Consider the following 48,428-nt stretch of genomic DNA (forward strand, 5'->3'; position numbering starts at 1 on the left):
GAGGCGGCACGCGTGGCAGCCGCGGCGGAACCCTCGGCCGCGCCCTCCGCCCCTGCCGCCGCCGACCCGGCCCCCATGGCCGATCCCGGCCCGGGCGGCCAGCCGAGCGACGCGCAGCCGAGCGACGCGCAGTCGAGCGACGCGCCCAGCGGACAGCCGAGCGATGCGCAGCCGAGCGACGCGCCCAGCGGCCAGCCCGGTGACGAGCCCGGCGAGGAGCGGGGCGACGAGCCGACGGCGACGGGCCCGGCGGCGGAGGGCTCGACGGCGCCGTCCCCGGCCGCCGAGCCGTCGCCGTCGTCGTCCGCTCCGACGGCCACCGGGCCGTCGGACCGGCCGGCCGGGCGGGCCCCGCCCGGCGGTCCGACGGCGACGCCCGGCCCTACGGCCTGAGCCGCCCCCGGTCCCGCACCAGCCCCTGCGCCCGCGCCGCGACCGAGCGCGCGAGCGGGGCGCCGCCGACCAGCGAGCGCGGCAGGACGCCGCGGGGCGCCAGCAGGCACCCGGCGAGGGTGCGGCGGTCGCGGTAGAGCCGCGTGGAGGCCTCGTCCTTGGGGTGGACGCACGAGTCGACGAGGTCGACGTCGTCCGCCCGCAGGAGGTGCTCCTGCTCCATGACGCGGCCGAGGACGCCGGGGCCGAACCGCGCGAACCGTTCGTCGTAGGCGTCCATGAGGCCGCACAGGTGGCGGCCCGCCCGCAGGTTCACCGACATGTAGAGGAGCTCGTCGCCCGCCATGAGGCTGAAGACGTGCAGCGCCCCGCGCTCCCGCAACCGCGCGCCGACCTCGCTGAACCACTCCCACGCGCCGGGGACGACCTGCAGCGCTCCGCCGCCGCGCTCGCTGCGCCCCTTCCAGCCGGCGGCCTCGAGCCGTGCGAAGTCCTCGAGCGCCGCCGGGTCGGCGCCGCGGTCGGAGAACACCAGGGGCCCGTACTCCTCCTCGAGGCGCCGCTGCACCCGGTTGAGGTTGCGGCGCGCGGAGGTGGCCAGCGCCGCGCGCGGGGCCGGGGAGGGGACCGTGGCGTCGAGCACCGCGCGCTCGAACCGGTACCGCTCGACGAGCGGCACGCGCCGGGCGCGGCACGCCGCCTCGAGCGCCGCCCAGAACGGTCCGTGCCGCGGGACGAGCGTGAGCTCGACGAGCCCGGGCAGCCCGCTGCGGCGCGAGCGCAGGTGGTCCACGACGGCCGCCGTCGCGGCCCGGGCCTCGTCGGCGTCCACGAGCGGCACGCACAGCGGGGAGTCCGAGCCCAGGAACGGGCCGGCGGTCGTGGCGAGCGGCAGCGGCGTGCCGCGGAAGCGGGGCACGACGGACAGCGGCACGAGGGCGAGGAGCCGGGTGGCGTCCTCCACCAGCACGAGCCGGACGTCGCGCGCCGCGGGCAGGTGCCGGTGCGCCGTGGCGAGGTACGCCGGGGACAGGAACGGGTTCGGGTCGGCCGCGCGGTCGACGAGGTCGGCCCAGCGGTCGAGGTCGGGCGGGGGAAGGTCGGCGAGCGCCACCGTCCGGGCGCGCAGGGTTGTCGTCATGGTCCGCCTCCTCGCGGGTCGGGCGGGGACGTCACGGTCCACCGCCGGTCGGGTCCAGCACGTCCGCGCCGAGGACCCTGCGCAGGCGCGCGCTCGCGACGCTCCAGTCGTTGGCGCGCGCGTGCGCCGCGCAGGCCGCGCGGGTCCGGTCGAGCAGGGCGGGGTCGTCGGCCAGCGCCTCGAGCGCCGCGGCGACCGCCCCGGCGTCGTCGGGCGGCACGAGCAGGCCGGCGTCGCCGACCGCCTCCGGGAGCCCGCCGACGTCGGACGCGACGACGGCGGCGCCGGCCGCCATGCCCTCGAGCGCCGTGAGCCCGAACGGCTCGGGCCACACCGACGGCACCACCACCACGTCGGCGCGCGCGAGGAGCGCGGGCAGGTCGGTCCGCGCCACGAACGAGGCGAAGCGGACCGTGCCGCGCAGCCCGGCGGCCTGGGCGCGCAGGGCGCGCTCGTAGGGGCTCAGGGGGGCGTCGGCCGCGAAGCCGGGGCGCCCGACGACGGTGACCTCGACGTCGGCCCGGCCGAGGCGGGCGACGGCGTCGAGCAGCACGTGGACGCCCTTGTCGGGGATGACGCGCCCGACGTACGTCACGCGCAGCGCGTCGCCGCGCGGCGGCCGGCGGACCGCGAAGGCCTCGACGTCGACGCCGTTGCGGACGGTGCGCACCCGCGAGCGCAGGTGGCGGGGCAGGCGGGACCGGACGGCCTCGCTGAGGTGGTCGCTCACGCACACGACGACGACGGCGCGCGCGAGGACGCGGCCCGCCTCGGCGGCCGAGTAGGTGCCGAGCAGCTGGTTGTGCGCGTACAGCACCGGTGCGTGCCGGTCGTCGACCAGCGGCACGAGCGCCGGCGCGTTGTGCGCGAGGACGAACGCCGGCTCCCACCCGCGCTGGCCGGCGAGCGCGGCGCCGAGGGCGCGACGGGCGCCGAGGCGCGGCAGGCCGGCGCGCGCGAGCCCCGCGTCCACCCACCGGTCGGCCCGCCGCGGGCGTGCCGCGGCGTACTCGAGCACCTCGGCGCTGGTGTAGCGGTCGGGGTACGTCCCGGCGGCCACGACGACGGCCGGGCGGGGCTCGTGCGGCGGCGTGGCGCGGCTGAGCCCGTCGACGATCGTCGGGACGGCGCTGCCCGTCCGGGGCGAGAAGTGGTCGCCCGGGGTCAGGACGTGCACCATCCGGCGGCTCATGGCGCCCCGGCCACCGCGGCACGGTCGGGAGCGCCGTCGGCGGCCATCTCGGGAGCGCCGTCGAGCCGGCGCGCGGCGTGGTCCCGCCGACGCTCGGCGGCGGCCGCGGGCAGCCCAGCCACGAGACCGCCGAGCTCCGCCGCGATGCCGGCGAGCACGACGGGCGCGGTGACGCGGCGCAGCAGCGGGCGCGGCGACCCGTCGGCCATCCGCGGCCCGAGGCGGGCGCGGACGGCCCAGACGTAGGCGCCCTGGTCGCGCGCGACCGTGCGCGCGAAGCGGCGCAGGATCGGGTCGCGCCAGCCGAAGAGCCGGACGAGCGTGACGACGTGGTCGCGCCGGTGGTGGTACAGCGACCTCAGGTCGGACCGGGTGTCGAGGGCGCCGCACCGGCCGTCGTGGTGCACCACGGCGCGCGGGGCGAAGACCAGGCGGCCGCCGCCGGCGCGCACCCGGAGCGACAGGTCGGTGCCGACCCAGCAGCCCCGGGCGGAGACGCCGCCGGCGGCCGCGAGCGCGGTGCGCCGGAACGACATCGCGGCCCCGTGCAGGTGGTCGACGTCGACCACGCGCCCGGGGTCCGTGCCGAAGCGGTCCGTGAGCCGGCCGTCGGGCAGCAGGCGCCCGACGAGCTCGAGCCCGTCGGCCTCGTCCTGCGGGCCGGCGTCGACGACCCGCCCGCCGACGCCGGCGACGTCCGGGTCGGCGTACGGGGCGACCAGCGCGTCGAGCCACCCGGGGGCGGCGCGGGCGTCGTCGTGGACGAACGCCACGACGTCCCCGCGCAGCTCCGCGAGGCCGGGCGTGCCGCCCGGCCCGGGGCGCACGACGCGGACGTCCGGCAGCGCGCGGCGCAGCCGCTCGCCCGCGCGCCCGTCGTCCGACGCGTCGAGCACCACGACCTCGAGCGGCGCCGTGCCGAGGGACTCGAGGTGGTGGAGGTACGCGCGGACGGCGCGCGGCGGGCCGTGCGTCGCGACGACGAGGCTCACGGTCGGCCGCGCGGCGGGCCGCGCGATGGGCTGGGCGATGGGCTGGGCGGCGGGAGGCGCGGCGGAGGTCACGGCTCGCCTCCCGGCGGCTCGGGGACGCGCACGAGGCGGTACCAGTCGCTGCGGCGCAGGGGCGAGCCGAGGACGGCGGCGCGCGGGCGCCGCGTGCGGCGCTCCCAGCGCTCGTACACGACCGGGCGGGAGTAGTCCTCCGTGTGCCCGGACCAGCCGAACTTCCGCCGCATGACGTCGGGCGAGCGCACCCAGGAGAAGTGCAGCACCGCGGCCTCGGGGTCGACGACCTCGTGCACCGTCGCGTCGTGGGGGTGCGCGGGGTCGGTGTTCCACGGGCCGAGGTCCACGCGGTACAGCGGGACGTCCGCCTGGCGGGCGTGGCGCAGTCGCGTGCCCGCGCGCACCGCGAGGGGGCCGGGGTAGGAGGCGCGGGGGCGCCAGAGCCGGCTGCTCGCCTCGAGGTAGCGGCCGGGCGCGACCCGCGAGTACAGCCAGCGCGAGGGGTAGTCGAGCCCGCCGGCGCCGGCGGCGTCGGCGCGGCGCAGGGCGGCCAGGAAGGCCGGCGGGTCGAGCATGACCTCGTCGGTGTCGAGCTGCAGCACCCAGTCGGCGTCCTGCGACGCCAGGTCGAGCGCGTCCTGCCGCTGCCGGGTCTCGGCGTCGAACGGCTCGTCCCCGAGCCGCACGTAGTCGCCCGGCGCGTGGACGCACCGGCCGTCGACGTCGACCTCCTTGACGAGCGCGAGGCACTCCTCGACGGGCAGGGGCGTGCCGGTCCACGACGTCGACGTCCGGTCGTAGGACAGCACGATCCGGTCGACGTGCGGGTAGTACGCCCGCAGGCTCGCGGCGAGGAAGCTCGGGTCGGCGACCAGGACGTACGCGGTCAGGCGCATCAGATGTAGTCCGCGAACTCGCGCTCGTTCTTCTGGAAGACGAGCGTGCCGGCGAGGAAGATCAGCGGCGCGGCGACGGCGAGGGCGACGACCTGCCACGTCACGGGCGTGTCCGTGCCGAGCAGCGACCACCGGAACGCCTCGAGGAACCAGGTGACCGGGTTGATGTCGAACAGCCACCGCAGGCCCTGCGGCACCTCCGACAGGGCGTAGGCGACCGGGCTCGCGTACAGCAGGATCTGCGTGAGCCACGGCAGCACGTACTGCACGTCGCGGTACTTGACCATGTACGCGGCGGCGGCGAGCCCGAGCCCGGTGCCGACCAGCAGGATGAGCAACACCCACACCGGCAGCAGCAGCACGGGCCAGCCGGGGTTGATGCCGTAGACGAACAGCAGCGCCACGGCCAGCACGAGCGCGACGAGGAAGTCGACGACGACGGACGCGAGGCTCGAGACCGGCACGAGCAGCCGCGGGAAGAAGACCTTCTGGACCAGCGCCTGGTTGCCGACCATCGAGCTCGACGCGCGCCCGAGCGAGCCGTTGAAGAGGTTCCACGCCAGCATGCCGGCGAGCGAGAACAGGAAGTACGGCGTCGCGCCGCTCGACATGTCGGCGATCTGCCCGAACACGATCGTGAAGATGCCCGCGCTGACGAGCGGCTGGGCGATCACCCACGTGATGCCGAAGAACGTCTGGCGGTAGCGCACGATGATGTCGCGCTGGGCCAGGCGCACGGCGACCTCGCGCGCGCCCCACAGCGCCCGCCAGGCCGGCAGGTTGAGGCGCCCCGGCGGCGTGATGACGGTGCGCTCGACGGGGTGCGCGGGCTGGTGCTGGGCGGCGTGCTGGGCGGTGCTGGGCGCGGCGTCCACGTCAGGCCCCCTCGTAGTGGAAGTCGGCGAAGACCAGGCCCTTGTCCGTGCTCGAGGACTCGGCGTACTCCGGGTACGGCAGGTCGGGCAGCACCTCGAACCGCCAGGCGCCCTCCCACGCGTCGAGCACGCCGGACTGGCAGGCGTACAGGTCGACCGTGTACTGGCCCGGCTTGAGCCACAGGTCGCGGATCACGAGCCGGCCCTTCTGGTGCTGGTCGGGGTCGAACCACCTGCCCACCAGCCGGCTGTCGCACTGCGCGATCACGGCGCCCTGGTCGTTGTTGACGTGCGCGGACACGAAGTACGTCCCCACCAGGTCCTTGCTCGGCGGCACCTCGAAGTCGACGACGACGTCCTGCGACGAGCGCAGGAACTCGTCCTCCATCTGCACCGACGAGAACCGGACGTCGCCGGTGCCGGGGCGCCGGGCGGGGTCCGACTGCGCCGCGGCGAAGCTCTCGAAGCTCTCCCGGTAGGCCTGGAGGGTGCCGTCCACGGTGCCGGCGTACCGCAGCCGCCCGCGGTCGAGCAGGATCGCCGAGGAGCACAGGGCCTGGACGGTCTGCAGCTGGTGGCTGACGTACAGCACGGTGCGGCCGCCCTGGGCGGCCTCGCGCATCTTGGCGATCGAGCGGCGCTGGAACTCCGCGTCGCCCACGGCGAGCACCTCGTCGATCGCGAGGATCTCCGTGTCGAGGTGCGCCGCGACCGAGAACGCCAGCCGCACGTACATGCCCGAGGAGTAGCGCTTGACCGGCGTCGCGAGGAACTTCTCGATCCCGGAGAACTCGACGATCTCGTCGTAGCGCCGCCGGATCTCCTTGCGCGTCATGCCCAGGATCGCGCCGTTGAGGTAGATGTTCTCCCGCCCCGTCAGCTCCGGGTGGAACCCGGTCCCGACCTCGAGCAGCGACCCGATGCGGCCGTCGAGCTCGATGCGGCCCCGGCTGGGGGCGGTCACGCGGGTGAGGATCTTCAGGAGCGTCGACTTGCCCGCCCCGTTGCGGCCGACGATCCCCAGGGCCTCGCCCTGGGGCACGTCGAAGGTGATGTCGTCGAGCGCGTCGAAGTCCGTGGTGCGCGCCCTGCCGGTGGAGCGCAGCCACTGGATCGCGGCGCTCGCGGCGGTGGACGGGCGCTCGCCGGTGGCGCCGAGCCGGTAGGTCTTGCCGAGCCCGGCGACGCGGATCGCGTGATCTGTGATCGCTGCCACATCGGGAACATAACCGCCACCGCGCGCGACCGGACCGGGCGGGCGGGGTGAACGCGGGGTGAATCCGGCCCTGACGCAGCGGACCGGGTGAACTTCGCGCCGCCCCGGCGGGACGGCGGCGCGCGCCCGTAGCATCGACGACGTCCGGCCCGGCGGAGTCAGGGGCGACGATGGTGACGAACGACAGCACCACGGCCGGGCAGGGCGCGCGCCGGCCGTCCCGGCGACGCACGGTCGCGGTCTCGGCCGTCGCCGTCCTCCTCGTGCTGGTGGTGGTGGGCCTGGTCGCGTGGCCGGGCGGCCGCCCGGGGAGCCCGGCGGACCGCCAGGGCGGCCCCGCGCTGCCGTCGGTGGCGCCGGTCTCCGCGCCGGGCGCGGTGCCGGTCTGCGGGTTCCCCGTGCTCGACGCCGTCACCGAGGACGGGGTGGAGGAGGCCGACCTCGACGGCGTGCGCACGGTCGTGGACGACGTCGTGACCGTGCCGGGCACCGAGCCGGTGACCTTCCGGCTGGCGGGCGGCGGCGCGTTCGTGCTCGAGCGCGAGGACGCGACCTACACCGTGTCCCGGTACGACCTGCGCACCGGCGAGCGGACCGCCACGACGGCGATCGAGCTGGCGGCCGACGAGGGCACCGAGACGTTCAGCACGGACTTCCTCGAGGTCGACGACGACGGCGCCGCCTACCTGCTCGACACGCTCGCGGGGCGGCGCGACCTGCTCAAGGTCGCCCCCGACGGCGCGGTGGTGTGGCGCACGGCGATCCCGGCAGGGCCCGCCACCACCGGCGACCTGCTGGACCTGTACGGGCTCGTGCGGTGGCCGGACGCGGCGGGCGGCGGCGAGGTCGTCGGCGTCCAGGAGGGCGGCGCGCTGCTGCACCGCGTGACCGCGGACGGCGAGCTGCTCGACCCGGCCGAGCTGCCCGGCGCCGTCGTCGGCCAGCTCCCGGACGGGCAGGTGGTCGTCGCGGGCGACGAGCAGGACGGCGACGTGCGCCGCGTCGACCTGCGCGCGGTCGACGCCGCCGGGCGCACGAGCCTGCACCTCGGGGCGTCCTGGGAGCGCGGGCTGCCGTTCGCCGTCCCGCGCCCGACGTGGACCGAGCCGTCCGGTGTCTCGACCGCCCCCGACGGCGACGGCGTCCTCGTGGCCGAGCCCGGCGTCGGGTTCCGCTGGTTCGGCGAGGACGGCGTCTTCCGCGGGGTGTGGCCCGACTCGCGCACCGACGTCGACCAGCCGTTCGCGCTGTGGGACGGCACGCCCGTGCTGCGCGCCGACACCGACCCGCGGGCGCCCTACTACGTGCTGACCCACGGCGACGACGGCGGCTACGCGCTGACCGAGGTCTCGGCCGAGCGGATGGCGTTCCAGCTCACCGCGACGAAGCCGTACAGCGCGGCGAACGAGCCGCTGCTCAGCGGGCTCGGCCTCGGCGCCGGGCTCCTGGTCGACCGGCCGTACGGCGTGTTCCCGGCCGGGACCGAGCCGCGCGTGCGCGCCGCGTTCGACGACGCGTGGGCGCCCTGGGCGGACACCTACCGGCTGCGCTACCAGGTGCGCGGCGACCCGCGCGTGCCGGACCCCGTCGTGGGCGAGGAGACGCTGGTCGACCTGCCGCCCCGCGGCGGGGAGGTCCCCCTCGAGCTGCCCGCCGCGCGGCCCGGCGTCTACGAGGTCGACGCCGCGCTGGTGCGGGCCGACACCGGGGAGGCCGTCTCGGGCACCTGCCTGCGCTACACCGTCGGCGCGGCGGGCAGCGGGCTCGACCCCGCGGCGCTCGCCGACGGCGCGGACTGGGGCGGCGCGGCCCCGGTGCGCGGGGTCCAGCTCGCCGACCAGCTGGGCGTCGGCAGCCACCGCACGCAGCTCGACTTCGGCGCGATCGTCCCCGACCCGACCGCGGAGCCCGACCCCGCCGCGCTCGTGTGGGACTCCCTGCCCGCCCGGGCGCCCGCGGAGGGCGAGGAGGTGCCGCAGGAGGGCGCGGACCCGTTCGCCGAGCTGGTCGCGGCCGCTCGGCTGGCCGAGCGGACCGGCGTGCTGCTCGTGCTGCAGGTCGGCTCGGGCGGCGAGGCGGAGAAGGCCGCCGTCGAGGCCGGCACGTGGGAGGGCTGGGTGCGGGCGATCGCCGCCGCGGTGCACGAGCGCGCCCCGTCCCTGCGGCACTGGCAGCCCTGGAACGAGCCCAACAACACCGGCTACGGCGACCCCGCCGCCTACGAGCGGGAGGTGGGTGCGCCCTTCGCGCGCGCGGTCCGCGCGGCCGTGCCGGACGTCGTCGTGATCGGCGGCAACACGCTGGGGATCATGCCGGACTGGTGGGCCGGCCTGGTCGAGGCCGGCGGCTGCGAGTCGCTCGACGTGGTGGGCATCCACCCGTACACGGGGATGAACCGCTCCTGGGAGGAGGAGGGCTTCTCCCTCGACGGCGCCGAGCTCGACCAGCTGCGCGAGGCGCTCGCCCCGTGCGGGGACGTCCCGGTGTGGGACACCGAGTCGGGCTGGTGGTCGGACGGCGTCGCCAACCTGCGCGCCACGGCGTGGGACGTGGCTCGCAAGCTGCTGTGGTACCGCGTCGAGGGCATCGGGGAGTGGACGTACTTCTTCTCCGAGGGCGGGTTCGGCGAGGCGGGCGTGTCCTGGTCCCTGGTGCAGTACGGCGACTACGTCAAGCCCGCCGGCGCGGTGTTCGCGGCCACGGCGCCGTTCCTCGACGGGTTCGAGCGCTTCGCGACCGTCGACGACGGCGCGCCGGGCGTGCACGCCGTGCGCGCCCGGGCGCGCGACGGGCGCGAGCTGCTCGCGGTGTGGTCGGAGGACCTCGCGGTGCCGGTGCGGGTCGCCGCGGCCGGGGACCGGGCGGTGCAGGTGCTGCGGCGCGACCCCTACGGCGCCGAGGGCACGCTCGAGGTCCCGGCGGGCGGGGCGCAGGTCGACCTCAGCGGCGCCCCGCTCTTCCTCGTGGCGCCGCCGGGCACGGACCTCGGGGTCGCGCCGGTCGAGGAGCTCGGCGAGGACGTGCTCCAGGGCCGCCCGGCCACGGCCACCTCCACCCACGAGGAGGCGAGCCCGCCGGAGGTCGTCACGACCGGCACGTTCGCGGTGCGCGACCCGTGGCGCTCGGGCCGCCTCGACGACGGCGCGGTGGACGAGGCGCCGGCCGTCGAGGTCGCGACGGCGGGGCCGGTGGTGATCGACCGCGTCGCCGTCGCCACGGCGGGCATCCGCTGCTGCGCGTCGGGGCTGCGCGACTACACCGTCTCGGTGCGGACGCCCGAGGGGCGCTGGCTCGACGTCGCCGAGGTCCGCGACCAGTTCTGGGAGCGGGTGGCGCTCGTGCGGTTCGAGCCCGTCGAGGTCACCGCCGTCCGCGTCTCGGTCCCGATGACGACCGAGCGGGGGGTGCCCGTCCTCGCCGCGAACTACACCGGCGTCCTCGGCGGCCTGCACCCCGACTACATCCCGCTGACGACCGAGAGCGACTGGATCGCGACCGTCAGCGCGGTCCGGGCGTGGGCGTCGCAGGGCTCCGGGTGAAACCGCGCCCGGCGGGGCCCGACGGCGGGTGAATCGGCCGCGCGGCCCGGTCCGGACGCCCCCGGGCGTGCCTATCCTCGGGCACGGCCGAGACCGGGCACGGTCTGCCGACGCAGCGAGGAAGCGGGGTCGCCGTGGCGTACGACGCGAGGGCCGTGGCCTTCTACCTGCCCCAGTTCCACCCCATCCCGGAGAACGACGAGTGGTGGGGACCGGGGTTCACCGAGTGGACGAACACGGCGAAGGCGCGCCCGCTGTTCCCCGGGCACCGGCAGCCGGACCTGCCGGCCGACCTCGGCTTCTACGACCTGCGGCTGCCCGAGGCGCGCGCGGCGCAGGCCGAGCTGGCGCTGGAGCACGGGGTCGAGGCGTTCGCCTACTGGCACTACTGGTTCGGCCACGGCCGGCGGATCCTGGAGCGACCCTTCGCCGAGGTGCTGGCCCTGGGCGAGCCCAAGATCTCGTTCTGCCTCGCGTGGGCCAACCAGACGTGGAGCGGCATCTGGCACGGCGACGCCGACAAGGTGCTGGTGCAGCAGCACTACCCGGGTCCCGAGGACCACGTGGCCCACTTCCAGGCGGTGCTGCCGGCGTTCCGCGACCCGCGGTACCTGCGGGTGGACGACAAGCCGGTGTTCTACGTCTTCCGCCCCGAGGAGCTGCCCGACGCCGCGCAGTTCGTCGACCTGTGGCAGGACCTGGCGCGGCGCGCCGGGCTGCCGGGGCTGTACCTCGTCGCGGAGATGAGCGACCTGCTGGGCGCGGGCGTGAAGTACGACCGCGTCGAGGCGGACGGGTTCGACGCCGGCGTGTACATGCGCCTGCCGGCGCGCACGACGCCGGCCGACGTGCTGCGCATGCGGGCGGGCCGCAAGCTCGCGCGCTGGCCGGAGCGGTACCCGTACGCGCAGGACTGGGCCGCCACCGCCCGCACCGGCCCCGCGATCCAGCCGTGCGTCTACCCGAACTGGGACAACTCGCCGCGCTCGGGCCGCCGCGGCGTCGTCGTGACCGGGTCGGAGCCCCGGCTCTTCGAGCAGCACGTGCGCCAGGCGGTCGCCACGCTGGCCGACCGCCCGGCGCAGGAGCGGCTGCTGTGGGTCAAGTCGTGGAACGAGTGGGCGGAGGGCAACCACCTCGAGCCCGACCTGCGCCACGGCCACGGCTGGCTGGAGGCGCTGCGGGAGGGTCTCGGTGGCTGAGGCGCCCGCGGGCGGGGCCCCGCTGCGGATCGCGATGATCTCCTACTACCTGCCGAGCGCCAGCAAGATGGGCATCGGCTACCAGGTGCACGCGCTGGCGGAGGAGCTGGTGCGGCGCGGCCACCACGTGGACGTCCTCAGCGAGTGCCCGCCCGTCGACGGCGCGTCGTACGGCCACCGCCACGTCCCGCTGCGCGGCCCGCTGCGCACCTTCCGCTTCGCCCTGGCGCTGCGCCGCCTCGACCTGAGCGGCTACGACGTGCTGCACGCGCACGGCGACGACTACTGGTTGTGGCGCCGGCGGGTGCGCCGGCACGTCCGGACGCTGCACGGGTCGTGCTTCGAGGAGGCCCGGCGCATCCGCGGCGTCAAGGAGAAGGCCCGCATGGTGCTGCTCGGCCTGTCCGAGGTGCTCGCCAGCGTCGTGGCCGACCGGACCGTCGTCGTCTCGCCCATGACCCGGCGCTGGTACCCGTGGGTGCGCGGCGTCGTGCCCAACGGCGTCGACACGCGCCGCTTCGCCCCGGACGACGCGCCGCGGGCGGACCACCCCGTCGTGCTCTTCGTCGGCGCGTGGAAGGGTCGCAAGCGGGGCGACGTCCTCGCGCGGCAGTTCGTGCGGGACGTGCGCCCGGCGCTGCCCGACGCCGAGCTGTGGATGGTCTCGCGGGACGTGCCCGAGGGCGCGGGCGACGGCGTCGTCGAGCTGGGCGCGCTGAGCGACGACGAGCTCGTCGAGGCCTACCGTCGCGCCTGGGTGTTCTGCCTGCCGTCGGACTACGAGGGATTCGGCATCCCGTACGTCGAGGCGATGGCGAGCGGGGCGCCGGTCGTCTCGACGCCGAACGTCGGCGCCCGGTACGTCAGCGAGGACGGCCGCAGCGCGCGGCTCGTGCCGCTCGAGGACGTCGGGACGGCGCTGCGCGACCTGCTCCAGGACGGCGACGCCCGCGCGGCGCTCGCGAAGCTGGGCCTCGAGCGCGCGGCGGCGTTCGACCTGCGCCGCGTCGTGGACGCCTACGAGGAGCTGTACCGGTCCTGACGGCGCCGGCCGCCCTGGCGGTCGGGCGGCAGCACCCGCGCCGCGGCGGCCGCCGCGCAGGCGAGCGCGGCGACGAGCAGGACCGACCCGACCACGTCGCTGGGGCGGTGGGCGTGCCCGACGACCGACGCCCCGGCGGCCAGGGCGACGGCCACGGCACCGCCGGCGGCGACGAGGCCACGTCCCGCCCACGGCCACAGGACTGCGACGGCGGCCGCGAGGGCCGCGGCGAGCGCGACGTGGCCGGACGGGAACGTGTTCTCGAGGTAGCCGTGCTCGCCCAGGTACGGGCGGTCGAGCCACGACTCGCGCAGGGCCCGGGCGAGGGGGAGCGCGGCGCCCACCAGGACGGCGGACGCGAGCAGCGCCCGCCGGCGCCCGCGCCGCAAGGCGCCGAGCGCCACGGCGAGGTAGGCCCCCAGCAGCACGGCGGGCAGCCCGACGCGCAGCGCCGACGCCGGCCGCTCGAGCACGGCGTTCGCCGCCTGCGCGCGGGCGAACAGCGCGACGTCCGCGGCCTGCCCGACCGCGGTGCGCACCGCCCCCAGGTACAGGACCGCCAGCGCGACGAGGCAGCACGCGCCGGCCACGGCGAGCGCGACGGCGGACCACCGGCCGGGCCGCGCGCCGCGCGCGACCCGGCCGGTCGGGTCCCTGCGCGGCCCGTCCGCCATGCCCGCTCCGTCCGCCCGCTCCGTCCGCCCGCTCCGTCCGCCCGCTCCGTCCGCCTGCTCCCGCGAGGCCGGCGGACCCCCGCCCGCCATCCTCGCCGGGCGGAGGCGCGCGACGGAACGCCACGACGGGGGGACCTGCGCCGCGGCGGGGTGAATTCGGCGCCCTGCGCCTCGTCGGGGGCGGCGCGTAACCTGGTGGGGCAGTCCCGGACCCCCCACCCAGGAGGATCTCCGGGCTCGTCGTCGTGCGCGAGAACGATCGAAGGATCCCCGTGAACCTCACCGGCCTCATCCCCGCCCTGCTCACCGACCCCGGCGCGGCCGCCGCGGTGGAGCACGTCCCGGCGCGCGGCTTCGTCGACGTCGTCGGCCCGCAGGGGGCGCGCCCGCCCCTGCTGGTCGCCGCCTCCGCCAGGCGCCCGCTCGTCGTCGTCACCGCCACGGGCCGGCAGGCCGACGAGACCGCGGCAAGCATCCGGGCCTACCTGCCGGACGAGCGGGCGGACGACGTCGCGGTGCTCCCGGCGTGGGAGACCCTGCCGCACGAGCGGCTCAGCCCCCGCGCCGACACGGTGGCCAAGCGCATCGCCGTGTTCCGCCGCCTGGCGCACCCCGCCGCCGAGCCGGGCCCGACCGGCCCGATCCGGGTGCTGGTCATGCCGGTGCGCGCGCTGCTGCAGCCGGTCGTCGCGGGCCTGGGCGACCTGGTGCCGGTCGAGCTGCACCTGGGCGATACGGCCGACCTCACCGACGTCGCCGAGCGGCTGACCGCCGCGGCGTACTCCCGCGTCGACATGGTGGAGCGCCGCGGCGAGTTCGCCGTGCGCGGCGGCATCCTCGACGTCTTCCCGCCCACCGAGGACCACCCGCTGCGCGTGGAGTTCTGGGGCGACGAGGTCACCGAGATCCGCTGGTTCGCCGTGGCCGACCAGCGCTCGCTCGAGGTCGCCGAGCACGGCCTGTGGGCCCCGCCGTGCCGCGAGATCCTGCTCACCGACGAGGTGCGCGCCAGGGCCGGCGAGCTGGTGGAGCGGCTGCCGGGCGCCGTGGAGATGCTCGACAAGCTGGCCGCCGGCGTGGCCGTGGAGGGCATGGAGTCGCTCGCCCCGGTGCTGGTGGACCGCATGGTGCCCGTGCTCGACCTGGTGCCCGAGGACGCGCTGCTGGTCGTCGACGAGCCCGAGCGGGTGCGCCGCCGTGCCCACGACCTCGTGGCCACCACGGAGGAGTTCCTCGCCGCCGCCTGGACCGGCGCGGTCGCCGGCGGCAAGGCGCCGATCGACCTGTCCGCCGCGTCGTTCTCCACGTTCGCCGACCTGCGCGAGGTCGCGGCCCGGCGCGGGCTGGGCTGGTGGACGCTGTCGGCGTTCGGCCAGGACGCCGAGCTCGGCGACGGCGCCGCCGCGGGCGCCGACGGGGCGGGCGTCGACGCCGACGGCGCCACGACCTACACGGTCGGCGCCCGCGACGTCGAGTCCTACCGCGGCGACATGCAGCGGGCCCTCGACGACGTGCGCGACCTGCAGAAGGCCGGCTGGCGGCTGGTGCTGACCACCGAGGGCCCCGGCCCGGCCAAGCGCATGGTCGAGCAGCTCATGGCGGCCGACACCGCCGCCCGGCTGGTCGCGCGGATGGACGAGGAGCCGGACGGCGGCGTCGTGCTGGTCACCCCCGCGCTGGTCGGCAAGGGGTTCGTCGCGCCCGAGCTGCGGCTGGCCGTGTTCTCCGAGTCCGACCTCACCGGCCGCGCCGGCACCACCACGCGCGACATGCGCAAGATGCCCAGCCGCCGGCGCAACGTCGTCGACCCGCTGCAGCTCAAGGCGGGCGACTTCGTGGTGCACGAGCAGCACGGCGTCGGCCGGTTCGTGGAGATGGTGCAGCGCACCCTCGGCGCCGGCGCGAACGCCGCCACCCGCGAGTACCTGGTCATCGAGTACGCCTCGAGCAAGCGCGGCCAGCCGGGCGACCGGCTGTTCGTGCCGATGGACCAGCTCGACCAGGTCACCAAGTACACCGGCGGCGAGGCGCCCAGCCTCAACAAGATGGGCGGCGCCGACTGGAAGAACACCAAGGCCAAGGCGCGCAAGCACGTGCGCCAGATCGCCGGCGAGCTCATCCGCCTGTACTCCGCGCGCATGGCGACCCAGGGCCACGCCTTCGGCCCCGACACCCCGTGGCAGCGCGAGCTCGAGGACGCCTTCGCCTACGTCGAGACGCCCGACCAGCTCTCCACCATCGACGAGGTCAAGGCCGACATGGAGAAGTCGGTGCCGATGGACCGCCTCGTGTGCGGCGACGTCGGCTACGGCAAGACCGAGATCGCCATCCGCGCCGCGTTCAAGGCCGTGCAGGACGGCAAGCAGGTCGCCGTGCTGGTGCCCACCACCCTGCTGGTGCAGCAGCACTTCGACACGTTCTCTGAGCGCTACGCCGGGTTCCCCGTGACGGTGCGGGCGCTGAGCCGGTTCCAGACGGAGAAGGAGTCCGCCGAGACCATCGAGGGCCTCGCGAAGGGCACTGTCGACGTCGTCATCGGCACCCACCGCCTCATCACCGGCGGGGTGCGGTTCAAGGACCTCGGCCTGGTGATCATCGACGAGGAGCAGCGCTTCGGCGTCGAGCACAAGGAGACGCTCAAGCAGCTGCGCACCAACGTGGACGTGCTGGCCATGTCCGCCACCCCGATCCCGCGCACGCTGGAGATGGCGGTCACCGGCATCCGCGAGATGTCGACGCTGCAGACCCCGCCGGAGGAGCGCCACCCGGTGCTGACCTACGTGGGGCCGTACGAGGAGAAGCAGATCGCCGCCGCGGTGCGCCGCGAGCTGCTGCGCGAGGGGCAGGTCTTCTACGTCCACAACAAGGTCGAGACCATCCAGCGCACCGCCTCGCGCCTGCAGGAGCTGGTGCCCGAGGCCCGCGTCGGCGTGGCCCACGGCAAGATGAGCGAGCACCAGCTCGACCAGGTGATCCGCGCCTTCTGGGAGAAGGAGCTCGACGTCCTGGTGTGCACCACGATCATCGAGACCGGCCTGGACATCTCCAACGCCAACACCCTCGTCCTCGAGCGCGCCGACATGCTCGGCCTGTCCCAGCTGCACCAGCTGCGCGGGCGCGTGGGCCGCGGCCGCGAGCGGGCGTACGCCTACTTCCTCTACCCGCCGGAGCGGCCGCTGACCGAGACGGCGCACGACCGCCTCGCCACGATGGCGGCCCACACCGACCTCGGCGCGGGCATGCAGATCGCCATGAAGGACCTCGAGATCCGCGGTGCCGGCAACCTGCTGGGCGGCGAGCAGTCCGGCCACATCGCCGGGGTCGGGTTCGACCTGTACGTGCGCATGGTCGGCGAGGCCGTCCAGGCGTTCCGCGGGGAGAAGGAGGAGGAGCAGCCCGAGGTCACCGTCGAGCTGCCCGTGGACGCCCACCTGCCGGAGTCCTACATCGCCACCGAGCGCCTGCGCCTCGAGGCCTACAAGAAGATCGCCGCCGCACAGGACGCCGCGGCGCTGGCCGAGGTCCGCGCCGAGCTCGTCGACCGGTACGGGCAGCTGCCCGACGTCGCGAGCGCGCTCTTCGACGTCGCCGACTTCCGCAACCACGCCCGCGAGGCCGGGGTCACGGACGTCACGGCGCAGGGCAAGTACGTGCGGTTCGCGCCGGTGGACCTGCCCGAGTCGGCGCAGCTGCGCCTGCGCCGGCTGTACCCGGGCACCGTCCAGAAGCCCGCGATCCGGGCGGTCCTCGTGCCGTTCCCGACGACGGCGCGGATCGGTGGCCGCCCGCTGCGCGGCGCCGAGGTGCTGGCGTGGGCGCGCCAGCTCATCGACGCGGTGGTGCTGGGCGACGTGTCGGCCGCCGCGTCGGCCGGGACGCAGGCGGCCGCCGCCGGGCGACGCTGACGGGAGCCGTCACCCGCGGGCGATGACACGGGCGCCGCACCGGCACGCCGCCGTCAGCGCGCGGCGCGGGGCCGCCCCCGCGCCGGCGCGCTGGCCGCGTGCGCGGGCGGCGCCGTGCCGGCGTCCGGCGCGGCCTCGCGCCGCAGGACCAGCTCGTGGACCGTCTCGTCCGTGTGGCTGGTCGTCGCGATGCGGGTGGTGCGGAACCCGAGGCAGTCCAGGGCGTTGAGCGCGTCGGCCCAGCGCGCCTCGTCGGGCGGCAGGCCGTGGCTGGTGCGCCGCAGCATGCTCGTGTACTCGGCCTGCACCTCGGGCCGGCCGATGACCTGCACGCCCTGCGGCACACCGTCGCGGATGACGTGCCGCACCCTGACGAGCTCATGAGCGTCCATGCCCGACAGGATCGGCCGCGGCCCGGGCGCTCGCACGGGCACCGTCCGGGCACCGTCCGGGGACCGTCCGGCCACATCCGGTGGCACGCCACGGCGCGGCGGGGCTTGGCGCCGGGGGCGGCGGCACGCAGGATGAGGAGGGGCGCGCGCCCCGGGTGCCCCGCGAGGCGCCCGGGTCCCGGCGCCCGACGACCGGGCGGGCTGGGGGTGCGGCGGACGGGATGAGCGAGCGCGACCTCTTCGACGAGACGACGGAGTCGGTCCTGACGGCCGGCGAGCACCCGCCCGTGGGCCGGTACCGGCTCGACCTCGGCACGGGGCGCTGGGCGTGGTCGGCCGAGATCTACGCGATGTACGGGTTCCAGCCGGGGGAGGTCGTCCCCACCGCGGAGCTCATGCTCTCGCACGCCCACCCCGAGGACCTGGCCCAGGTCGACGCGGTGCTGCGCCGCGCGGCCACGACCGGCGAGCCGTTCAGCGCCGTCCACCGCGTCTACGACGCCCAGCGGCGGCTCCACCTGGTGGTCGTGACCGGCCAGACCCGTCGCGGCCCCGAGGGCGAGGCCGCGACGGAGGTCGCCGGCTACTTCATCGACATGACGGACGTCCACCGCCGGGCCGCGCAGCGGGAGGCGTCCCGGGCGATCCAGGCGTCGGCGGAGCACCGCGGCACGATCGAGCAGGCCAAGGGCATGCTCATGGTGGTCCACGGCATCGACGCCGACGACGCCTTCGGCCACCTCCGGCTCGCCTCCAACCGGCTCAACGTGCCGGTCCGCGAGCTGGCCGACCGCCTGCTGCGCCGGTTCAGCGGCCCCGGGCGCCCGGGCGTGCCCACCGCCGCGGAGGTCGACGCCTACCTGGCCGAGCCGTCGCCGGAGCGGCCCGGGTCCGACGCCGCCCTGGCCTGAGCCGTCGCTCGACCCTCTCCGGGCGTCAGACCTCGCTGACCCGCCCGCCGGCGATCCGCAGGCGCCGCTGCGCCCGCCGCGCCACCACGGAGTCGTGGGTCACCATGACGACCGTCAGGCCCTCCTTCCACAGCCCCTCGAGCAGCTCGACGATCTCGTCGCGCGTCGCCTCGTCGAGGTTGCCGGTCGGCTCGTCGGCCAGCAGCACCGACGGCTCCTTGACCAGCGCGCGGGCGATGGCCACGCGCTGCTGCTGGCCGCCGGACAGCTCGCTCGGCAGGTGCCCGGTGCGCTCGCCGAGCCCCACCTGCTCGAGCGCGGTGCGTGCCCGGGCGGCACGATCGTCCGCGGCGACGCCCGCCGGCACGAGCGCCGTCTCGACGTTCTCCTGCGCCGTCAGGGTGGGGATGAGGTTGAAGCCCTGGAACACGAACCCGATGCGCTCGGCGCGCACCCGGGTCAGCGCGGCGTCGTCCATCGTGGCGATGTCGTCGCCGGCCAGGCGTACGAAGCCCGACGTCGGCCGGTCCAGGCCGCCGAGCATCTGCAGCAGCGTGGACTTGCCGCCGCCGGTGGGGCCCTGGATCGCGACGAGCTCGCCGTCGCCGATCTCCAGGTCCACGTCCTGCAGGGCCTGCACGGTGCGGCCCTTGGCCGCGTAGGTCTTGGTCAGTCCCGCGATCTGGTACATGGTCGGGTCCTTCGGGGGAGAGGTCGGGGGGAGAGGTCGGGAGGTGGGTCGGGAGCGGCCGGGAGGGCCGGTCGGAGGTCAGGCCAGGGAGCGGAGGGCCTCGGCGGGGCGCAGGCGGGCGGCGCGCGAGCCGCCCACGACGCCGGCCAGCAGGCCGCCGAGCAGCGCCAGGCCGACGGCTGCGGCGACGACCCACGGGGTCACCGAGGCGTGCAGGACGACGTCCACCGCCGAGGCCGCGGCGTCGTCGAGCCCGCCGCCCCCACCGAACGGGCCGCCCGGCGCGGCGCCCTGCACCGCGGTGCCGGTGCCCCCGGCCGCCGCTCCGGCGCCCGGGCCGCCGAGCTGGAGGCCGCCGCCCGACGAGCCGCTGAGCGTGATGCCCGCGAGGTTGATCGCCAGGACGGCGACGGCGCCGAGCGCGAGACCCGCGACGCCGCCGACCAGGCTCTGCACCACGGCCTCGCCGGCGACCTGCCCGACGACGCGGCGGCGCCGCCAACCGATCGCCTTGAGCGTGCCGAGCTCGCGGGTGCGGCGGTTGACGCCGGAGACGGTGAAGAGCACCGCGAGGCCGAAGGCGGCCAGGAGGACGACCGCCGACAGCCAGGTGCCGAGGTTGCCCACGAGGCTCGAGGCGGTCGAGAGCGAGCCGGTGACGTCGCCGGCGAGGTCGGACTGGGTGCTGACGCTCGCGTCCGGCAGCGCGGACCCGATCGCGGCGGCGACGGCCTCGACGTCCGTGGCGGAGTCGACGGACACGTAGACGTCGGTCACCTGGTCCGCGAGGCCGGACAGCGTCTGGGCGAGCGCGAGCGGGACGTAGACGTCCGAGGCCGTCGCGACGTCGTCGCCGGTGGTGGAGGCGACGGTGCCGACGACCTCGAGGTCGGTGCCGGCGACGGTCAGCGTGTCGCCCACGGCGAGGTCGCCATGCGCGGCGTACTGCGCGTCGAGCACGGCGACGCGCGCTTCCGCGTCGGCGGCCTCGAGGCCGCGCCCCTCCGCGACCTCGACCGTGGTGAGCGGGCCGACGGCGTCGGCCGCCGGGTCGACCCCCGTGACGGTGAAGCTGCTGACGTCGAACGAGCCGCCGCCGAAGCCGCGGCCCTCGCCGGACGTCGCGCCGTCGGTGGGCGGCGCGGCCTGCGCGCCGTCGGTGCCGTCGGTGCCGTCGCTGGCGTCGCTGCCCTCCAGCGGCGCCTGCGGCAGCTCGCCGGAGAACGAGGTGTTCTCGAGCGACAGGGTGGCCGTCGCGGAGGCCACGTGGTCGAGGCCGGTGATGGTCGCCAGGGTGTCGGCCGCGAACGACGCCGTCCCGCGCTGGACGCTCAGCCGGTCCTGGGACAGCTGGGTGGCGCCGTCGTCGTCCGTGCTGCCCTGGTCCTCGCCGAAGTCGAAGCGGCCGCCGCCGGCGCCGGGCTCGGCCGTCTGCGTGACGGTGACGTCGGTGCCGACGCCGTAGACGGACTCCAGCACGGAGGCCTGGGCGTCGCGCACGCCGGCGGACACCGACGAGACGACGATGACGAGGGCGATCGCGACGGCCAGGCCGACGGCGACGACGGCGGTCTGCTTGCGTCGGTGGCGCAGCTCGCGCCGGAGGTAGGTCATGAACACGGCGTGCTCCCGGGGTGCAGGGGACGGCCCGGTGGCCGTCCGGCGAGGACGGACCGGACGGTAGGGCCGTGACCTGGGGCGACGGTGCCAGGTCGCTGGCAGGACCCTGGGACCGTGCGTGGTCACCGTGACGCCCGGGGACCCCGACGCCGTAGGCTGAGTGCGACCCACACCGATCATCAGAAGGAGCACCCGTGGCTAGCATCGAAGCCGTCGGCGCACGCGAGATCCTGGACTCGCGCGGCAACCCCACCGTCGAGGTCGAGATCGTGCTCGACGACGGGACGTTCGCCCGCGCCGCCGTCCCCTCCGGCGCCTCGACCGGTGCGTTCGAGGCCGTCGAGCGCCGTGACGGCGACAAGGGCCGCTACCTGGGCAAGGGCGTCGAGGGCGCGGTGAACGCCGTCATCGACGAGATCGCCCCGGAGCTCATCGGCTACGACGCCGAGGAGCAGCGGATCATCGACCAGACCCTCATCGACCTCGACGGCACGCCCAACAAGGGCAAGCTCGGCGCGAACGCCATCCTCGGCGTCTCGCTCGCCGTCGCGAAGGCCGCCGCGAAGTCGGCCGGCCTGGACCTGTACCGCTACGTCGGCGGCCCGAACGCCCACGTGCTGCCGGTGCCGATGATGAACATCCTCAACGGCGGGTCGCACGCGGACTCCAACGTCGACATCCAGGAGTTCATGGTCGCCCCGATCGGCGCCTCCACCTTCAAGGAGGCCCTGCGCACCGGCACCGAGGTCTACCACGCGCTGAAGTCGGTGCTGAAGGCCCAGGGGCTGTCCACGGGCCTCGGCGACGAGGGCGGCTTCGCCCCGAACCTCACGAGCAACCGCGCCGCGCTCGACCTCATCCTCTCCGCCATCGAGAAGGCCGGCTTCACGCCGGGCACCGACGTCGCGCTCGCGCTCGACGTCGCGGCGACGGAGTTCTTCTCCGACGGCGCCTACCAGTGGGAGGGCGGCGCCAAGTCGAGCGACGAGATGATCGCGTTCTACGAGCAGCTCGTGGCCGACTACCCGCTCGTCTCCATCGAGGACCCGCTGTCCGAGGACGAGTGGGACGCCTGGTCGGCGCTCGTCGGCCGCGTCGGCGACAAGGTCCAGCTCGTGGGCGACGACCTGTTCGTCACCAACCCGGAGCGCCTCGCCAAGGGCATCGAGCTGCGGTCGGCGAACGCCCTGCTGGTCAAGCTCAACCAGATCGGCACGCTCACCGAGACGCTCGACGCCGTCGAGCTGGCGCAGCGCAACGGCTTCACCACCATGACGTCGCACCGCTCGGGCGAGACCGAGGACACCACGATCGCGGACCTGTCGGTGGCCACCAACGCCGGCCAGATCAAGACCGGTGCCCCGGCCCGCGGCGAGCGCATCAACAAGTACAACCAGCTGCTGCGCATCGAGGAGGCCCTCGACGACGCCGGCCGCTACGCGGGCCGCTCGGCCTTCCCGCGCTTCCAGGGCTGACGCCCCGGAGCCCGCACCCGGCCGGTGCGGGAGGCGCTCCCGACGGCGCCCGGTCGCTCCTGCGGCCGGGCGCCGTCGCGCGTCCCGGCCCGTGCGTGCCGCCCGTCGTGCCAGCACGGGCGCACGCCCTGGCCTGCGCCGGTGCTGACGGACGGTGCACGGCCGCCCGGTTCGCCCGGACTGTGAAGGTTCTGCGGCGGGGTGGGTGAAGACACGTCGCCGCGCCGACGCCGCTGCGGGCGGGCGACCGGCGCGCTGGGCACAATCGACGACGTGCCCACCCGTCGTCCCACCCCGCCGCCTGCGCGTCGCCCGGCGTCCCGCCCCTCGTCGCGCGCGGCGGGCGCCCGGGGCACGGGCGCCCGCGGGGGGTCGGGACGGCCGCGGACGACGGCGCACGGCTCGGTGCCGGCGGCGGCCGCGGCGCCCGCCCCGCGCGGCGCCGCCGGGCGCGCGTCCCGGTCGATGCCCGAGGTGCTCACGGTGCGGCTCATCGTGCTCGCCGTCGTCGTGATGATCGCGGCGGTGCTGCTCGTGCCCACGGTGCGCGCGTGGGTGCAGCAGACCTCGGAGACCAACGCGCTGCGCGCCGAGCTCGCCGCGCACGAGGCGGAGCGCGACGCCCTGGACCGCGAGCTGGCCCGCTGGGACGACGAGTCCTACGTCGTCGGGCAGGCCCGCGACCGGCTGAGCTTCGTCATGCCGGGGGACCACGTGTGGCGCGTGCTGGACGCCGACAGCGTGGTGGAGGACGTCGACCCGGTCACCGGCAAGCCGGTGACCGACGGCGTCGTCGGCACCGACGGCGACTCGGACCGGCCCTGGTTCACGACGCTGTGGGAGTCGGTGCAGGTCGCCGACGGCCCGACGCCGGCGGCGTCGACGCAGTCGTCCACGCGGCCGTCCACGGCGCCCTCGACGGCGCTCTCGACGGCGCCCTCTCCGTCGACCGGCGCGTCGTCCTCGGCGAGCCCCGCGCCGTCGGACGGCTGACGCTCCCGCCGGGCCGGCTGCCGGGCCACCGCTGCCGCACCGCCGCGGGCGGCGGTCCGCGGCCACCGGCCGCCTACGGGACAATGGGGACGTGAGCCACCCCGTCCCCGCCGACCCCACCGACGTCACGCCCGCCGACCTCGAGGTCCTCGCCGAGCAGCTCGGCCGCGAGCCGCGCGGCGTCGTGGGCATCGCCGCGCGCTGCGTGTGCGGCCGCCCCCTCGTGGCGCGCACCGTGCCGCGGCTGCCCGACGGCACGCCGTTCCCCACCACGTACTACCTGACGCACCCGGGCGCCGTCGCGGCGGCCTCGACGCTCGAGGCGAACGGCGTGATGAAGGAGATGACGGCGCGCCTCGAGGAGGACGCCGAGCTCGCCGCCGCGTACGCCCGGGCCCACGCGTCCTACCTCGCCGACCGCGCGGAGCTGGGCCAGGTCGAGGAGATCGACGGCATCTCGGCCGGCGGCATGCCCACCCGCGTCAAGTGCCTGCACGTGCTCATGGCGCACGCGCTGGCCCGCCCGGGCGTCAACCCGCTGGGCGAGGAGGCCCTCGAGCTGGCCGCGCCGACGTGGCGCCGGGACCGCTGCACGTGCTGACCGGCTGCCGCCGTCGGCGCCGGGTGAGAGGGTGGTCCGCGTGACCGAGCCCGCCACCCTGCAGCACCCCGCCGACCCCGCGAAGGGCGGCCGCCGCGTCGCCGCCGTCGACTGCGGCACGAACTCGATCCGCCTCCTGGTGGCCGACGTGGCTGACGACGGCACGCTGCGGGAGGTCGACCGCCGCACCACCATCGTGCGGCTCGGCCAGGGCGTGGACCGCACGGGCGAGCTGCACCCCGAGGCGCTGGAGCGCACCTTCGCGGCGACGCGCGAGTACGCGGAGGCCGTCCGGGCCACGGGGGCGCAGGAGGTCCGGTTCGTCGCCACCTCCGCCACGCGCGACGCGCGCAACCGCGAGGCGTTCGTCGCCGGGATCGTCGACGCGCTCGGGGTCGCGCCGGAGGTCGTCTCCGGCGACGAGGAGGCCGAGCTGTCCTTCCGCGGAGCCACCGGCGCCGTGTCCGCGGCGCACGCCGGGCCGTTCCTCGTGGTCGACCTCGGCGGCGGGTCGACCGAGCTGGTGCTGGGCACCGAGGCGCCCGAGGCGGCGGTGTCGATGGACGTCGGCTCCGTGCGCCTCACGGAGCGCCACCTGCGCAGCGACCCGCCCACCGAGGCGGAGGTCGCCGCCGCGCGCGCCGACGTGCGCGAGGCGCTCGACGCCGCGGCCGCGGTGGTGCCGCTCGGCCGCACGACGACGCTGGTCGGCCTCGCCGGCTCGGTCACGTCCGTGACCGCGTTCGCCCTGGACCTGCCGAGCTACCAGCGCGAGCGGGTCGACGGCGCGCAGCTGACCGTCGAGCAGGTGCTCGAGGCCTGCGACCGGCTGCTGCACATGACGCGCGAGGAGCGCCTCGCGCTCGGGTTCATGCACCCCGGCCGCGCCGACGTGATCGGCGCCGGGGCGCTCGTGTGGGGCGAGGTGGTCGCCCGCGTGCGCGACGAGGTCGCCGCCCAGGGCGGTGCGCTCACCGGCGTCGTGACGAGCGAGCACGACATCCTCGACGGGATCGCCCTCTCCGTCGCCTGACGGCGTCCTCGCGCGTCCTCACCCAGGCCTCCGCACACCCCGGTACGCCGACGGCGTGTCGGGGCGTGCCCGCGACCGCTAGTACGCATCGCGCGGGTACGGCTACGACGTCGTGCGCCGCCTGCGGGCGCAGGGGCTGCACGACGTCGGCGACGCCTCGGTGTACGGCACGCTGCGCCGGCTGTACGCGGCCGGCGCGCTGACCAGCTACGTCCAGCCCTCGATCGAGGGCCCGCACCGCAAGTACTACGGCATCACCCCGCACGGACGGGCGATGCTCGCGACCCGGCGCAAGGAGTGGCAGGAGTGACCACCGGAAACCTGCTCGACGCCCACGTCCGCGGCTACGCCCAGGCCGTGCGCCTGCACCTGGCCGACCTGGGGCCCGAGGTCGTCGAGGACCTCACCGACGGCCTCGAGGCCGACCTGGCCGAGGCGCTGGCCGACCGGATGCCGTGGCCGTTCCTCAAGGCGCCGACGGCCGTCGCGCCGGCCGACGCGCCGGCTGCGGAGCCTCTTCCGGAGGGTGCGACGACGGCGGCCGCGTCCCGCTGAGGCGGCGTTCCGGGCGCCTCGCCGTTTGTTGCCCCGGGCGACGCCGTGTGAGATGCGAGACGCCCGCCTGCGGGGACGCCGGGCCGCCGTAGACTGGCCTCATGCCTCAGAACGACCTGGCCACGGTCGACGCTGCCACGAAGCCGACCCCGACGCCCCGCCCCCGCAAGGTGCCCCGCATCGTGGTGCTCGGTGGTGGGTCCGTCGGGCTCTACGTGGCGCGCCGCCTGCGCAAGAAGCTGAAGAAGAGCGAGGCGGCGATCGTCGTCGTCGACCCTCGCCCCTACATGACGTACGCGCCGTTCCTCCCCGAGGCCGGCGCCGGGTCCATCGACGCCCGTGACGTCGTCGCCCCGCACCGTCGTGCCCTCAAGGGCATCGACGTGCTGCAGGGCATGGTCGTGAACATCGCGCACGGCGACAAGCGCGTCACGATCCGCCCGGAGGAGGGCCCGGACTACGAGGTCTCGTACGACCAGCTCGTCGTCGGCCTCGGCTCCGTCTCCCGCACCCTGCCCATCCCGGGCCTGGCCGAGAACGCCATCGGGTTCAAGAACGTGGAGGAGGCCATCGCGGTCCGCAACCACGTGCTCAACCGCATGGACGTCGCCTCGTCCACCTGGGACCCCGAGCTGCGCAAGAAGATGCTCACCTTCACGTTCGTCGGCGGCGGGTTCGCCGGCGTCGAGGCCATCGCCGAGATCGAGGACATGGCGCGCTACGCCACGCGCCACTACCCGACGATCGAGCCCGAGGACCTGCGCTTCGTGATGATCGAGGGCGCGGGCCGCATCCTGCCCGAGGTCTCCGAGCCCATGGGCCAGTGGGCCCTGGAGGAGATGCAGAAGCGCGGCATCGAGTTCCACCTCAACACGTTCCTCAGCTCGTGCGTCGACGGCCACGTGGTCACCTCCACCGGCGTGGAGTTCGACACCGAGACGATCGTGTGGACCGCCGGCGTCAAGGCCAACCCGGTCATCAAGGAGGCCTCGGACCTGCCCTTCGACAAGATGGGCCGCGTCATCGTGCTGCCGACGCTGCAGGTCGCGGACGAGGACGGCAACGTCGTCCCCGACGCCTGGGCCGCCGGCGACTGCGCCGCGGTGCCGGACGTGCTGAACCCGGGCAAGTTCTGCCCGCCGAACGCCCAGCACGCCATCCGCGAGGCCACCAAGCTGGCCGACAACATCGTCGCGGGCTACCAGGGCCAGCCGGTCGAGGAGTACTCGCACAAGAGCGTCGGCGTCGTGGCCTCCCTGGGCCTGTACAAGGGCGTCGCCGAGCTCTTCGGCTTCCTCAAGCTCAAGGGCCCGCTCGCGTGGCTGGCGCACCGCGGCTACCACGTCATGGCGATGCCGACGGGCAACCGCAAGCTGCGCATCCTGGTCGGCTGGATCGGCCAGTTCCTCATGGGCCGCGAGGTCATCTCGCTCGGCTCCGTGCACGACCCGCGCGAGGAGTTCCGCCGCGCGTCGGTGCCGCCGGCCAAGCCGGGCGAGAAGGTGGAGCAGAAGGCGACGTCCTCCGCGGTCTCGGCCGCCGAGGGCAAGCCGGTCGACGCGGACGACGCCGACAAGGTGGGCGCCCAGAAGTGGTGACGCGCTGACGCGCTGACGCGCTGACGCACCGACGGCGGCGGCCGGGACCTGCGGGTCCCGGCCGCTGCCGTCCTCGTCCCGCCTTACGCCCTGAGCGGACCCGGGGGCGGAGCCGGGCGCGAACCGGTGCGCCGGCGCGCGGCCCGCCGGTAGCGTGACCGCATGAGCCTGCCGACGGTTCCGCGCCCCTCCGCTCCCGCCGCGGAGCCGCTCCTGCGCGACCTCGTGGGGGCCGTGCTGCGGCGCGAGCGGCGCCGGCAGGAGCGCACCCTGCAGGACGTCGCCGCCGCGGCGCGGGTGTCCACCGCCTACCTCTCCGAGGTCGAGCGCGGCCGCAAGGAGGCCTCGAGCGAGGTGCTCGCCGCCGTCTGCGGCGCTCTCGGCCTGGCGCTCCTCGACCTCGTGGCCCGCGCCCATGCCGAGCTCGCCGTGGCCCGCGCCCGGGCCGCCGGCCGGGTGCTCGATCTCACCGCCGGCCCCGGCGCCGCGGCGGTGCACCCCCTCGCCGCGCAGCCGCCCGGCGGCCGGGCCCTCGGCCAGGTCGCCGACGTCGTGGTCCTCGCGGCCTGACGGCGCCCGCCCGTCACGCCGCGGCGACGGCCGCCGCGGGCAGCTTGCGGGAGGTGAGCACGGCGTCGGCGACGCCGTACTCCACGGCCTGGGCCGCCGACAGCACGAGGTCCCGGTCGGTGTCGGCACGCAGGCGCTCGGGCGACCGGCCGGTGTGCCGGGCGAGGATCTCCTCCGTGTCCGCGCGCAGCCGCAGCACCTCGGCCGCCTGGATCTCCAGGTCCGACACCGTGCCCTGGCCCCCGCCCGAGGGCTGGTGCAGCAGCACGCGGGAGTGCCCGAGCACCGCCCGCTTGCCGGGCGCCCCGGCCGCGAGCAGCACGGCTGCCGCCGACGCCGCCTGGCCCAGGCACGTCGTCGCCACGTCGCAGCGCACGAACTGCATCGTGTCGTAGACGGCGGTCATCGCCGTGGCCGAGCCGCCGGGGGAGTTGATGTACAGGTCGATGTCGAGGTCCGGCGCCTCGGACTCCAGGTGCAGCAGCTGGGCCATGACGACGTTGGCGACGCCGTCGTCGATCTCCGTGCCGAGGAAGATGATCCGCTCGCGCAGCAGCCGGCTGAAGACGTCGTAGGCCCGCTCGCCGAGCGGGGTGCGCTCGACGACCGTGGGGATCGTGTAGGTCGACATCACAGCCCCGCCTTCCGCCCGGCGGCGGTCGGGCGCACGTCCTCGACCGTCTCGACGATCCGGTCGGCCAGCCCGTACTCGACCGCCTCCTGGGCGGTGAACCAGCGGTCGCGGTCGGCGTCGGCGGTGACCTGCTCGACCGTGCGGCCGGTGTGCCGGGCGGTGAGCTCGTGCACGACGCGCTTGGTGTGGGCCAGGTTCTCGGCCTGGATGGCGATGTCGACGGCCGTGCCGCCGATCCCGGCCGACGGCTGGTGCATGAGCACCCGGGTGTGCGGCAGCACGTACCGCTTGCCCTTCGTGCCGGCGGTGAGCAGGAACTGGCCCATGCTCGCCGTGAGGCCGAAGCCCACGGTGGCGACGTCGTTGGGCAGCAGCCGCATGGTGTCGTACACGGCCAGGCCGGCCGAGACGGACCCGCCGGGGGAGTTGACGTACAGGGCGACGTCCGCGCGGGGATCCTCGGCGGACAGCAGCAGGAGCTGCGCGCAGACGCGGTTGGCGACGGCGTCGTCGATCTCGGTGCCGACGACGACGATGCGTTGGTGCAGCAGGCGGGCCGTCAGCTGGTCGTCGAACGCGGACGGAGGGGCCGGGGGCTCGGTGCTCGCGGTGGGTGGCGTGCCGGCCGGGGCGGTGGGGGCTGGGGTGGCGCTCGCGGCGCTCGGTGCGGTGGTCATGGCCCCACCGTGCGGCCGCGCGCGGCGGGCAGGGGAGGGGTTTCTGCCCGCGGCACATCTGCCGAGGGCAGAGCCGCCCGGCGCGCGAGGTACGGTCGGTGCCGACGCCGCGCGCCCGTGGTCGTGCCGCGCCGTCGCCCCCGTAGCCCAACTGGCAGAGGCAGCCGGCTTAAACCCGGCCCAGTCCCGGTTCGAACCCGGGCGGGGGCACCCTCTCCATCGACGCTCGTCCTTCGGTCCCGCGCGTGGACCGAGATCAGTCGGCCGCGCCGACGACGACCTCCTCGCCGACCTGCTCGTGGTCCGCCACGACGCCGTCGGCCCGCGCGAGGTGCTTGCGGCCGAACGTGACGACGAGCGTGGACACGACCAGCACCAGCACGCCGAGGTAGAACGGCGTCGCGGTGGTGCCGGTGGCCTCGGCGAGCCAGGACGCCAGCGGCGGCGCGACGGCGCCGCCCACGAAGCGCACGCCGGAGTAGGCCGACGACGCGACGCCGCGGGGCAGGTCGGTGGCCTCCATGGAGCACTCGGTGAGCACCGTGTTGAGGATGCCGAGGAACAGGCCGCCCACCACGATGAGGACGATCAGCGCGGTCGCGCTGGTGTGCAGGATCCCGGCCAGCAGCAGCACCACCGCGTACAGCGGGATGACGGTGCGCAGGACGACAGAGCGGCGCAGGCGCCGGGTGAGCAGCGGCGCCACGAGCACCGAGGTGACCGCCAGGGCCAGGCCCCAGCCGAAGAAGACGTAGCCGAGGGTCAGCGCGTCGGAGACGCCGAGCGGCTGCAGCGCGAACGGGGCGTAGGCCAGCAGCACGAAGAAGCCCATGTTGTAGAACAGCGCGGCGATCGCCATGACCCGCAGGCCGGGCACCGCCAGGCCGCGGAACGGCGCCGAGAGCCGGGTGGGCTGCGGCCTGTCCGGGGTGCGCAGCATCGTGACGATCGCGACGAACGCCACGGCCATGAGCACGGCCGTGCCGAAGAACGGGCCGCGCCACGAGACGTCGCCCAGTAGGCCGCCCGCGAGCGGGCCGACCGCGAGGCCCACGCCCAGCGCGGCCTCGTACAGGATGATCGCGTTGGCGGCGCCGCCCGACGCCGCGCCCACGATGCTGGCCAGGGCGGTCGAGATGAACAGGGCGTTGCCCAGGCCCCAGCCGGCGCGGAACCCGATGATCTGCCAGACCGTGGCGCTGGACCCGGCGAGGGCGGCGAACACCACGATGACGGCCAGGCCGACGAGCAGGGTGCGGCGGGCGCCGATGCGGCTCGAGACCCAGCTGGTGAAGAACATCGCGACACCGGTGACCAGCAGGTACGTGGTGAACAGCAGCGACGTCTGCGTGGGCGTCGCGCGGGTCGCCTCGGCGATCGCGGGCAGGATCGGGTCCACCAGGCCGATCCCCATGAACGAGACGGTGGCGGCGAACGCGATCGCCCAGACCGCGAGCGGCTGCTTCAGCAGGGAGCCGCCGCTCCCGTCGTGCGCGCCGGCCTTCGAGGCGCTCCCGGCGCCCTCCGTGGCCCGGCTCGCCGGGGCCCTGTCCACTGCGGTCACTTCTCGCGTCCCTTCGGGTCGGATCGTCGCTGCTGCGTGCGCGTCGCGTGCTCGCCGCCTTGCGGCCCCGCGGCGGCCGCGCGGAGCCGTCGCTCCGCGCTCTCGACTCTCGAAGGTACTTACCCAGGCTAACAATGTCAATGCCTGAGGCAACTATCTCGCCTCGAGCGTCACGACGGCGCGACCGCCGGCATCCGGGGGCGGTCGCGACCGGTGACTGCCGACGCCCACGGACGTACGCTCGAAGGTGCGGGGGCAGCGCAGATCCCGACCTCGGCACCAGCGCCCCGGCGGCGCGTCGGGGCCCGACCCACCCGTGCAAGGACGTACCTCGGAGGGGTCCCGTGCGCGCCCCGCGCCACCTGACGTCCGTCGCCGTCGTCGTGCTCACCGCCCTCGTGGTCGGCGCGGTCGTCCTCGTCTCCTCGCTCCTGCCGGCGTACGCGCCCAACGAGCCCGAGGTCCTGGCGTCCGGCCTCGACGGCGGCGCCGGCAGCACGGTCGGGCCCGGCGGGGACCTGTACGTCGTCGAGCCGGACGCCGGCGAGCTGGCGCGGGTCGACCTGCGGACCGGGGAGGTGGAGACGGTCGCGACCGGCCTCCCGTCCCGCCGGGCGGGGTCGCCGGGCGGGACCGTCGACGTCGCCTTCCTCGGCGCCTTCGCCTACGTCCTGGTCAGCGACGCCGACGGCCTCGCCGGCCTGTACCGGATCGGCGCCCCCGGGACCGTGCACCTGGTCGCGGACATCGGCGCGTGGTCGGGCCGGCACCCGCCGGCGGGGGAGTACGTCGTGCCGACCGGGGTGCAGGACGCGCTCGAGCGCCACCACGGCAGCTTCCTGGTCAGCGACGGCCACCACGGCCGCGTCCTGCGCGTCGCGCCGGGCAACGCGATCGAGGAGCTGGTCGCGTTCGGCCGCGACGTCGTGCCGACCGGGCTGGAGGCGGCGGGCAGGTCCGTCCTGGTCGCCCAGGCGGGCCCCCTCCCGCACCTGCCGCACGACGGGCGCCTCGTCGCCGTCCACCCCGAGACCGGCGCCACCCGGCTCGAGACGGACGGGGCGCCCCTGCTGGTCGACGTCGAGGGCGGCCCGCTGGGGCTGTACGCGCTCTCGCAGGGCACCTTCCACCTGGGAAACCCGGCCCACGCCCCGGCGGACCCGCGCACGGGCCAGGTGCTCGTGGTCGGCCGCGGCGGCGCCCTCGAGACCGTCGCACGGGGGCTGGACCGGCCGACGTCGCTCGAGGTCGTGGGAGACACGGCCTACGTCGTGACCGCGGACGGGACGGTGTACACCGTCGCCCTCGACGTCGGGGCCTCCTGACGCCGCTCGGCGTCGGGCCGGCTGCAGGACGGGCCCGGTCAGCCCGGCGCGTCGAGCATCTCGAGGTAGTGCGGGTCGTGCATGGCGCCCAGGACGTTGCCGAACGGGTCGACGACGGAGGCCGTGGCGAAGCCCGCCTCGCGCGGCGTCAGCTCCTCGTGCGCGGTGGCGCCCATCGCGAGCAGCCGCTCCAGCGTGGCGTCGAGGTCGTCGACGTGCCAGAGCACCACGGCGCCGGCCGGCGTCGGGGCGTCGGGGCGCGGGGCGAACCGGCGGTCGACGATGCCGAGCTCGTCCTGGTGGTCGCCCACCCGGAGCTCGACGTACGCGGCCGGCCCCTCCTCGGGCCGCACGACGTAGGGCTCGACGCCGAACAGCTCGGCGTACCACCGCGCGGCGGCGACGTCGTCGGCGTAGCAGCTCACGGTGGCGAGACCTCGGAACATGGCGGTCCATCCCTCCTCGTCGGCACGGTCCTGCGGGGCGCGCCGGGCGCCCGCGACCACTGTGCCGCGTTGGCGCGGCGCCGGGATCGCGCCGGGGGAGGCGGCGGTCCGGTCGCGGCTCAGGGGAGCGGGCGCCAGCCCGCCTCGTCGTGCCCGCCGGGGATCTCCACGTCCGGGTCGTACGGCGCGCGGGTGAAGCAGAACGTGCCGACGTCGATCGCCGTCGCGCGCCCGGCCCGCTCGACGACGCGCAGCGTCTCGCCGCGCCAGTAGCCGCCCACCGTGCCGACCCACTCCCGCGGGCCGGTGCGCGCGAACTCCGACGCCCGCCCGCCGGGCCGCGCGGCCGTGAGGGCCAGCCCGCCGTCGGCCCCCACCGTGAGCGTGAACGGCTGCGGGCCCCAGTACCAGGTCCCTGCCAGCCCGAGCACGTCGTCGGCCCGCGCGCCCGCCGCCACGCCCGCCGCCGCGCCCGACGGCGTCGCGAACGGGTCGGCGGCCGCGACCGGCTCGGCCTCGGCCAGCGTGGTCAGCAGCGACGTCGCCTCGCCGAAGCCCGCCGTGGACGACCCGCACACGGCCACGACGTCGCCCGTGACGACGTCGGCACGCAGCGCCGCCGTGAAGCCCGGCACCGACCCGCCGTGCCCCACGGTCCGCACCCCGTCCTCGTGGTGGACGCTCACGCCGAGGCCCCAGGCCGTCGTCCACGGCGCCGCGGGCTCGTCGACGACGACGAGCGGCGCGCACGCCCGGCGGCGCGCGGCGAGCGGCAGCACGGCGTCGCCGCCGCCCGGTGACCCGGCGTCGTGCGCCGCGTCCCAGGCGCCCGCCGGGCCGGCCGCCACGAGCCAGGATGCGAAGCGCACCAGGTCCGCGGGCGTCGACCAGACCTCGCCCGCCGCCCCCATCGCCCCGTAGCCCGCGACGGGTTCGGCGTGCACCAGGTCGGCGTGCGGGTGCACCGCGAAGCCCGCGACGTGCGGCCCCGCCGGCAGGCGCCCGGTCGAGCGCATCCCCAGGGGCGTCCACACCTCCTCGTGCAGCACGGCGTCCCAGGCGCGCCCGTGCACCCGCTCCAGCAGCCGGCCCAGCACGGCGAAGCCCACGTTGGAGTAGTGGTGCTGCCCGCCCGGCGCGGCCAGCGACACCAGGCGCGCGAGGTCCTCCCACGTCGTGCCGCCCGCGCGCTCCCACCAGGCGCCGGCCGGCTCCGCGGGCAGCCCCGAGGTGTGCGTGAGCAGCTGGACGAGGGTCGCTCCGGAGGCGGGCGCGTCCGGCAGGTACCGGGCCACCGGGTCCTCGAGCCGCACCACCCCGGCCGCCGCGAGCCGCAGCACCGCGACGGCGACCATGGGCTTGGTGATCGAGCCGACGCGGAAGACGTGCTGCGGCCCGACGGCGGGGGAGCGGCCCGCGTCGTCCGGGGCGCCGGTCACGCCGACGGCGTCCGCCCACGCCACCCGCCCGGCGCGGCCCACGGCCGCGGACAGCGCGGGCACCCGCGCGGCGCGGCGGCGCCCGGCGGTCCAGGCGGACAGGGCGGCGGTGGTCGAGGCGCTCAGCACGCGGGCCAGGCTAGCGGTGCCCCGCGCCAGGGCCCGGACCCGGGGAACCCCTCAGGCACGGGCTGCGTTGGTCCGAGCGACTGACACGACAGCGGCGTCGTGCGCCACCCGACCACGACTGGAGTGCTCCGTGTCCCACCTCGCCCGGTTGTCCCTGGCGAACCGTGCCGTCGTCGCGCTGGCGACGGTCGCGGTCTTCGTGCTCGGCGTCGTCTCCCTGGGGTCCCTGCGCCAGGAGCTCATCCCGTCCCTGCAGATCCCGCAGGCCGCCGTGGTGACCACCTACCCCGGCGCCGCGCCCGACGTGGTCGCCGACCAGGTCAGCGAGCCGCTCGAGACCGCCGTCCAGGGCGTCGACGGCGTCGAGGCCGTGAGCTCGACCTCGTCCACCGGCATGTCGGTGACCACCGTGGAGATGACGTACGGCACCGACATGGACGCGGCCGCCACGCAGCTGCGCGGCGCGGTCGACCAGATCCGCCGCCAGCTGCCCGAGGACGTCGACCCGCAGGTCGTCACAGGGTCGGTCGACGACCTGCCCGTGCTGCAGCTCGCGGTGTCCCGCGCGGGCGGGGGCGACGAGCTCGACGACGCCGCCCTCGCGGCGCTGGTCGAGGACACGGTCGTGCCGCGCCTGGAGGAGGTCGACGACGTCCGCGGCGTCAGCGTCTCCGGCGTCGCCGACCAGGAGGTCCGCATCGACACCGACCCCGCGGCGCTCGCGGCGGCCGGCCTGACGACGGCGCAGCTCGGCACGCTGCTGGAGGACAACGGCGCGGTGGTGCCCGCCGGCACGGTGGCCGACGGCGACACCGAGCTCAGCGTCCAGGTCGGCTCGGCGGTCGGCTCGGTCGACGACCTCGCCGCCCTGCCGCTGCCCGGCGCGGCCGGCCCCGACGGTCCGGTGACGCTCGGCGACGTCGCCGAGGTGACCGAAGGGCCGCAGGAGGCCACCTCCTACTCGCGCCTCGACGGCGAGCCGTCGCTGGGCGTGGCGGTCACCAAGACGCCGCAGGGCAACACCGTCGAGGTGTCCCACGCCGTCGCCGCCGCGCTCGAGGAGCTGCGGCCGGTGCTCGACGAGCGCGGTGTGCGCACCGCCGTCGTCTTCGACCAGGCGCCCTTCATCGAGGAGTCGATCCACGGGCTGGCCACCGAGGGCGGGCTCGGCCTCGTGTTCGCCGTCGTGGTGATCCTGCTGTTCCTCGCCTCGATCCCCTCGACGCTCGTCTCGGCGGTGTCCATCCCGCTGTCGCTGGCCGTGACGTTCGTGGTCATGCAGCTGACCGGCTACACGCTGAACATCCTCACGCTCGGCGCCATGACCATCGCCATCGGCCGCGTGGTGGACGACGCGATCGTGGTCATCGAGAACATCAAGCGCCACCTGTCCTACGGCGAGGACAAGCGTCAGGCGATCCTCACCGCGGTGCGCGAGGTCGGTGGCGCCATCACCGCCTCCACGGTGTGCACCGTGGCCGTGTTCGCGCCGATCGCGTTCGTCTCCGGCATGGTGGGCGAGCTGTTCCGGCCGTTCGCCATGACGGTCGCCATCGCCATGCTCTCCTCGCTCGTGGTGGCGCTGATGGTGGTGCCGGTGCTGGCGTACTGGTTCCTGCGCAGCCCGCAGGGCGCGCAGGCCGACGGCGGCGCGGCGGTGCGCGAGGCGGCCGAGGCCAAGGAGCGCCGCGGGCTGTGGCAGCGCGCGTACGTGCCGAGCCTCGCGACGGCGCTGCGCCGGCCGTGGGCCGTGGTGGGCGTGGCCGTCGTGGTGCTGGCCGGCACGGTGGCGCTCGTGCCGCGCATGGAGACCAGCTTCATCGGGGACTCGGGCCAGAACACCCTGACCGTCACCCAGACGTTCGACGCCGGCACGGCGCTGGACGCCCAGGACGACGCCGCCCGCCAGGTGGAGGGCGTGCTCGGGGACGTGGCCGGCGTCGAGACGGTGCAGACGACGGTGGGCAGCGGCGACGACGCGATGGCTGCGTTCGCCGGCGGCGGCGCCGCGCCGCAGGCGTCGTTCGCCGTCACGCTCGGCGCCGACGTCGACGCGGAGGCCACGCGCGGCGAGGTCCGCGACGCGCTCGCCGACGCCGGCGTGCCGGGCGACATCCAGGTGTCCGGCGGCGAGTCCGGGTTCGGCGGCTCCACCGTCGACCTCGTGGTCACCGCCCCGGACGCCGAGGCGCTGTCGCAGGCCGCGTCGGCCGTGCAGGACGCCGTCGGCGACGTCGACGGCGTCGCCGAGGTGGCCAACAACCTCTCCGCGGCCACCGAGCGCGTCCAGGTGACGGTCGACCGCGCGGCCGCGGCCCGGGCCGGCCTCACCGAGGCGCAGGTCAGCGGCGTGGTCGCCGGGCAGATGGGCGACCGGACGATCGGCCGCGTGGACCTGGGCGAGGGCCCGGTCGACGTCGTCGTGGCCGCCGAGGACGCCCCCGCGACCGTCGACGAGCTGGAGGACCTCGTGGTGCCGACGGCGGCGGGCGTCGTCCCGCTGACCGACGTGGCCGCCGTCGAGCGCGTCGAGGCGCCCGCCTCGGTGACGCGCGAGGACGGCCGGCGGTCGGCGACCGTGTCGGTCACGCCGGCCGGCCAGGACCTCGGCTCGCTCACCACGGCGCTCACCGCGGCGGTGGACGGCGTCGAGCTGCCCGCCGGCGCCGCCGTCGAGGTCGGGGGGGTGGCCTCCCAGCAGGCGGACGCGTTCGCCGACCTGGGCCTGGCCCTGCTGGCGGCGATCGCCATCGTCTACCTGGTCATGGTGGGCACGTTCCGCTCGATGGTCCAGCCGCTCATCCTGCTGGTGTCCGTGCCGTTCGCCGCGACCGGCGCCTTGGTCGCGCTGCTGGTCACCGGCACACCGCTGGGCGTGCCCGCCCTCATCGGCGTGCTGATGCTCGTGGGCATCGTGGTCTCGAACGCGATCGTGCTCATCGACCTCGTCAACCAGTACCGCGAGCGGGGGCGCACGCTCGACGACGCCGTCCGCGAGGGCGCCCGCAAGCGCCTGCGGCCGATCGTCATGACGGCGGCGGCGACGATCTTCGCGCTCACGCCCATGGCGCTCGGCATCACCGGCGGCGGGTCGTTCATCAGCCGGCCGCTGGCGCTCGTGGTCATCGGCGGGCTGGTGTCCTCCACGCTGCTGACGCTCTACGTCGTGCCGGCGATCTACACGATCGTCGAGCGGCGCAAGGAGCGGCGGGCCGCCCGGCGGCGACCCGCGCCGCGGGCCGACGCCGCGGCCGGGACGGGCGCGACCGCGGCGGCCGCCGCGGGCGAGGAGCGCCGCCCGTACACCGCCCAGCACGCCAGGGTGGATCCCGCCTGACGCGACGGGACGCCGCGGCAGCGGCGGCCCGGCCCGTGCCGGCCCCGACCGGCCCGGCGAAGGACGGACGGACGGCGGCGCCCCCCTGCGCCGCCGCCCGCCCGCCGGTGACCGGGGCCGGCCGTCGGCCGTCCCCGGTCGGTCCCCGGCCGCCACCCCCCTGCGGGGCCGGCCGGGGGGTCTCAGTCGGCGGCGCGTGCCTCGCCGTCGCCCGGCGCGGCGGCGCGCACGGCGCGAGCGGCCGGCTGGCCCGCCACCGCCACGGGCGCCGCGCGACGCAGCGCCCGGCGGCGCCGCAGCCGCTCCAGGAGCACCGCGCGCTCCAGCGCCTGCTCCATGCTCAGCCCACGTTCCGTGGTCATCAGCGGTCCCCCTCCGCTCGTGCCCGGCGGCGCCGGGCCTCCCCCTGCGCGACGATCACGGCCGGTAGCCTCCTCGTGGCGAGCACGTCTCCACCCCCCGAGCGAGGGAGCCCCCATGCGAGCCCTGACGCCTCGAGCGGTCGCCGTCGCGGCGGCCGCCCTCCTGCTGGTCGGCCTGACGGTGCAGACCGCGGCCGCCGAGCCCCGTGCCCGCGCCGCCGCCCCCGGTGCCGCGGCCGTCGACGACCCGCCCGGCGCCCCGGCCCCTGACCACCTGCCCGACCCCTCGGGCGTCGTCGACCACCGGGACGGCTCGACGACGCTGCTGTTCGACGACGGCGCCACGTTCACGTCGCAGGAGCCGCAGGCCCCGGCCCGCGGCGACGGCGCCCGCACCCTGGCCCTCGCGGCGGCGTCGTTCACCTGGAGCGCCACCTACGACGTGTCGGTCACCTCGCGCAGCTGGTCGACGAGCCGCTCCGGCGACGTCTGGGTCGACGTGCGGTCGATCAGCAGCTGCGGCGGCAAGGCGCAGAACCTCGCCCTGTACCGGCTCGGCTCCGCCGGCTGGGCGCGCGTGGGCACGGTGCGCGCCGTGAGCTGCAGCGGCGGCAGCTACGTCTGGCGCGCGGTGGCCAAGGGCACCTACCGGTTCCAGCTCTGGGACGGCAGCTCGAGCGACGCCTACCGCGGACATGCGGCGAGCGGCACCGTCCGCTACCCCTGACGCCCGGCGCGCGCTCGTCGGCTCAGCCATCCTCGCGCCCCTGCACGACGCGGCGGAAGGCGAGCACGGTCGCCGTCGCCAGGGCCACCAGCACCAGGGCGACCACGCCGGTCTCGAGCGCCTGCTGGACGCGCCACCCGCTGGGCACCACCCGGTCGGCCAGCAGCCAGGCGGCCACCGCGGCGGCGACGCGCACGACGGCGCACAGCGAGGCGATCACCGGGTTGACCACGGACCGCGACGTGCGGCTGCGCAGGACCATGAAGACGGCGGCGCCGCTCAGCGCGAGCGCCGCAAGCTTGGCGACGGCCGCGCCGGGGAACACCCCGGAGTAGCCGTCGCCGGTGGTGAGCACCCACGCCACCGTCATCACGAGGCCGGCGTCGAGGACGGCCCCCGCGACCGAGGCGGGGATCACCACCGTGCCGTCCGGCTCCCGGTGCCACAGCGCCCGCTTGTGCGTCTCGCGGCCGGCGAGCACCCCGGCGACGACCGCCACGACCACCACCACGGTGGCGGCCAGGCGAGGCGCGCCCACCATGCGCAGCGCGGCGGTCAGCAGCAGCGCGCCGAGCACCCCGGCGGCCCGGAACCACAGGTAGGCGAGCCCCAGCCGCAGGAGGAACGGGCGCGCGTCGGCGCGGTCCTCGGTGGCCGTCCCCGTGCTAGTCACCATCCGGCTCACGTCCTTCCAGGCTGAGCGTCGCCACGTAGGCGTCCTTCGCGTCGCGGGTCGTCACGGTCTTGTGCACGGCCTGCCGCGAGACGCCCAGGAGCGTCGCGACGCGCGCCAGGCTCGCGTCCTCCACGAGCCGCGCGTACGTCGAGCGGCGCCCGGAGGCGGCGCGCTCCTGGGCGTACGCGAGGTACGCGCCGAGCTCGTTCCACAGCAGGGCGGTGCGGAGCGGGTCCGCCGTGGCGCCCTCCTGGTACAGCCCGTCGCCGAGGTCCGCGAGCGCGGCCCTGGCCTCGTCCGCGGTGATCCCGGCGGCGACGAGCCGGTCCCGTGCGGCTCCCAGGTCCGCACCCTCCCGGTGGGGGAGAGCGCGCGCCCAGTCGGCCGCGGTGGACTCCACGCCGTCGAGTCAACCCCCGGTCCGGCGCGGTGTCAACGGGGGGTTGACGGTGCACCGGGAAGCGTTGCGGGACCGTGATCCGGCCGTGGTCCGACCGTGGTCCGACCGTAGGCCGACCCGCGGTCAGGCGTCGCGGCGCCGGACCGCCACGGCGGCCGCCACGAGCACCACCACGGTGTACCCGGCGAGCACGGCGTAGCCCGTCCACGGCTCGAGCAGCGTGTCGGGCGTGACGCCGGTGGAGATGACCCGCTCGCCGGCCACCGACGGCAGCAGCTTGTTGACCCACTCGGCCCACGCGGCGTCGGACACCGACGTGACGATCGAGAAGATCAGCGGGAGCACGAACAGCGCCGCGACGAGCGTGAAGATCGTGCCGGCCGTGTGCCGCAGCAGGGCGCCGACGCCGACGGCGAGCGCGCCGATCGTCACCAGGTACAGCACGCAGCCCGCCAGCGCCCGCACCTGGTCGCCGTCGGACCAGTCGACCTCCAGGCCGGCCGCGTCGAGGATCGGCATCGTGGCCAGGTAGGCGAGCGCGAGGGCCACGACGGCGAGCGCCGCCGTGACGGCGGCGACGACGAGCAGCTTGGCCCACAGCACGGGCAGGCGGCGCGGCACGGCGGCGAACGTCGCGCGGATCATCCCGGTCGAGTGCTCGCTGGTCATGGTCAGCGCCCCGAGCACCGCGATGACGAGCTGCGCGAACGAGTAGCCGAACACCACGGCCGTGGTGCCGGTAAGGCCGATGGCCTGCAGTCCCGGGTCCTGCGCCATGCCCTGCTGCATCTCGGGCTCGTCGGCCGCGGTGTTCAGCAGGCCGGCCATCATCAGCGCGAGGCCGACCATGACGACGACCGTGAGCAGCGCGGTCCACAGCGAGGAGCGCAGGGTGCGCAGCTTGACCCACTCCGAGCGCAGCACGCGCCCGAAGGAGACCGGGCGCGCGAGGGTGGGGCGCGGCGGCGCCGCGGCGGTGGCGGCCGCGGGGGCGGTGGTGGTCATCGGGGGGCTCCCTCGGGCTGCGGGGTCGTGGGCCGGGCCGGCTCGCCGTCGGGCGGCGCCGCGGGCCCGGTGCGCTCGGTGCGGTACTCGACGGAGTCCGCGGTGAGCTCCATGTAGGCGTCCTCGAGCGTGGAGCGCACGGGCGTGAGCTCGTGCAGGGCCAGCCCGTGGGTGAGCGCCAGCTCCCCGACGACCGCGGCGTCGAGGCCGCTCACCTCGAGCAGCCCGGCCTCCGCCCGCCGGGCCTCGGCGGGCCCGTCGGCCTGTGCGGGCTGCTCGACGGCGGTGCCGCCGGCCCGCCGCACCGCCGCGGCGAGCGCGGCCGCGCCGGGCGTGCGGACCCGCACGGTGCGCCGCGAGGCGCCGTCGACGAGGTCCCGGACCGGGGTGTCGGCGAGGATGCGGCCCTTGCCGATGACGATGACGTGGTCGGCCGTGAGGGCCACCTCGCTCATGAGGTGGCTGGACAGGAACACGGTGCGGCCTTCGCTCGCGAGGTGCCGCGCGAGGTTGCGCACCCACAGCACGCCCTCGGGGTCGAGCCCGTTGACGGGCTCGTCGAGGATGAGCGTGCGCGGGTCGCCCAGCAGCGCCGTGGCGATGCCGAGGCGCTGCCCCATGCCCAGGGAGAAGCCGCCGACGCGCTTGCGCGCCACGGGCTGCAGCCCCGTGAGCTCGATGACCTCGTCCACGCGCCGCGCCGGGATCCCGTGCGTGGCGGCCAGGGCGAGCAGGTGCTGGCGGGCGCTGCGGCCCGGGTGCATGGCCTTGGCCTCGAGCAGCGCGCCCACCTCGGCCAGCGGGGTGCGGTGCTCGGCGTACGGCCTGCCGTTGACGGTGACGGAGCCAGCCGTCGGGCGGTCCAGCCCCATCACCATGCGCATCGTGGTCGACTTGCCGGCCCCGTTGGGGCCGAGGAACCCGGTGACGATGCCGGGGCGCACCGTGAAGGTGACCTGGTCGACCGCCGTCGTGGGCCCGAACCGCTTCGTCAGGCCGCTCGCCTCGATCATGGCGCTCCCTCGGTGGGTGCGGTGGGGTGCCTGCCCTCCGAGCGTAGGGCGCCCGTCGCCGGGGCGTCACCCGGGTTTCCCCTGACCCGACCCTGCCCTCGCGCCGTCCGTGGCCCGCGGACCCCTGGTCTTCCCGCTCACGGGCCCGGGAACCTCCCGCGGGCCGCCCGCGTTGCATAGGGTGGATCGACGGCCAGCGACCCGGCCCTGCGTACCGACGCCTTGTCGGTGCGGACCCGGCAGCCGCGACCAGGAGGAGCTCATGAGCAACCCCGTCTTCTCGAACAGCGACGTCTTCGGCGAGCCGCGCCGCACGGCCGCGCGCCGGGGCGGCGTGGGCACGGCCCCCGCGCCGCAGCAGGGCTACGGGCAGCAGGCCCCGCAGTACGGCCAGGCCCCGCAGTACGGCCAGTACGGCCAGTACGGCGCCGCCGGTGCCCAGGCCGCCGACGCGGCGTCGCTGGAGAACATGTACAACGCGCCGTCGGCGACGACGGCGGACACCAAGCGCCTGACCTACGACGACGTCATCGTCAAGACCGGCGGCCTGCTCGCCGTCCTGGTGGTCGTCGCGGCGGCCACCTGGTACCTCGCGCCCGGCCTCTGGCCGGTGGGCATGATCGTCGGCCTCGTGCTGGGCCTGGTGAACGCGTTCAAGCGCAACCCGAGCCCGGTCCTCATCACGCTGTACGCCGTGGCCGAGGGCGTGTTCCTCGGCGGCATCTCGGCGGCGTTCGCCAGCTTCTACGACGGCATCGTGCTGCAGGCGGTCATCGCCACGATGGCGACGTTCGCCGCCTCGCTGTTCCTGTTCCGGTCCGGCCGGGTGCGCGTCACGCCCAAGTTCACGCGCTGGCTGATCATCGCGATGGTCGGCTACCTGGCCTTCCAGCTCGTCAACCTCGTGCTGGTGTGGACCGGCGTGCTCGGCGGCGCCGGCATGCGTGGCGGCGTCCTCGGCATCGTCGTCGGCCTGGTGGCCGTCGGCCTGGCCGCGGCGTCCCTCATCGTGGACTTCGACTCGATCAAGCGCGGCGTCGAGGCGGGCGTGCCGGCGAAGTTCGCGTGGTCGGCCGCGTTCGGCCTCACGGTCACCCTCGTGTGGCTGTACCTGGAGTTCCTGCGCCTGCTGGCGATCTTCCAGTCGAACGACTGACGGACCGCAGCACCGCGACGGCCGCTCCCCGGGCTCCGGGGGGCGGCCGTCGTCGTCCCCGCCGGGAAGTGCGAGGGGCGAAGTGCGAGAGGATGGGCCCATGCGCTACGCCGAGCACATCTCCGACCTCGTGGGCGGCACGCCGCTCGTGAGGCTGAACTCCGTGACCGCCGGGCTGTCGGCGACCGTCCTCGCGAAGGTCGAGTACCTCAACCCCGGGGGGTCCGTGAAGGACCGCATCGCCCTGAAGATGATCGAGGCCGCCGAGGCCTCGGGCGAGCTGAGGCCGGGCGGCACCATCGTCGAGCCGACGTCGGGCAACACCGGCGTGGGCCTGGCCCTCGTGGCCCAGCGCAAGGGCTACCGGTGCGTGTTCGTGTGCCCGGACAAGGTGAGCAAGGACAAGCGCGACGTGCTGGCCGCGTACGGTGCCCGCGTCGTCGTCACGCCCACGGCGGTGGCGCCGGAGGACCCCGACTCGTACTACTCCGTCTCCGACCGCCTGGTGCGCGAGATCCCGGGCGCCTGGAAGCCGAACCAGTACGCCAACGCCAACGGGCCCGCGTCGCACTACGAGTCCACGGGCCCCGAGATCTGGTCCGACACCGACGGCAGGGTCACCCACTTCGTGGCCGGCGTCGGCACCGGCGGGACCATCACCGGCACGGGCCGCTTCCTCAAGGACGCCAGCGCCGACCGGCCGGAGGCCGAGGGCGGGCGCGTCACCGTGATCGGCGCCGACCCGGCCGGCTCGGTCTACTCCGGCGGCGACGGCCGCCCGTACCTGGTCGAGGGCGTCGGCGAGGACTTCTGGCCCGCCGCCTACGACCCGACCGTGCCCGACGAGATCATCCCCGTCACCGACGCCGACTCCTTCGCGATGACGCGCCGGCTGGCGCGCGAGGAGGGCCTGCTCGTGGGCGGCTCCTGCGGCATGGCCGTCGAGGCGGCGCTGCGGTACGCGCGCCGGCTGGAGGAGCAGGACCCGGAGGCGGCGAAGAAGGCCGTGATCGTCGTCCTGCTGCCCGACTCGGGCCGCGGCTACATGTCCAAGATCTTCGACGACGGCTGGATGCGCTCGTACGGGTTCCTCGACGCCGACGCGGAGGTCACCGCGGGTGACATCCTGCGGGCCAAGACGGGCGACACCCCGCCGCTGGTGCACACGCACCCGAGCGAGACGGTGCGCGACGCGATCGCCCTCCTCCAGGAGTACGACGTCTCGCAGATGCCGGTCGTGGTCGCCGAGCCGCCGGTGAAGATCGGCGAGGTGGCCGGCTCGGTCACCGAGCGCAACCTGCTCGACCTCGTGTTCTCCGGCAAGGCCGGGCTGGCCGACCGCGTCGGGGACCACATGGAGGAGCGGTTCCCGCTCGTCGGCGTCGGCGAGGGCGTCGACGCCGTCCGCGCGGCGCTGCACGACGCCGACGCGCTGCTGGTCGTCGAGGGCGGCAACCCGGTGGGCGTGCTCACCCGCCACGACCTGCTGGGCTACCTCGCCCACTGAGCCATCCCGGGCCGGCCCGGGCGCCGGGTCGGGCCCAGGGAGCGCGACGCGCCCCGGTCGCTCACGGCGTCCGGGGCGCGTCGGCGTCCGCGGCGAGGTCTCGTCGAGGTGTGGCCGGGTCGTCAGGTGCGGTCCGGCGCCCGGAACGCGCGGAAGTCGCGCGGCTCCTCCTCGGCGCGGATCACGTGCATGACGGCGTTGATGAGCGCCAGGTGCGTGAACGCCTGCGGGAAGTTGCCCAGGTGCCGCCCGGTGCGCGGGTCGATCTCCTCGGCGTAGAGGTTGAGCGAGCTGGCGAACGACAGCAGCCGCTCGCACAGGGACCGGGCCCGGGCCACCTCGCCGATCTCGGCCAGGGCCGAGACGAGCCAGAACGAGCAGATCGTGAACGTGCCCTCCTCGCCGTGCAGCCCGTCGTCGGTCTCCTCGACGCGGTAGCGCAGCACGAGCCCCTCCTCGGTGAGCTCGTCGGCGATGGCCAGGACGGTGGCGCGCACGCGCGGGTCGTCCGGCGGCAGGAACCGCAGCAGCGGCACCAGCAGCAGCGATGCGTCGAGCGCGGCGGAGCCGTAGCGCTGCACGAAGACGCCGCGCTCGTCCACGCCCTTGGCGCAGATGTCCGCGTGGATCTCGTCAGCGAGCTTCTGCCACTGCTCGGCGTAGTCGTGCTCGTCGTACAGCCGCGCCAGGCGCGCGCCGCGGTCGAGCGCCACCCAGCACATGAGCTTGCTGGAGGTGAAGTGCTGCGGCTCGCCGCGCACCTCCCAGATGCCGCGGTCGGGCAGGTGCCAGTGCCGCGCCGCCTCCTCGACCTGCTTCTTGAGCACCGGCCACAGCGCCTCGGGCAGCTGCTCGCGGTTGCGGGTGTGCAGCCACACGGAGTCCAGCACGGCGCCCCACACGTCGTGCTGGCGCTGGGAGTACGCGGCGTTGCCGATGCGCACCGGCTGGGCACCCTCGTAGCCGGTCAGGTGCCCGAGCTCGTGCTCCTCGAGGGTGGCCTCGCCGCCGACGCCGTACATGACCTGCAGCGGCTTGTCGTCGCGGCACACGTCCTGGATGAACGCGAAGAAGTCGTTCGCCTCGCGGTCCAGGCCCAGGGTGTACAGGCCCCACAGGGCGAACGTCGAGTCGCGCACCCAGGCGTAGCGGTAGTCCCAGTTGCGCTCGCCGCCGGGCGTCTCCGGCAGCGAGGTGGTCGCGGCAGCCAGCAGCGCCCCGGTCGGGGCGTAGGTGAGGCCCTTGAGCGTGAGCGCCGAGCGCTGCAGGTAGGTGCGCCACGGGTGGTCCGGGAACGTGCCCTGGGTGATCCAGTCGCGCCAGAACTGCTCGGTGCGCCACATCTTCTCGAGCGCCTCGTCCCAGCTCGCCGGGGCGGCCAGGTGGGACCAGGACAGCGCGACGAAGTGGGTGTCGCCCTCGGCCATGCGCGTGCGGGCGCTGACCCGCCGGCCCTCGATGCCGAACCGCAGGCTGGACGTCAGGTGCAGGTCCGGGTTGGCCTCCCCGGCGCGCGCGACGACGGAGCTGTAGCCCGCGCCGTCGTACTCCCACCGTGGCTCCGCACGGGCGTAGTCCGGCATCGGCTCGCACACGACCTCGAGGTCCACCGTGCCGCTGACGCACTTGATGGTGCGCAGCATGATGTGCTCGGCGTCGTCGTCCGTGGGCGTGCGGCGGTGGGTGTGCGAGCGCTCGTCGATCTCGTGCCACGGGCCCATGACCATGGCGTCGCGCACCACGAGCCAGCCGGTCGACGTCTGCCACGTCGTCTCGAGGATCAGCGTGCCGGGCACGTACCGGCGCGCGACGGGCACGTGCACGCCGTGCGGGCCCACGCGGAAGTGGCCGGCCCCGCGGTCGAGGACCGCGGAGAACACGCTGGGGGAGTCGGGGCGCGGGACGCACATCCACTCCACCGCGCCGCTGGGCGCCACCAGCGCGTTCGTCTCGCAGTCGGACAGGAAGCCGTACTCCGCGATGGAGGGGAACGTGCTGCGGCCGTCGGCAGGGGTCGGCGCAGGGGCAGCAGGGGCCATGTCTCCAGGGTGCGGTGCGAGGCGCGTGCGATTCCAGTCGGCGTGGTCCGCCGAGACCCGTCTCACACGGTTGCGGCGGGCACGCCGGGCCGCCCGGGCGCGGTCGACCGGCCGGCTGGAAGTTCCTCCGGCGCCGTGTCGATCCAGGGGTTCCCCGTTCGACCTGGGAGTGAGAGGGTCCCGACCGGGGGCCCACCGACCGCAGGAGACCGAGATGGCCAGGTTCATGGTGATCATGCGGGGCACCGACGAGACCGACGCCGCGTTCGCCGCGTCCGGGATCAGCCTCGACGAGGTGATGGAGCAGATGGGCCGGTTCAACCAGGAGCTCATCGACGCCGGCGTGCTCGTGGCCGCCGAGGGCCTCGAGGAGGCGTCCAAGGGGGTCGTCGTCGACTACTCGCAGACGCCGCCCGTGGTGACCGACGGGCCGTACGGCGAGACCAAGGAGCTGTTCAACGGCTTCTGGGTCCTCGACGTGCCGACGGTCGAGGACGCCGTCGCCTGGGCGAAGAAGGCGCCGCTCGCCGGGCCCGGGTCCAAGGCCGAGATCCGGCGGATCCCGTCCATCGACGAGTTCCCGCAGGACAACGAGTGGATCCGCAAGGAGCGTGCGTGGCGCGAGGCCACGGGCCAGCTCTGACCGGCACGCTACCGACACGCACGACCGACACGCACGACCGAGCACCGACCGACACGGGAGACGACCATGCCGAAGTACATGCTGATCATGCGCGGGACCGACGAGGGCACCGCGGCCTACGCCACCCGCGACCTCCGCGAGATCATCGCGGAGATGGGCCGCTACAACGAGTCGATGATGGAGGCCGGGGTGCTCGTCGCCGGCGAGGGGCTGTCCGACGCCGGCGAGGGCGCGGTCGTGGACTTCACCGCCGAGACGCCGGTGGTGACCGACGGGCCGTACGGGGAGACCAAGGAGCTGTTCAACGGCTTCTGGATCCTCGACGTCGCCTCGAAGGACGAGGCGGTCGAGTGGGCCCGCCGCGCGCCGCTGCACGGGCCGGGCAACAAGATCGAGGTCCGGCGCGTCAACGGCGCCGAGGACTTCCCGCAGGACGACGAGTGGATCCAGAAGGAGGCGGGGTGGCGCGAGCAGCTCGGGACGGTGTGAGCGCCGCGCCCGACGCCGACCCCGCGGCGGACGCGCAGCCCGCGCCCGTGGCCGCGCCGTCGCCCGACGCCGGGCGGCGCGCCGTCGAGGCGGTGTGGCGCATCGAGGCCGCCCGCATCGTCGGCGCGCTGGCCCGGTACACCGGCGACTTCCCGCTCGCCGAGGACCTCGCGTCCGAGGCGCTCGCGGAGGCGCTCGTGGCCTGGCCGCGCGACGGCGTCCCGCGCGACCCCGCCGCGTGGCTGCTCACCGTCGGACGGCGCCGGGCGATCGACGCGTTCCGGCGCCGCTCCGCCCGCGACGAGCGGTACGCCGCCCTCGGCCACCACCTCGGGGAGGGCGGTGCCTGGGCAGGGGCCGACGTCGTCGGCGCGGGCGGCGGGGACGACGACGTGCTGTGGGACCCGGACCGCATCGACGACGACCGGCTCGCGCTGCTGTTCGTGGCGTGCCACCCCGTGCTGTCGCGGGAGGCCCGCGTCGCGCTGACGCTGCGCGTGGTGGGCGGGCTGACCAGCGAGCAGGTCGCGGCAGCGTTCCTCGTGCCCGTGCCGACCGTGCAGGCGCGCATCACCCGCGCCAAGAAGACGCTCGCCGCGGCGCGCGTGCCGTTCGAGGTCCCGCCGGCCGCCGAGCGTGCCGAGCGGCTCGGCTCCGTGCTCACCGTGCTGTACGTGATCTTCGCCGAGGGCTCGACGGCGTCGTCGGGCGACGCGTGGATGCGGGTCGACCTCGCGCAGGAGGCCGTGCGCCTGGCCCGCCAGCTGGTGCGCCTGGTGCCCGACGAGCCCGAGGCGCACGGCCTGCTGGCGCTGCTCGAGCTCACCGCGGCGCGGTTCCCCGCGCGCACCGGGCCCGACGGCGAGCCGGTGCTGCTGGCCGACCAGGACCGGCGGCGGTGGGACCGCGCCGCGATCCGCCGCGGGCGGGCCGCGCTGGCCCGCGCCGTCGGGACGGGCCGCGGGCTGGGGCCCTACGGGCTGCAGGCGGCGATCGCCGAGCAGCACGCCGTCGCGCCGTCGGTGGACGCCACCGACTGGGAGCGGATCGTGCTGCTGTACGAGGCGCTCGGCCGCGTGGCGCCGTCGCCGGTCGTGGAGGTCAACCGGGCCGTCGCCGTGTCGATGGCCGCCGGCCCGGCCGCGGCGCTGCCGCTCGTCGACGCGCTCGCGGCCGGCGGGCAGCTGCGCGGGTCGTACCTGCTGCCGAGCGTGCGCGGGGAGCTGCTCGCGCGGCTCGGGCGCGACGCCGAGGCGAAGACCGAGCTGGAGCGCGCCGCGGCGCTGTGCGGCAACGCCCGCGAGCGGGGCGTGCTCGAGCGCAAGGCCGCCGCGCTGGG

At 75.8% G+C, this 48,428-nt stretch carries 41 protein-coding genes, 1 tRNA gene and 2 pseudogenes; 22 read left to right on the plus strand and 22 right to left on the minus strand.

Going from position 1 to position 48,428, the window contains the following annotated elements:
- The 7 genes and pseudogenes from U5M74_RS14745 to U5M74_RS14775 form a co-directional block, all read right to left on the minus strand.
- Positions 1-320, minus strand: a pseudogene (locus tag U5M74_RS14745) (hypothetical protein); the annotation flags it as partial.
- A 62-nt stretch (positions 321-382) separates the two neighbouring features.
- Positions 383-1,534 (minus strand): GNAT family N-acetyltransferase, encoded by a 1,152-nt coding sequence (locus U5M74_RS14750; protein ID WP_410909682.1) that lies wholly within the window; start codon positions 1,532-1,534, stop codon positions 383-385.
- A 31-nt stretch (positions 1,535-1,565) separates the two neighbouring features.
- Positions 1,566-2,714 carry a glycosyltransferase family 4 protein gene (locus tag U5M74_RS14755; protein WP_410909683.1) on the minus strand — a complete coding sequence of 383 codons (1,149 nt, stop codon included), beginning with the start codon at positions 2,712-2,714 and terminating at the stop codon, positions 1,566-1,568.
- 8 nt (positions 2,715-2,722) lie between these two features.
- Positions 2,723-3,790: a glycosyltransferase family 2 protein gene (locus tag U5M74_RS14760; protein WP_410909684.1), complete on the minus strand. Its 1,068-nt coding sequence runs from the start codon at positions 3,788-3,790 to the stop codon at positions 2,723-2,725.
- Positions 3,787-4,629, minus strand: a complete 843-nt coding sequence (locus U5M74_RS14765; RefSeq protein WP_410909685.1) for a hypothetical protein — start codon at positions 4,627-4,629, stop codon at positions 3,787-3,789. Before U5M74_RS14765 ends, U5M74_RS14760 begins: the two co-directional genes overlap by 4 nt.
- Positions 4,629-5,504: an ABC transporter permease gene (locus U5M74_RS14770; protein ID WP_410909686.1), complete on the minus strand. Its 876-nt coding sequence runs from the start codon at positions 5,502-5,504 to the stop codon at positions 4,629-4,631. The genes U5M74_RS14765 and U5M74_RS14770 overlap by 1 nt, the downstream gene beginning before the upstream one ends.
- 1 nt (position 5,505) lies before the next feature.
- Positions 5,506-6,720: an ABC transporter ATP-binding protein gene (locus tag U5M74_RS14775; protein WP_410909687.1), complete on the minus strand. Its 1,215-nt coding sequence runs from the start codon at positions 6,718-6,720 to the stop codon at positions 5,506-5,508.
- 170 nt (positions 6,721-6,890) lie between these two features.
- Between U5M74_RS14775 and U5M74_RS14780 the strand changes: the two genes are divergently transcribed.
- The 3 genes from U5M74_RS14780 (at position 6,891) to U5M74_RS14790 (ending at position 12,503) form a co-directional block, all read left to right on the plus strand.
- Positions 6,891-10,259 carry a hypothetical protein gene (locus U5M74_RS14780; protein ID WP_410909688.1) on the plus strand — a complete coding sequence of 1,123 codons (3,369 nt, stop codon included), beginning with the start codon at positions 6,891-6,893 and terminating at the stop codon, positions 10,257-10,259.
- 134 nt (positions 10,260-10,393) lie between these two features.
- Positions 10,394-11,461 carry a glycoside hydrolase family 99-like domain-containing protein gene (locus U5M74_RS14785; RefSeq protein WP_410909689.1) on the plus strand — a complete coding sequence of 356 codons (1,068 nt, stop codon included), beginning with the start codon at positions 10,394-10,396 and terminating at the stop codon, positions 11,459-11,461.
- On the plus strand, positions 11,454-12,503 hold the full coding sequence (locus tag U5M74_RS14790; RefSeq protein ID WP_410909690.1) for a glycosyltransferase family 4 protein: 1,050 nt from the start codon (positions 11,454-11,456) through the stop codon (positions 12,501-12,503). Before U5M74_RS14785 ends, U5M74_RS14790 begins: the two co-directional genes overlap by 8 nt.
- Here U5M74_RS14790 and U5M74_RS14795 read toward each other — a convergent pair.
- Entirely contained in the window at positions 12,479-13,177 is a 699-nt protein-coding gene (locus tag U5M74_RS14795) for a phosphatase PAP2 family protein (protein ID WP_410909691.1), read from the minus strand. The two genes, U5M74_RS14790 and U5M74_RS14795, sit on opposite strands and share 25 nt — an antisense overlap.
- 272 nt (positions 13,178-13,449) lie before the next feature.
- Between U5M74_RS14795 and mfd the strand changes: the two genes are divergently transcribed.
- Positions 13,450-17,082, plus strand: a complete 3,633-nt coding sequence (gene mfd / locus U5M74_RS14800) for a transcription-repair coupling factor (RefSeq protein ID WP_410909692.1) — start codon at positions 13,450-13,452, stop codon at positions 17,080-17,082.
- 53 nt (positions 17,083-17,135) lie between these two features.
- Here the strand turns inward: mfd and U5M74_RS14805 are convergent, their stop codons facing one another.
- Positions 17,136-17,474 (minus strand): hypothetical protein, encoded by a 339-nt coding sequence (locus U5M74_RS14805; RefSeq protein WP_410909693.1) that lies wholly within the window; start codon positions 17,472-17,474, stop codon positions 17,136-17,138.
- A 221-nt stretch (positions 17,475-17,695) separates the two neighbouring features.
- Between U5M74_RS14805 and U5M74_RS14810 the strand changes: the two genes are divergently transcribed.
- On the plus strand, positions 17,696-18,385 hold the full coding sequence (locus tag U5M74_RS14810) for a PAS and ANTAR domain-containing protein (protein ID WP_410909694.1): 690 nt from the start codon (positions 17,696-17,698) through the stop codon (positions 18,383-18,385).
- 25 nt (positions 18,386-18,410) lie between these two features.
- On the opposite strand, the gene U5M74_RS14815 is transcribed toward U5M74_RS14810, so the two are convergent.
- Complete coding sequence (locus U5M74_RS14815; RefSeq protein WP_410909695.1) at positions 18,411-19,076, minus strand: ABC transporter ATP-binding protein; 666 nt, start codon at positions 19,074-19,076, stop codon at positions 18,411-18,413.
- Between the two features lie 78 nt (positions 19,077-19,154).
- The gene (locus U5M74_RS14820) at positions 19,155-20,690 is read right to left on the minus strand and encodes an ABC transporter permease (protein WP_410909696.1); all 1,536 of its coding nucleotides are present in this window, start codon (positions 20,688-20,690) and stop codon (positions 19,155-19,157) included.
- 200 nt (positions 20,691-20,890) lie between these two features.
- Here U5M74_RS14820 and eno point away from each other — a divergent pair, with 200 nt between their 5' ends.
- The 8 genes and pseudogenes from eno (at position 20,891) to U5M74_RS14860 (ending at position 27,521) form a co-directional block, all read left to right on the plus strand.
- Complete coding sequence (gene eno, locus U5M74_RS14825) at positions 20,891-22,171, plus strand: phosphopyruvate hydratase (protein WP_410909697.1); 1,281 nt, start codon at positions 20,891-20,893, stop codon at positions 22,169-22,171.
- A 465-nt stretch (positions 22,172-22,636) separates the two neighbouring features.
- Positions 22,637-23,164 carry an FtsB family cell division protein gene (locus U5M74_RS14830; protein ID WP_410909698.1) on the plus strand — a complete coding sequence of 176 codons (528 nt, stop codon included), beginning with the start codon at positions 22,637-22,639 and terminating at the stop codon, positions 23,162-23,164.
- Positions 23,165-23,255: 91 nt separating this feature from the next.
- The gene (locus U5M74_RS14835; RefSeq protein WP_410909699.1) at positions 23,256-23,765 is read left to right on the plus strand and encodes a DUF501 domain-containing protein; all 510 of its coding nucleotides are present in this window, start codon (positions 23,256-23,258) and stop codon (positions 23,763-23,765) included.
- A 40-nt stretch (positions 23,766-23,805) separates the two neighbouring features.
- The gene (locus U5M74_RS14840; RefSeq protein WP_410909700.1) at positions 23,806-24,798 is read left to right on the plus strand and encodes an exopolyphosphatase; all 993 of its coding nucleotides are present in this window, start codon (positions 23,806-23,808) and stop codon (positions 24,796-24,798) included.
- Between the two features lie 94 nt (positions 24,799-24,892).
- Positions 24,893-25,108: pseudogene (locus U5M74_RS14845) on the plus strand (PadR family transcriptional regulator); the annotation flags it as partial.
- Positions 25,105-25,353, plus strand: coding sequence for a hypothetical protein (locus tag U5M74_RS14850; RefSeq protein ID WP_410909701.1), 249 nt, complete (start codon positions 25,105-25,107; stop codon positions 25,351-25,353). The pseudogene U5M74_RS14845 and the gene U5M74_RS14850, both read left to right, overlap by 4 nt.
- Before the next feature lie 101 nt (positions 25,354-25,454).
- The gene (locus tag U5M74_RS14855; protein WP_410909702.1) at positions 25,455-26,951 is read left to right on the plus strand and encodes an NAD(P)/FAD-dependent oxidoreductase; all 1,497 of its coding nucleotides are present in this window, start codon (positions 25,455-25,457) and stop codon (positions 26,949-26,951) included.
- Positions 26,952-27,113: 162 nt separating this feature from the next.
- Positions 27,114-27,521, plus strand: a complete 408-nt coding sequence (locus tag U5M74_RS14860; protein ID WP_410909703.1) for a helix-turn-helix domain-containing protein — start codon at positions 27,114-27,116, stop codon at positions 27,519-27,521.
- Between the two features lie 13 nt (positions 27,522-27,534).
- On the opposite strand, the gene U5M74_RS14865 is transcribed toward U5M74_RS14860, so the two are convergent.
- Both U5M74_RS14865 and U5M74_RS14870 read right to left on the minus strand, forming a co-directional pair.
- The gene (locus U5M74_RS14865) at positions 27,535-28,152 is read right to left on the minus strand and encodes a ClpP family protease (protein ID WP_410909704.1); all 618 of its coding nucleotides are present in this window, start codon (positions 28,150-28,152) and stop codon (positions 27,535-27,537) included.
- Positions 28,152-28,832 (minus strand): ClpP family protease, encoded by a 681-nt coding sequence (locus U5M74_RS14870; RefSeq protein ID WP_410909705.1) that lies wholly within the window; start codon positions 28,830-28,832, stop codon positions 28,152-28,154. The genes U5M74_RS14865 and U5M74_RS14870 overlap by 1 nt, the downstream gene beginning before the upstream one ends.
- A gap of 136 nt (positions 28,833-28,968) precedes the next feature.
- Between U5M74_RS14870 and U5M74_RS14875 the strand changes: the two genes are divergently transcribed.
- Positions 28,969-29,042, plus strand: a tRNA-Leu gene (locus U5M74_RS14875).
- Between the two features lie 46 nt (positions 29,043-29,088).
- On the opposite strand, the gene U5M74_RS14880 is transcribed toward U5M74_RS14875, so the two are convergent.
- Positions 29,089-30,387 (minus strand): MFS transporter, encoded by a 1,299-nt coding sequence (locus tag U5M74_RS14880; RefSeq protein WP_410909706.1) that lies wholly within the window; start codon positions 30,385-30,387, stop codon positions 29,089-29,091.
- Positions 30,388-30,740: 353 nt separating this feature from the next.
- Between U5M74_RS14880 and U5M74_RS14885 the strand changes: the two genes are divergently transcribed.
- The gene (locus tag U5M74_RS14885) at positions 30,741-31,721 is read left to right on the plus strand and encodes a hypothetical protein (protein ID WP_410909707.1); all 981 of its coding nucleotides are present in this window, start codon (positions 30,741-30,743) and stop codon (positions 31,719-31,721) included.
- Positions 31,722-31,759: 38 nt separating this feature from the next.
- On the opposite strand, the gene U5M74_RS14890 is transcribed toward U5M74_RS14885, so the two are convergent.
- Both U5M74_RS14890 and U5M74_RS14895 read right to left on the minus strand, forming a co-directional pair.
- A complete protein-coding gene (locus tag U5M74_RS14890) occupies positions 31,760-32,167 on the minus strand; it encodes a VOC family protein (RefSeq protein WP_410909708.1) in 408 nt (135 codons plus the stop codon).
- A gap of 119 nt (positions 32,168-32,286) precedes the next feature.
- Positions 32,287-33,735, minus strand: coding sequence for a serine hydrolase domain-containing protein (locus tag U5M74_RS14895; protein WP_410909709.1), 1,449 nt, complete (start codon positions 33,733-33,735; stop codon positions 32,287-32,289).
- A 130-nt stretch (positions 33,736-33,865) separates the two neighbouring features.
- Between U5M74_RS14895 and U5M74_RS14900 the strand changes: the two genes are divergently transcribed.
- Positions 33,866-37,072 carry an efflux RND transporter permease subunit gene (locus U5M74_RS14900; RefSeq protein ID WP_410909710.1) on the plus strand — a complete coding sequence of 1,069 codons (3,207 nt, stop codon included), beginning with the start codon at positions 33,866-33,868 and terminating at the stop codon, positions 37,070-37,072.
- A 182-nt stretch (positions 37,073-37,254) separates the two neighbouring features.
- Here the strand turns inward: U5M74_RS14900 and U5M74_RS14905 are convergent, their stop codons facing one another.
- Positions 37,255-37,434 carry a hypothetical protein gene (locus U5M74_RS14905; protein WP_410909711.1) on the minus strand — a complete coding sequence of 60 codons (180 nt, stop codon included), beginning with the start codon at positions 37,432-37,434 and terminating at the stop codon, positions 37,255-37,257.
- Positions 37,435-37,549: 115 nt separating this feature from the next.
- Between U5M74_RS14905 and U5M74_RS14910 the strand changes: the two genes are divergently transcribed.
- A complete protein-coding gene (locus U5M74_RS14910) occupies positions 37,550-38,161 on the plus strand; it encodes a hypothetical protein (protein ID WP_410909712.1) in 612 nt (203 codons plus the stop codon).
- Positions 38,162-38,183: 22 nt separating this feature from the next.
- Here the strand turns inward: U5M74_RS14910 and U5M74_RS14915 are convergent, their stop codons facing one another.
- The 4 genes from U5M74_RS14915 to U5M74_RS14930 all read right to left on the minus strand — a co-directional run bounded on the left by U5M74_RS14915 (position 38,184) and on the right by U5M74_RS14930 (position 41,255).
- Positions 38,184-38,837 carry a hypothetical protein gene (locus U5M74_RS14915; RefSeq protein ID WP_410909713.1) on the minus strand — a complete coding sequence of 218 codons (654 nt, stop codon included), beginning with the start codon at positions 38,835-38,837 and terminating at the stop codon, positions 38,184-38,186.
- On the minus strand, positions 38,827-39,237 hold the full coding sequence (locus U5M74_RS14920) for a hypothetical protein (protein WP_410909714.1): 411 nt from the start codon (positions 39,235-39,237) through the stop codon (positions 38,827-38,829). The genes U5M74_RS14915 and U5M74_RS14920 overlap by 11 nt, the downstream gene beginning before the upstream one ends.
- 123 nt (positions 39,238-39,360) lie before the next feature.
- Positions 39,361-40,242, minus strand: coding sequence for an ABC transporter permease (locus tag U5M74_RS14925; RefSeq protein ID WP_410909715.1), 882 nt, complete (start codon positions 40,240-40,242; stop codon positions 39,361-39,363).
- Positions 40,239-41,255 (minus strand): ABC transporter ATP-binding protein, encoded by a 1,017-nt coding sequence (locus U5M74_RS14930; RefSeq protein ID WP_410909716.1) that lies wholly within the window; start codon positions 41,253-41,255, stop codon positions 40,239-40,241. Before U5M74_RS14930 ends, U5M74_RS14925 begins: the two co-directional genes overlap by 4 nt.
- A gap of 262 nt (positions 41,256-41,517) precedes the next feature.
- Between U5M74_RS14930 and U5M74_RS14935 the strand changes: the two genes are divergently transcribed.
- Positions 41,518-42,411 carry a Bax inhibitor-1/YccA family protein gene (locus U5M74_RS14935; protein ID WP_410909717.1) on the plus strand — a complete coding sequence of 298 codons (894 nt, stop codon included), beginning with the start codon at positions 41,518-41,520 and terminating at the stop codon, positions 42,409-42,411.
- A gap of 100 nt (positions 42,412-42,511) precedes the next feature.
- Complete coding sequence (locus U5M74_RS14940; protein WP_410909718.1) at positions 42,512-43,918, plus strand: cystathionine beta-synthase; 1,407 nt, start codon at positions 42,512-42,514, stop codon at positions 43,916-43,918.
- Positions 43,919-44,040: 122 nt separating this feature from the next.
- Here U5M74_RS14940 and U5M74_RS14945 read toward each other — a convergent pair whose 3' ends face one another.
- Positions 44,041-45,957 (minus strand): glycoside hydrolase family 15 protein, encoded by a 1,917-nt coding sequence (locus U5M74_RS14945; protein WP_410909719.1) that lies wholly within the window; start codon positions 45,955-45,957, stop codon positions 44,041-44,043.
- Positions 45,958-46,171: 214 nt separating this feature from the next.
- Between U5M74_RS14945 and U5M74_RS14950 the strand changes: the two genes are divergently transcribed.
- The 3 genes from U5M74_RS14950 to U5M74_RS14960 all read left to right on the plus strand — a co-directional run.
- The gene (locus tag U5M74_RS14950; protein ID WP_410909720.1) at positions 46,172-46,600 is read left to right on the plus strand and encodes a YciI family protein; all 429 of its coding nucleotides are present in this window, start codon (positions 46,172-46,174) and stop codon (positions 46,598-46,600) included.
- Positions 46,601-46,666: 66 nt separating this feature from the next.
- The gene (locus tag U5M74_RS14955; RefSeq protein WP_410909721.1) at positions 46,667-47,089 is read left to right on the plus strand and encodes a YciI family protein; all 423 of its coding nucleotides are present in this window, start codon (positions 46,667-46,669) and stop codon (positions 47,087-47,089) included.
- A 47-nt stretch (positions 47,090-47,136) separates the two neighbouring features.
- The coding region (locus tag U5M74_RS14960) for an RNA polymerase sigma factor (protein WP_410909722.1) at positions 47,137-48,428 on the plus strand (1,292 nt) is incomplete at its 3' end.

The sequence above is a fragment of the Puerhibacterium sp. TATVAM-FAB25 genome (assembly GCF_046535855.1).
In the GTDB taxonomy this organism is placed as follows: Bacteria; Actinomycetota; Actinomycetes; order Actinomycetales; family Cellulomonadaceae; genus Puerhibacterium; species Puerhibacterium variabilis_A.

Excerpts from the sequence above, each read along its gene's own strand:
- U5M74_RS14905 (WP_410909711.1), bottom strand. The coding sequence starts at position 37,434 with ATGACCACGGAACGTGGGCTGAGCATGGAGCAGGCGCTGGAGCGCGCG.
- U5M74_RS14925 (WP_410909715.1), bottom strand. The coding sequence starts at position 40,242 with ATGACCACCACCGCCCCCGCGGCCGCCACCGCCGCGGCGCCGCCGCGC.
- U5M74_RS14755 (WP_410909683.1), bottom strand. The coding sequence starts at position 2,714 with ATGGTGCACGTCCTGACCCCGGGCGACCACTTCTCGCCCCGGACGGGC.
- U5M74_RS14940 (WP_410909718.1), top strand. The coding sequence starts at position 42,512 with ATGCGCTACGCCGAGCACATCTCCGACCTCGTGGGCGGCACGCCGCTC.
- U5M74_RS14935 (WP_410909717.1), top strand. The coding sequence starts at position 41,518 with ATGAGCAACCCCGTCTTCTCGAACAGCGACGTCTTCGGCGAGCCGCGC.
- U5M74_RS14815 (WP_410909695.1), bottom strand. The coding sequence starts at position 19,076 with ATGTACCAGATCGCGGGACTGACCAAGACCTACGCGGCCAAGGGCCGC.
- U5M74_RS14910 (WP_410909712.1), top strand. The coding sequence starts at position 37,550 with ATGCGAGCCCTGACGCCTCGAGCGGTCGCCGTCGCGGCGGCCGCCCTC.
- U5M74_RS14955 (WP_410909721.1), top strand. The coding sequence starts at position 46,667 with ATGCCGAAGTACATGCTGATCATGCGCGGGACCGACGAGGGCACCGCG.
- U5M74_RS14810 (WP_410909694.1), top strand. The coding sequence starts at position 17,696 with ATGAGCGAGCGCGACCTCTTCGACGAGACGACGGAGTCGGTCCTGACG.
- U5M74_RS14780 (WP_410909688.1), top strand. The coding sequence starts at position 6,891 with ATGGTGACGAACGACAGCACCACGGCCGGGCAGGGCGCGCGCCGGCCG.
- U5M74_RS14865 (WP_410909704.1), bottom strand. The coding sequence starts at position 28,152 with ATGTCGACCTACACGATCCCCACGGTCGTCGAGCGCACCCCGCTCGGC.
- U5M74_RS14805 (WP_410909693.1), bottom strand. The coding sequence starts at position 17,474 with ATGGACGCTCATGAGCTCGTCAGGGTGCGGCACGTCATCCGCGACGGT.
- U5M74_RS14820 (WP_410909696.1), bottom strand. The coding sequence starts at position 20,690 with ATGACCTACCTCCGGCGCGAGCTGCGCCACCGACGCAAGCAGACCGCC.
- U5M74_RS14870 (WP_410909705.1), bottom strand. The coding sequence starts at position 28,832 with ATGACCACCGCACCGAGCGCCGCGAGCGCCACCCCAGCCCCCACCGCC.
- U5M74_RS14830 (WP_410909698.1), top strand. The coding sequence starts at position 22,637 with ATGCCCGAGGTGCTCACGGTGCGGCTCATCGTGCTCGCCGTCGTCGTG.
- U5M74_RS14765 (WP_410909685.1), bottom strand. The coding sequence starts at position 4,629 with ATGCGCCTGACCGCGTACGTCCTGGTCGCCGACCCGAGCTTCCTCGCC.
- U5M74_RS14855 (WP_410909702.1), top strand. The coding sequence starts at position 25,455 with ATGCCTCAGAACGACCTGGCCACGGTCGACGCTGCCACGAAGCCGACC.
- U5M74_RS14750 (WP_410909682.1), bottom strand. The coding sequence starts at position 1,534 with ATGACGACAACCCTGCGCGCCCGGACGGTGGCGCTCGCCGACCTTCCC.
- U5M74_RS14950 (WP_410909720.1), top strand. The coding sequence starts at position 46,172 with ATGGCCAGGTTCATGGTGATCATGCGGGGCACCGACGAGACCGACGCC.
- U5M74_RS14915 (WP_410909713.1), bottom strand. The coding sequence starts at position 38,837 with ATGGTGACTAGCACGGGGACGGCCACCGAGGACCGCGCCGACGCGCGC.
- U5M74_RS14860 (WP_410909703.1), top strand. The coding sequence starts at position 27,114 with ATGAGCCTGCCGACGGTTCCGCGCCCCTCCGCTCCCGCCGCGGAGCCG.
- U5M74_RS14930 (WP_410909716.1), bottom strand. The coding sequence starts at position 41,255 with ATGATCGAGGCGAGCGGCCTGACGAAGCGGTTCGGGCCCACGACGGCG.
- U5M74_RS14890 (WP_410909708.1), bottom strand. The coding sequence starts at position 32,167 with ATGTTCCGAGGTCTCGCCACCGTGAGCTGCTACGCCGACGACGTCGCC.
- U5M74_RS14945 (WP_410909719.1), bottom strand. The coding sequence starts at position 45,957 with ATGGCCCCTGCTGCCCCTGCGCCGACCCCTGCCGACGGCCGCAGCACG.
- U5M74_RS14795 (WP_410909691.1), bottom strand. The coding sequence starts at position 13,177 with ATGGCGGACGGGCCGCGCAGGGACCCGACCGGCCGGGTCGCGCGCGGC.